Raw genomic sequence first — 41,765 nt, forward strand, 5'->3', positions numbered from 1 at the left:
TCACAATCCCTGCCCCGACCACCGGCTGCAGCGGCGAGTAAGGGTCGATGAAGTACAGGTTGTCGGGAAGCGGCTTGCCCGCCAGCAGCATGGCCGTCAGCGGCAGGACGAATGCCACGGTGAGGATCACGGCGAGGTAGAAGTACAGCGAACCACGCTGCGTGCGGCCCGTGATCCAGACGGCGGTGTCATCCAGGGCGCCGATGGTGAGCTGGTAGATGCGGTCGCCGTCGATCCAGCTGGGCACGCGGGACTGCGCGCGGGCCACCAGGGTTCGTCCGAAGTACATCGCCAGACCCAGCGCGAACGTGAGGGCCGTCAGTCCCAGGGATGCCGTGAAACCGTGCCACAGCGCAAGGTGGCCTGCCTGCTCGGCCGGTGTGCCGGCGTCGGACGCGGTGGAGGCGAACAGCGCCGCGTAGGGCTGGACCCAGGCGTCCACCGGCGCCGGCCAGAGGCCGGAGACGATGCTCAGGAGGCTGAGGAGGGCCGGGGCCGCCAGGAAGGAAGGCCTGACCGCCTTGAACGTGGTCCGCTCAATACCCGGCTTCACCGCGAACGCTCCCCACATAAAGCGGGCACTGTAAGCGAACGTGAGAATGGACCCAATGACAATGCCCACGAGCACCACCATGCTCCAGGCCTCGCCGTCGGATGCATGGTGGACAAAGGCTTCCACAACGGATTCCTTGGCCACGAACCCTGCGAGCAGCGGGACACCGGCCATCGAGGCGGCTCCGATGCCGGCCACAATTCCGAGCGCGCGGGACTGCCGGAACACGCCGGACAGCTGGCGGACATCCCGGGTCCCCGCCTGCTGGTCGATGATGCCAACCACCAGGAAGAGGGTGGCCTTGAAAAGTCCGTGGGCGAGGAGCATCGCGAGCCCTGCTAGGGCTGCATCCGGCGTGCCCAGGCCCGCGACCATGGTCAGGAACCCCAGCTGGCTGACGGTGCCGTAGGCCAGGATGAGTTTGATGTCGGTCTGCCGGAGGGCCCGGTAGCCGCCAACCAGCATGGTGGCCAGGCCCAGCCCCAGCACAATGGACTGCCAGTACGTGGTGTCGGAAAACCCCGGGGCGAGCCGCGCCACCAGGTAAATCCCGGCCTTCACCATCGCCGCGGCGTGGAGGTATGCGCTCACCGGGGTGGGAGCCGCCATGGCTCCGGGAAGCCAGAAGTGGAAGGGAACCAGGGCGGACTTACTAATGGCGCCCGTCAGGATGAGTACGACGGCGGCAGCAACGGTTGCGCCCGAAGGTCCGCTCACCAGGGTGGGAGCCTGCGCCAGAACCGCCGAAATCCGGTAGGTTCCGGCGCTCTGCCCCAGCATGATCAGCCCCACCAGCATGGCCAGTCCGCCCGCGGTGGTGACCATCAGGGCCTGCAGCGCCGAACGCCGGGCCGCCAGCCTGGTCCGGGCGAAGCCAATCAGCAGGTAGGACAGGATGGTGGTGAGTTCCCAGAAGATGAACATCAGAAGAAGGTCGTCAGCGATCACCAGGCCGAACATCACTCCGGCGAATGCGAGGAATTGGGCGCCGAAGCCGCCGAGGTCCTGGTCCTTGGGGCTGAAGTACCGCGCGGAATATACAAGCGCCAAGGCGCCCACGCCCAGGATAAGGAGCGACATCACCCAGGCGAGGGGATCGAGCCGGAAGGCGAATTCAAGATCCAGCCCGGGAATCCACGGGAAGACTTCCGAGACCGCGCCGGCGTCCGAGTACACGGCGCCGTGCTGGAACAGCAGCCAGACGAACGCAGCAGAGGGCACAGCCGCCAGCGCGTAGAAAGCGTTGCGCCCCCACACCCTGAAGAGAAACGGCGCCACGGCGGCCACCGCAAAGTGCACGGCAAGAACTGTGATCACTGGTATCTCCGCAATGTCAGGGATTCAATCGTCAAAAAGTCAGGGCAGGCGGTTCATGTGTCAGGTTCGGTGGCCACAGTTTAGCAAGGCAGCCCTGACAGTTCCCCGGACCGGACCACGCCGCCCTGGAATTTCCCCGGTGCCCGGCGTACCATCACCGCCCTGTTCGCCACGGGCGGATACGATTCAGGCTATGAACACCGCCAGCGCTCCTGAGGCCATGCAGCCGTCAACGGAACTCGCGTCCGAAACCCACGCCACCAGCAAGGGCCGGGTGCTCGCCTGGGCCGCCTGGGACTGGGGTTCGGCGGCCTTCAACGCAGTCATGACCACCTTCGTCTTCACCGTCTACCTCACCTCCAACGCCTTCGGTGGCGAAGACCAGGCTTCTGCCGTTCTTGGCAGTGCACTGGCCATTGCGGGGATCGCCATCGCGCTGCTTGCTCCGGTGACCGGGCAGCGCTCGGACAACGGAGGCCGCCGGAAGCTGTGGCTTGGGGTCAACACGGCCGCCGTGGCCATCCTGACGGGCCTGTGCTTCTTTGTCTTCCCTCGGCCGGAGTTCCTTCTGCTGGGCGTTTCCCTCATCGCGCTGGGGAATGTGTTTTTTGAGTTCGCCGGCGTCAACTACAACGCCATGTTGGCCCAGATCTCCACTCCGAAAAACATCGGCAAGGTCAGCGGATTCGGCTGGGGCATGGGCTACCTGGGCGGCATTGTGGCATTGCTGATTGTGCTGCAGCTCTTTGTGCAGCCGAGCTTCGACTGGTTCGGCGCCTCCACCGAGGACAGCCTGAACATCCGGCTGGTAGCTGTGTTCTCCGCCCTGTGGTTCTTCATCTTCGCCCTGCCGGTGCTGTTCGCTGTCCCTGAACTCCCGCGGCCGGAGCGGGCCCAACCCCTGGGACTCCTGGCCTCCTACCGCCTGCTGTTCCGGCGGATCAAGGCAATCTATGCCACCAGTCCGCACACCATCTATTTCCTCCTGGCCAGCGCCGTTTTCCGCGACGGCCTCGCGGCCGTGTTCACGTTCGGCGGCATCATCGCGGCCGGCACGTTCGGCTTCGAATTATCCGAAGTCATCTTCTTCGCCATCTTCGGGAACGTGGTGGCGGCCGTGGGGGCGGTCATCGGCGGGTTCCTGGACGACCGGGCGGGGCCCAAGGCCGTCATTGTGGGTTCCCTCGTGGGGCTGCTGATCGCAGGGACCATGATCCTGGTCCTCGGTAACGGGGACTACATCTTCTTTGGCGCGGCGTGGGCAGGCAGCACTACGTTCTGGGTCTTCGGACTGTTCCTGTGCCTGTTTGTGGGGCCCGCCCAGTCCTCGTCGCGGGCGTACCTGGCCCGGCTGGCACCCCACGGCGAGTCCGGCGAGCTGTTCGGCCTCTACGCCACCACCGGCCGCGCCGTCAGCTTCCTGGCTCCGGCGCTGTTCACCCTGTGCATCGTGCTGGCCACTCCGTTGGTAGCGCCCGGCGAGGCCCAGCGCTGGGGCATCCTCGGCATCACGGTGGTGCTGCTCGCCGGCCTGCTGGTTCTGCTCCCGGTGAAGTCGCCGGACAAGACCGCCATCGCCGTCGTTCCCGTGTCCTAGCACCCCCGCCGCCCTGCGCACACCCAACCGAAAACCGTTTGTGGAGACTAGGCTGGGTTGTATGAACGTGGACGAGACTGACCTCCCCGGCCTGGGCCGTCGGAAGGACTTCATGACCGCTTCCGGCCGCCGAATCGGCGTGGTGGAGCTGCGGGAGGGCACGATGGAACTCATCGTTTCCACCTGGGATGATCCCGACACCTGCCAGGCGTCGATTCCCCTGACCGGGGATGAGGCCGCCGCCCTGGGTAACCTCCTGGGCGGGCAGCACCTGGCTATGAAACTGACTGAAGAGCACAAGGAGATTCCGGGCATCGTGACCCGGCAGTTCTCCATCGCTCCGGAATCGCCGTTCCAGAACCAGCCCATGGGAAAGGCCTGCATCCGCACCCGCTGCGGAGTCTCGATCGTGGCGATCATGCGTGAAGGAGAGGTGCTCCCGTCGCCGGGACCCGACGTCGTCCTTCACTCCGGTGACCTCCTGGTCGCAGTGGGAACGCAAGAAGGCCTCGATTCGGCGGCCGACATCCTGCGCAACGGCTGAGCGTCATGGACCCGCTGGCCCTGACCCTCATTGAACTGGGGGCTGTTGTGTTCTGCCTTGGCCTCCTGGCCAGGCTGGCCGGACGGATCGGAATGTCACCCATCCCGCTCTACCTCGTTGGCGGACTCGCCTTCGGCGCAGGCGGCGTGGTCAAGCTCGAAGGCATGCAGGAATTCGCACATCTCTCCGGCGAAATCGGCGTGATCCTGCTGCTGCTTATGCTCGGTTTGGAATATACGGCTGCCGAGCTCTTCACCGGTCTGCGTAGGTCCTGGCAGGCCGGTGTCCTTGACCTGATGCTGAATTTCATCCCGGGCGCAGGGCTGGCGCTGCTGCTTGGCTGGGGCCTGGTGGGCGCAATGGTCATGGGCGGTGTCACGTATATATCGTCCTCCGGGATCGCGGCCAAGGTCATCACGGACCTGGGCCGGGTCGGTAACCGCGAGACCCCCGTGGTGCTGTCCATCCTGGTGTTTGAGGACCTGGCCATGGCCGTGTACCTGCCGATCCTCACCGCAACCCTTGCCGGCGTCGGCTTCCTGGGCGGGCTCACTACCGTGGGAATCTCCCTGGCAGTGGTCACCGTGGTGTTGATGGTGGCTCTCCGCCACGGCCACCGGGTGTCGCAGGCCGTGCACAGCGAAAATTCCGAAGTCTTCCTGCTTAATCTCCTCGGCGCTGCACTGCTGGTGGCTGGCGTAGCATCCGCCCTGCAGGTTTCGGCCGCAGTGGGCGCGTTTATGTTGGGCATCGCCATTTCGGGGGCCACCGCCCACAGCGCCACCCGGATCCTGGAACCGCTGCGGGATCTCTTTGCAGCCATCTTCTTTGTGGCCTTCGGGCTCAACACCGACCCGACCACCATCCCGCCGGTGTTCGGGTGGGCCCTGATCCTGGCGGTCATCACGGCCACCACCAAGATGCTCACAGGCATCTGGGCCGCCAAGCGGGCAGGCATTGCCCGCCCGGGGCGCTTCCGTGCCGGCGCCGCCCTGATTGCGCGCGGCGAGTTCTCCATCGTGATCGCCGGGCTGGCCGTGGCGTCAGGCGTGGTCCCGGACGAGCTCGCCGCCCTGGCAACCGCCTACGTGCTGATCATGGCCATCCTCGGGCCACTGGCAGCGCGCTACGTGGAACCGGCGCTCAAGGCTTTCGGTGGATCCGTCCGGTTGCCCGCAAAGGCGTAGGGCCGGGCCTAACCGCGCATCCGGGGTGTTCTCACCCCTCGCCAACCCCTCGCTGAAGCGGCTCAGACCTCGGTGCGGTGGAAGTTCAGGTGGCTGCGGCTGGCTGTTGGCCCGCGCTGGCCCTGGTAGCGGTTGCCGTATTCGCCCGAGCCGTATGGGAACTCAGCTGCAGAGGTCAGCCGGAAGAAACACAGCTGGCCGATCTTCATGCCGGGCCAGAGCTTGATGGGCAGCGTGGCCATGTTGGAGAGCTCCAGCGTGACGTGGCCGGAAAATCCCGGATCAATAAACCCTGCGGTGGAGTGGGTCAGCAGGCCCAGGCGGCCCAGCGAGGATTTGCCTTCCAGCCGCGCAGCAATATCGTCAGGCAGCGTGACAGTCTCGTAGGTGGAGCCCAGCACAAACTCGCCGGGGTGCAGGATGAACGGCTCTCCGCTCTCCACTTCCACCAGCCGGGTCAGCTCAGGCTGCTCTTCCGCTGGATCGATATGCGCGTACTTGTGGTTGTCGAAGAGTCGGAAAAACCGGTCGATCCGGACGTCCACGGACGACGGCTGGACCATCTCGGGATCGTACGGTTCGAGGACGATCCGTTGGGAGTTTAGTTCGGCACGAATGTCGCGGTCAGAGATCAGCACCGTCCCAAATTACTATGTGTTGTCCACAGCGCACACTTTTTCGTTGTTGCTGTTGCCTACTGGGGCTAATGTTGCCTCAGAATGACACCGCCGGATGGTCTCCCGGTTGGTACAACTGAACTGATCTGGGGTTGGTTTTGAATAAATTTGCGGCGCCCGCCGTTGTGGCGATGCTATGTGCGCTCTCGCTGGTGTCCCCGGCCGCCGGCATGTATTCCGGCCCACCAGTGGATGGTCCGTCAGTCCAGGTGGGTGCCCTGGGGCCGCGCACGGTCACGTTGGGCCCGGCGGGAACAGCGGACGACGGCGGCGCACCCGACGTTGGAACCGGCACCGGTTCCCTACTCGCCCCAGCCGTGGAACCGGTGATCACACCGGCCTCGCCCGCCGGAGAACTCGCCGCAACGGCGATCGCTGCGGCAGCGGCTGCACCCGTGACCACCGCCACCGAAGCAATCGCGCCCGAGCCGCCTTCCATCCCACCGCTTTGGGCCCCCGACTCTGAACTTGCCAACAACACAACCGGGACTTCCACGCTGCAGGCTCTAGCCCCCCCGGTCCCCGCAACCGAGTCCCTCACTCCCGGATCGCTTGGCACCGAGGCCTTGGTGCCGGACAGCAACACGGGCGCCATCCTCACGGTTTTCAACGAAATCAATAAGTACCGGGTGGCCAATAGCCTGGCCCCGGTCAAGTACCACCCCACGGTCGCCGGCATGTCGCAGGAGTGGTCCGACAGCATCGCATCCCGCGAAGTCATTGAACACCGCGCCAGCTTCTGGACCGACCCCCGCGCCCTGAACCCCAACAACGGCGCGGGTGAGGTCATTGCCATCCGCACGGACCGCAACGCGGCACAGCTAGTGGAGTGGTGGAAAAACTCGCCAGGCCACAACGCCATGCTGCTCGATCCGCGGTTCAACGTCATGGGCGCTGGGATCTCCTACACGAACAGCCAGTACACCATCTGGGGCGTGGTGAACTTCTTCGGCTACACCACCCTCCCCGCCGGCACAGTCACCTCCCCCGGAGGCAGCTCCGCCGGCGGGGGCGCGTTCCCCGCCCCAGCGCCAACCCTGTGCGATCCCGCCGTCAAACACATGCCGCCCACCCTGGACCTGACCAGCGCCGCCATGAACAGTGCAGCTGATCTGGTGACCATCAACGCCTCAGGCCAGCTCATCAACCGCCCCTCCACAGGGAACGGGACCTTTGGTGCTGCCAAGGTCATCGGTTCCGGATTCGGAACGGCCAAGGAGGTGTTCACCACGGACTGGGACCGCGACGGCGCCTATGACCTCCTGACCCAGTGGAACGACGGCCGGCTGACGCTGCACCGGGGGATCGCCACCGGGGGGTTCCAATCCTCGTTCACGCTGGGCTCAGGCGGCTGGGAAACCATGACGCTGGCCGTGGGCGGCTGGTGTGCCAACAACCGGCTTCCCCAGCTGGTGGCCCTGGATACCGCCGGCACCGTGTTCCTCTATCCGAACGTGGGCCTGGCCGACATGTCCACGCGCACCCAGATTGCCACCGGCGTATCGGCCAGGAAGCTCGCCATGGTGGATTATGACGCCGACGGTTTCCAGGATCTCCTGGCCATAAAGTCAGACGGCGGTGTGCTGCTTTACCGCGGAGCTGGCACTCCGGTGCCACGCGCCGAAGCCCGCCTTACCGTCATCACCGGCTGGACCGATGTCACGGGAATCCGTCCGCTGCGTGACGTGACAGCCCTGAACTCCACGGGGGTGGCACTGCGCCGGGCCAATGACGTGGTGCAGTACTGGAACCTGAGCACCGGAACGCTGGCGTCGCCGTCGAACATCACCGGAAGCTGGGCAGGCCAGCGGCTGGCGCAGTAGCCCTTAGGCCGCCGACCGCACTTCCAGGACATCCTTGAGCCGCGCGAGCTGGGACACTTCGGCCTTGATGGCGCGCTGGATGCGGGTGTTCATCAGGCCCAGGAGGCTCTTGGGCTGGTATTCGAGGGCGAATCTGACCCTTGTGCCGGCCGGTTCGGTGCTGAGGTAGTAGCCGCCGGAGTGCTGCGACGGTCCGGAGATCACCCGGAACTGGATCTCGGCGCCAGGCCTGGCCTGCGTTATTTCAAAGTCGGCGGAGACGGTCCGGCCTGACCGGCCCGTGGTGGCCTGGCGGTAGACGGCTCCCTTGGTCCCGGCGGCACCGGACACCAAGCTGATGCTGCGGATGCCCCTGCGCCATTGCGGAAGGTTCATGCCGTCCACCAGGAACGTGTACACACTCATTGCGTCGCACCGGATAAGCACCTCGTGCTCTGCAAATGCCATGGGAGTCCTTAGTTAGCGCGGTCGGTGGTAGCCCGCACCACCCCCATGACACCGCAGCTAACGGGTTCAGAGTAGCCACTCGGCCCGTCCCGGACCTAGCCACCGATGGCGCCGTTATTGAAGAGTTACTGGATGACGCGGCGGGTAGCGCCCATCCCGGTGGACACGCACGCGGTGCGCGGCCACGGTTGCGGACGCTGGATCGCATCTGCGCTAAGCTAAGTTCTGCCCCGCTCAAAACGGGGCGATGCGGCTGTAGCTCAATGGTAGAGCGCTAGCTTCCCAAGCTTGATACGCGGGTCCGATTCCCGTCAGCCGCTCCACAATCTTCGAATCATGGTTTTCGCCGCGCCGCAGCGAGTTCTAGCTGCTCCGGGCCTTCCTGATGTCCCGTTCCACGGCCTTCTTCAGCGTCGCAAGCCTGGCCGCCTCCTGTTTCCGATAGGCGCCCTCCTTGACCCCGGAAAACATGTGCCCGATTCCTTTGGGAACGTACTGCGCAGTCACGGTCAGCCGGGTGCTGTCCGCCACGGGATACACCACGTACGAACAGGTGATGGTTTCCGTACGGGTTTGGTGCGTTTCGGTCCAGGAACGGTCCGCCACCAGGTTGTCGACATGGAGCACCACGCCCTCCTGGCCGGTAACTGCCGAGCGGGCCTGGACGTCCACGCAGAACGCGTAGACCTCCGGCCGGCCACAGGCGACAAGGACCGTACTCTCAATCGTGATGGTTCCCATGATGCTGTACCCGTACTTCCGCAGGCCTGCCCGGCACAGTGCCCAGAGCGCTATTTTCACACCGGGAACCCTCGGGCACAATGCTTGGCGCGCCGGCGGGTCGGTTCGAACTTTTGTCCGGTCATCCTCCGGTGGCCGTTAGGCCCTGCCGTGTATCGTCAGAAGTCAGGAACCTCTTCGGTTCCGCTACAGGAGCAATCATGGCTGACAAGTCCCCGCGTCAAGCAGCATCCAAAAAAGCCGGCAAGTCCATCAAGGAAAAGCGTGCCGACAAGCGGGCCGCCGGAGCCCCGGCCACCTCCCTGGACGTTACGTCCAAGGCCGCAAAAAAGAAGTGAGTGGCAAACAGAGCCACCTGACCCTGGGCGTCCTGGCCTCCACGCGGAAACCGGACGAACGCCGCCTCCCCATCCACCCCCTGCATTTCGAGCGGATCGCGCCGGAACTACGCCAGCGCATCATCCTGGAGCAGGGCTACGGCGAGCGCTTCGGCGTCTCGGATGACCACCTCGGAACCTTGGTGGGCAAAATGGCCACCAAGGAATCGCTGCTGGCGGAGGCCGACGTCGTCCTCCTGCCCAAGCCGCAGCCGGAGGATCTCGCGGAACTGCGGGACGGCCAGATCCTCTGGGGCTGGCCGCACTGTGTCCAGGACCGTGCCATCACGCAACTGGCCATCGACAAGAAGCTCACGCTCATTGCCTTCGAAGCGATGAACCACTGGGCGAGTGACGGCGGTTTTGGGCTTCACGTGTTCCACAAGAACAACGAGCTGGCCGGGTACTGCTCCGTACTTCACGCGCTCTCGCTCACCGGATCCACCGGGGACTACGGCCGCCGGCTCAGTGCCGTGGTGATTGGCTTCGGTGCCACCGCCCGCGGCGCCGTGACCGCGCTGAACGCGCACGGCATCCACGATGTCCAGGTGCTCACCAACCGGGGAGTCGCCGCGGTTGGCGCCCCGATCCACTCGGTCAACATCGTCCAGTTTGATCACGACGACAAGGCCCCCTTCCTCAGCCAGGTCATCACGGAGCGGGGCCGGGTTCCGCTGGCGCCGTTCCTGGCCGAAAGCGACATCGTGGTCAACTGCACGCTGCAGGACCCGAACAATCCGCTGACGTACCTGCGGACTGAGGATCTCTCGGCGTTCAGCCCGGGCAGCCTTGTGGTCGATGTGTCCTGCGACGAGGGCATGGGCTTCAGCTGGGCCCGCTCCACCACGTTCGCCGAACCGATGTTCACCATCGGCGACCACATCAACTACTACGCGGTGGACCACAGCCCGTCCTACCTCTGGAATTCCTCCAGTTGGGAGATCAGCCAGGCCCTGCTGCCGTTCCTTGAGACGGTCATCGGCGGCCCCGCCGAGTGGGACGGGGACGAAACCATTTCCCGCGCCATCGAAATCCGCGAGGGCGTGGTCCTCAACAAGGACGTACTGGAGTTCCAGCGGCGCGAAGCCGAGTACCCGCACCTGCCCGCCTAGGCGGCGCTAAGGGGCCGCTGCGCCTACACCGCGGCCCCTGAGGCTCGGCCCTTTAAATTCAGGCCTTCTACGCCTGGCTTCTTACGCAGGATTCTTACGCGGCAGCCTCACGGCTGATGATCCGCAGCGGGTGGCGGCGGTCCTTAAGGTCCACCCTGAGTGCCAGCGCGCCCTTTCGGGCCAGAACGACGCCGACAGTCGCCGCGGCGAGCGCCGGCACCCCGCCGGAGACCATGAGTGCCACGTGCGGGTCCACGTGCTCCGCGATCCAGCCGAGCATGGGCCCGCCGATGGCCTGGCCGCCGATCAGCACCATGATGTACAGGCTCATGACCCGGCCCCGGATGCCCATGTTGGAGCTGATCTGGACCAGCTGGTTTGAACCGGTCAGGAACATCAGGCACCAGAATCCGGACAGGACCATCACCACGCTGAACCACGCCATGGACGGCGCCAGCGCGGCCAGGCACAGCATCAGGCCGTACATTCCGGCGCAGAACACCACGGAGCGGAGCCGCAGCTGGCGGCGCCGGGTGGACGCGACAGCACCGGCCAACGCTCCGAGTGCCACCAGTGCGTTCAGCAGGCCATAGCCGCCGGCACCGACGTCGTACACGTGGTCCGCGAAGGCGGCGAGCAGGACGGGCAGGCTCATGGCGAAGACGGAGATGAAGCCGGCCATCAGCCACGGCCAGTAGATGCTGGGTTTGCTGAGCGCGTACTGCAGCCCCTCACGCAGCATGCCCTTTTTCTTGGGGGCGGGAGCGCTGAGGAACAGCTGGTCCTTGCGCAGGAGCAGCAGCATGGTGACCGTGGAGCAGCACGCCAGCGCATTCGCGGCGAAGGCCCAGCCTGCGCCGACGGCAGTGAGCAGCAGTCCAGCCAGCGCCGGGCCGATCAGGCCGCCCAGTTGGAACGTGGTGGAGTTGACGCTGATGGCGTTTCGCAGGTACCTGGGACCTACCAGCTCGTTGACGAACACTTGGCGGGCGGGCTGATCCAGTACCGTGACCAGGCCCAGCAGCAGCGCGATGACGTAGACGTGCCACACTTCGATGACGCCGGTCAGGGCAAGCACCGCGAGTGCCGCCGCGAGCACCGCGGCCAAGCTCTGGCAAAGGATGAGGATCCTGCGCTTGGCGAACCGGTCCGCCATCATGCCGCCCCAGGGACCCAGAAGCAGCGACGGCATGAACTGCAGAGCCACCGTGATGCCCACGGCGGTGACGGAACCGGACAGTTCCAGCACCAGCCAGTCCTGGGCGATCCGCTGCATCCAGAGGGCGATGACCGCGACAAAGTGCCCGATCGCGAAGATGCGGAAATTGGGGACCCGCAGGGAGATAAACGTGTGCCGCCAGGGAAGGTGTTCACTGACGACGGCGATGGGTTGGGTTTGGATGGAAGCGGCGGAGGCGGACGCGGAGGCGGAGTCGATGACGGGCTGGCTGACGGTTGCCGACGTTGGCGGTGGGGGTGCCACAGGGATGTCCTCAGGGAAGCGGGCGGACTGGGATGCTTCCCACGCTAGGCTGGTCCCAGGTGATTATGTAGCCCTATCGCGTCTATAACTACCATTACAAAACGTAATGTCTCCCACTCTGACGTGGGTGAACAGCCGGCCCGGCAGCCAAGGAGTCCATCGTGTTCGAACCCGCCCAGCTCCGCTCCTTCCTTGCTGTGGCCGAGACGCTCAGTTTCACCAAGGCAGCGGAACGCCTGGGCCTGGCACAGCCCACAGTCAGCCAGCACGTCCGCAAGCTGGAGACGGCCGCCAAACGCATCCTCGTCAGCAGGGACACGCGCGATGTCCGGCTCACGGACAACGGGGACGCGATGGCCGGCTTCGCACGCACCATCCTTGCGGCCCACGATGCCGCCACCCGGTACTTCTCCGGCTCGGCCATGCGGGGTAGGCTGCGTTTCGGCACGGCAGATGACCTGGCCATCACCGGCCTCCCCCGGATCCTTCGTGAGTTCCGGCAGGTCTATCCACAGATCAACCTGGAGCTCACCGTTGGCCAGAGCGACCAGCTGTACAAGAAACTCAACGCGGGCCAGCTGGACCTGGTGTTTGTGAAGTGGGTGGCCGGCGTCAAGGACGGCACAGTGGTCCAGCACGACACCTTTTCCTGGGTGGGACTGGACCAGACGTCCCTGGAGCCCGGGGATCCCGTCCCTCTGATCGCCTACCCCTCCCCCAGCCTTAGCCGGAAACTGGCCATCGATGCGCTGGAATCAAGCGGCCGGACCTGGCGGATCACGTGCACCACCCGGCAGATCAGCGGCGTCCTGGCGGCACTCCGGGCAGGCATCGGCGTTGCCGTGATGCCGACGTCGCTGGTTCCCGAAGACCTGAAAATCATCACCCGCCGGTTCGACCTGCCACCGGTGGGCGACGTCGATTTCACCCTCATCCGCAACCCGCTGGCCAACGCCGAGGTGATTGATGCGCTGACGCAGGCCATCCTCGGACGGACGCTCAAAAAGTCGGTCTGACCGAATTGGCCGCAGGATTCAGGGCTGGAAACGAACCATTGAAGTAAAAGTCCGCCTCCTCTATGCTGGATTATCCATGGGGTCAAGCAGTGGCCGGTTCAACACTACGAGTGCGCCCTGTAGCCCATGATGCGGACGCACTCGGGATAGGCAGCCAATGACGACAGCCGAGAATACCCATTTACATACGGTATATACCCCCCAGCGGCACAGCACTGCACGGCCGCTGGTCACCCATCATTCCAGCCACAACACCGGCATTTCCCGGGCCGCCGAGTACATCGGCAAGCCTACATGCGACAAGTGCGGCACGGATGAGTTCATTTACCTCGAGTCCTACATTCCGCCGGTGTACCGGCGTGACGGGGCGGTCAGGACACTGGGCGAAGTCGCCTACACCTGCACCCGTTGCGAAAATTTCTCCGCCCACAATGTTCCTGCATCGTGGACTCCCCCAGGCTGGTATCTGGGCTAATTACCAACGGTCTCCAGGCTCGCCCCGGCGCAGCCACCTGATCATCACTCAACCCTTCACCAGCGAAGGCCCGGCAACCGCCCAAAAGCGGCCACCGGGCCTTTTCGTGTTTGTCGGGTCTTAGTCCGCCCGGGATCCGGCCTGGACCAGCCCTAGATCAGCGACGCCGAGAGGTGGTTCGGGGTGCCGAACCGGTGGGCCGTGATGCTGATGGCCTGCTCGTGCAAGAACGGCAACAGCTCCACCCGTCCGGCCTCGGTGACCGCGTGGGCGTAGATCGCCAGGTCCGGACGCCCGTCCGTGGCCTCGGCGAGGGCGGTGGCGTCACCGCGGATCAGGCGGATCCGCGCCCCTGACAGTTTGCCCGCAGCGGCAAGGCGTGCCGCCGAAGCCAGCCAGCCGGCGTCGGACTCTACGGTGACGTTGATGTCCAGCCCGGTGAATACGGCACGCAGCTGGGCGGGAAGTTCGACGGCGGCGGAAACCGTGAGGGCCGAACCGGCCAGTACGCCGGCCGCCACGGTCCGCGCCAGGTGGGCCAGCGGGGCACCCTCGGAGAGCCGCACGGTGACCGGCAGCGCCCGATAGCGGAAGATGTTCCGCTCCGCATTGATCCCGGAAACGTCCTTGGCGTTGCCGAACTCATCGGCCCAGGCCTGTGCGTCGGAGGCCAGGGAACGTTGCAGCGTCCCGAGTTCGCCCGGCTGCAGGGCGCCTGCGGCGGCGTTCAGGATACGGCCAACGCCGGCGTTGGTGATCGGGGCGTCAGCAGTGCTGGCTGTGCTGGTCCAGTCACCGAGGCCGGCAAGGTAGTTCGGCCCACCGGCTTTGGTCCCGGCCCCGACGGCGGATTTCTTCCAGCCGCCGAACGGCTGGCGCTGCACGATGGCGCCGGTGATGCCGCGGTTCACATAGAGGTTTCCGGCCTGGATAGAGTCCAGCCAGGTGCCGAGCTCGTCCGGGTCCAGCGCGTGCAAGCCGGCGGTGAGGCCGTACTCCACCTGGTTCTGGATCTCGATGGCCTCCTCCAGCGTGTCAGCGGTCATGACGCCCAGGACCGGTCCGAAGAATTCAGTGAGGTGGAAGTAGGTCCCGCGGCGCACGCCGTAGCGCACGCCCGGGCTCCAGAGACGGCCCGTTTCGTCCAGCTTGCACGGTTCCACAGCCCAGGTTTCGCCCTCGCCGAGGGTGGTGAGGGCGTTGAGCAGCTTGCCGTTTGCGGGCTCGATGATGGGGCCCATCTGGCTGGTGGGGTCCTGCGGGTAGCCCACCTTCAGCGAGGTGACGGCATCAACCAGCTGGTTATGGAACCGCTTCGATTTAGCAACAGTGCCCACCAGGATCACCAAGGACGCGGCGGAGCACTTCTGGCCGGCGTGCCCGAACGCGGAATACGCGACGTCCTTCGCGGCCAGGTCCAGGTCCGCACTCGGCGTGACGATGATGGCGTTCTTGCCGCTCGTCTCGGCCAGCAGCGGCAAGTCCTTGCGGAAGGAGCGGAACAGCTCGGCGGTCTCGTAGCCGCCGGTGAGGATCACGCGGTCCACGGCGGAGTGCGAGATCAGCTGCTGACCGAGCTCACGCTCGCCGAGCTGGACCATGGTCAGCACGTCGCGCGGGACGCCGGCTTCCCACAGTGCCTCGACCATCACGGCACCGCTGCGGCGGGCCTGCTTGGCGGGTTTGATCACGACGGCGGAGCCGGCGGCGAGTGCCGCGAGGGTGGACCCTGCCGGGATGGCGACCGGGAAGTTCCACGGCGGGGTCACCACGGTGAGCTTGGCCGGGACGAACGTGGCGCCGTCGACCTTTTCCAGCTTCCGGGCGGACTCGGCGTAGTAGTGGGCAAAGTCCACAGCTTCGCTGACCTCCGGATCGCCCTGGTCGATGGTTTTGCCGGTTTCGCTGGCCATGACCTCCAGGAGGTCGGCGCGGCGGGCTTCGAGGACGTCGCCGGCGCGGTGCAGTATCCTGGCGCGCTCGTCGCCGGTCAGGGCACCCCAGGCCTTGCCCTTCTCGACGGCGGTGGCGATGACGGCGTTCAGGGTCGTCTCGTCGTTGATCGTGGCGGCCTCGACGGCGGCGTTGCCCAGCATGGAGCCTGCCACTCGGCCCAGGATGGCACGGCCCCAATCGCGGTTGGCGGGCAGCGACGGATCGGTGTCCGCGGTATTCTCGAACGAGTCGTGCGGCATCGGCGCGGCCGGGAGGGCGCGGTTCTGCCGGCGGTTCGGGCCCGGGACCTCGCCGTCGAGCGCGGCGAGGGAGGCGAGGAAGCGCTGCTTCTCACGCTCGAAAAGGGATTCGTTCTCGCTGAGTTCGAACACCGCAGACATGAAGTTGTCCTGGCTGGCGCCCTCTTCGAGGCGGCGGATCAGGTAGGCGATGGCGACGTCGAACTCGGCGGGGTGCACCACGGGGGTGTAGAGCAGGAGCGATCCGACGTCCTTCTTGACAGCTTCAGCCTGGCCCTGCGCCATGCCCAGCAGCATCTCAAATTCGATGCCGGATTCCACGCCACGCTGCTTGGCGAGCAGCCAGGCGAACGCGATGTCGAAGAGGTTGTGGCCGGCCACGCCGATCCGGATGTTGCTGATCCGGTCCGGGTGCAGCGAGTAGTTGATGACGCGCTTGTAGTTGGTGTCCGAGTCCTGCTTAGTGTGCCAGGTGGCCAGCGGCCAGTCGTGCAGCGAGGCTTCCACCTGTTCCATCGGCAGGTTGGCGCCCTTGACCACGCGGACCTTGATGGCAGCGCCGCCGTTGGCGCGGCGCTCTGCGGCCCAGCCCTGGAGGCGGATCATGGCGGCGAGGGCATCCGGGAGGTAGGCCTGCAGCACAATTCCGGCCTCGAGGTTCTTGAACTCGGGCTTGTCCAAAATCCTGGTAAAGACCGCGATGGTCATGTCCAGGTCCTTGTATTCCTCCATGTCCAGGTTGATGAACTTGGCGTTCTTCCCGGGTCCGGCGAAGGAGGCGGCCTTGGCGAACAGCGGCGTGAGCTTCTCAACGACGTGCTCCACGGCCTCATCAAAGGCCCAGGCGGAGTGCGGGGCTACGGTGGAGGAGACCTTGATGGAGACGTAGTCCACGTCCGGGCGGGCAAGGAGCGTGTGGGTTCCCGCCAGCCGGCGGGACGCCTCGTGTTCGCCCAGGACGGCCTCGCCGAGGAGGTTCACGTTGAGCTTGATGCCGTCCTTGCGGATCTTGGCGATGGCCGGGCCCAGCTTGGCGTCGGTGGCGTCAACGATCAGGTGGCCCACCATCTCGCGGAGCACACGGCGGGCGATCGGGATGACTACCTGAGGAAGGACCGGGGCCATGGTGCCGCCGAGGCGGACGGCGCTGCGCATGTACCAGGGCAGGAACGCCGGGACCATGGGCGCCAATGCGGCGAGGTTGCGGGCAGCCACGTGGAGGTCCTCCGGGCGGACCACGCCGTCCACGAAGCCCACGGTGAAGTCCAGGCCGTTCGGATCCTTCAGCACACCGGCTAGCTGTTCAGCGGAGGCATCCACGGGGACCTTGGCGGCTTCCGTCAACCAGCGGCGCACCAGCCCGATTGCTTCCCCGGCCAAGGCCTGGGCTTCGGGCACGTGGGACGTGGCTGCAACGGCCGGTTCGGTGGCCGTTTTCCCGGTGAAGACGCCGGGCTCCGTTGAAATGTTGGTCATATCTAACACTCGTTCTTTCCGTTGGTGAGGTGGCTCTTTCCATCAGTATGATCTTCCGATCACGTAAGATAAAGCGACGTTTTCTGAGCAATACAGGTTAGAAAAATCGATGCTTTGGATTGCCGTCCTAACGGTCAGGAAATAGCCGCATTTTGGGCAAGCCTCTCGCGCTTAACGAAGGATTTTGGGCAACCCCCTCTCACTTCCTGAAAACGGGCGAACCCTCCCCCACAGGACGTGAGAGAGGGTTTGTCGTTCGCGCCCCGAAAGTGAAAGAGCGAGGGTTGGGCGGGGAGGCCGGGGTCAGCCGAGGGGCCGGTGCATTTCCACGGCTTCCTCGTGCCGGGGACTATTAGGGTTCATCAGCGAGTGCTTGCGGCCGTAGCCGAAGTAGATGACCAGGCCAATGACGAGCCAGACGACGAAGCGCGCCCAGGTCTCCCAGTGCAGCTGGAACATGAGGAACGCAGAGGCGAGCACACCGAAAGCGGGAATGACCGGCATCAGCGGCAGGCGGAAGGTGCGCGGGGCGTCCGGCTTCTTATAGCGGAACACGATAACTGAGAAGCAGACGACGACGAACGCGGCCAGAATGCCGATGTTCGTGAGGTCCGCGACAGCCTTGATGGGGAACACCCCGGCCAGCAGTGCGGAGGAGACGCCGGCAATCCAGGTGACGCGCTGCGGCGTACCGTGCCTGTCCGTTTTGGCGAACCAGCCGGGCAAGAGGCCATCGCGGCTCATGGAGAACCAGACGCGTGTGACACCAAGGAGGAAGGTCAGCATCACCGTGAGGATGGACAGCACTGCGAAGACGGAAATGATGGTGGCAATAACGGGCAGGCCCACCCCAGTGAACGCGGAAGCGAAGCCGGCCTTGGGGTCGATGTCCTTGTAGTTCTGCATGCCGGTCAGGACGAGAGTGGCTGCGACATACAGAAGCATGGCGATGATCAGGGACAGGACGATGGCCTTGGGCATGTGCTTCTTGCCGTCCGTGGCTTCCTCGGCCGCCGTACTCATGGCGTCGTAGCCAAACACCGCAAAGAACACTGTTGCCGATCCCGCCAGGACCGGCCCAAACCCGCTGGGCATAAACGGGTTGTAGTTGTTGGTATCGATGTAGAAGATGCCGAGCCCGATGATAAAGAGGATCAGGACAACCTTGATGGCTACTGCAAAGAGTTCGAACCGGCCGAATGCTTTAGTACCACGGGACAGAATCCAAGTCACCAGCAGGCAGACCAGGATGGCGGGAAGGTTGACGATGCCGCCCTTGCCCTCATCCGCCGTCGAGGTCATCCACACAGGCAAATGGATGCCGATGCCGGACAGGAACGCCTCAAGGTAACCGGAGATGCCAATGGCCACTACGGCAACGATCGCTATGTATTCCAGCAGCAGGTCCCAGCCGATGAACCAGCCGATCACCTCGCCCAGCGCAACATAACCGTAGGTGTAGGCCGAGCCCGCCCGAGGGATCATGCCGGCGAATTCCGCGTAGGACAGCGCGGCCGCCGCGCTGGCGAGGCCGGCGATCAGGAAGGAAAACAGCACCGCCGGGCCGACGCCGGGGTTGTCTCCGCTACCGGCAGCCACCAGCCCGGCCAGGGAGAAAATACCGACGCCGATGATCCCGCCGACGCCGATGGCCGTCAGCTGCCAGAGCCCGAGGCTCTTGAACAATCCGCTGTGTTTATTCTCTTCTTCGATGTCGTCAATGGGCTTGCGTCTCATGATCGACTGGGTCATATCTTTAGGGCTCATCAGGTACTCCTGCGTGGGGTGCGGCCCCATCGCGGCGCCCCGGAAGAGGCTGTGACAGGGGTAACTCAGGTACACCAGTATGCAATCGCAATTGCGTTAGATAAAGTGACTACTTCTAACCAATATCCATTAGATTCATCAAGGAATGTGGCTATGCTCGATGTCCGTCGCCTGCGGCTTCTCCGCGAACTGAAGATCCGGGGCACCCTGGCGGAGGTGGCGGAGGCACTGCAGTACAGCCCGTCGTCGGTCTCCCAGCAGTTGGCCCTGCTGGAAAAGGAAGTTGGCGTTGAGCTGCTCCGGAAAACGGGGCGCCGCGTGCAGCTGACGCCCCAGGCCGAAGTCCTGGTGGCCCACACCGCCCAGCTGCTCGAAACCATGGAGCAGGCGGAGGCGGACCTGGCGGCCTCGCTGACCACTGTCACGGGAACGGTCCGTATTGCGGTGTTCCAGTCCGCGGCCCTGGCGTTGATGCCGGACACGCTCACGCGGATGACGGCGGAGTATCCGGAGGTCCGGATCGAAATGATCCAGCGCGAACCCGAAACAGCCCTTCACGAGACGTGGGCACGCGACTTTGACCTGGTCATCGCCGAACAGTATCCGGGCCACGCCGCCCCGCGGTACCCGGAACTGGACCGCATCAAGCTGACCACTGACGCGATCCGGCTGGCCGTTCCGCCGGCGGACTCCAGCCGGCCGCCCATTACGTCGCTCGAAGATACTGCCGCGCTGCCCTGGGTGATGGAGCCCCGCGGCGCAGCCTCCCGGCACTGGGCGGAGCAGGCCTGCCGGAGTGCCGGATTCGAGCCCGATGTGCGCTTCGAAACAGCGGACCTGCAGGCGCAGATCCGGCTGATTGAGTCCGGAAATGCCGTGGGGCTGATGCCGGACCTCGTCTGGACGGGACGGAGCACCACCGCCCGACTGCTGGATCTGCCGGGGCATCCGCGCAGGACGGTGTTCACGTCGGTGCGCCGCTCCAGCGCGCAGCGGCCCGCCATTCTCGCCGCCCGCGAGACGCTGGCAGCCACCGCCATCTCAGTAGCAACGACGGACGACGGCGGCGCGTCCGGGTAGGTGCCGGCCCGCCAGGTCGCTTGCCCGGCGGGCCGTCGGACAGCCTCCGATGCCATGTTCACTACGTCACAGCGCGATCCGAGAGCCGGCGCTAGACTGGGCGGGTTATGAATCGCACAATGTTCAAGTCCAAAATCCACCGGGCCACCGTCACACACGCCGACCTGCACTACGTAGGATCGGTCACCGTTGACCTGGACCTGCTGGACGCTGCCGATATCCTTCCCGGTGAGCTCGTGGCCATCGTTGACGTGACCAACGGTGCGCGCCTGGAGACCTACACCATCGCCGGCGAGCGCGGCTCCGGTGTCATCGGCATCAACGGGGCAGCAGCCCACCTGATGCACGAGAACGATATTGTCATCCTCATCACCTATGCCCAGATGAACGCGGAAGAGGCCCATGCCTACACCCCGAAGGTCATCCATGTGGATAAGGACAACAAGATTGCACAGATCGGTAGCGACCCCGCTGAGTGCCACACCCCGGGCCTGATGCGCCCGCCGTTCGCCCTTAACAACGCCGCCCTGTAGCCGGAGCGTGAGTCCGGGCAGGCACCGCCGCCGCAGCTCCGGAGGCTTTTCTTGGTAGGCGTGCTGCAGAGCTTCTTTGTTGTCTGGTTCATCATCATGGTGGGCTGGTTGGTTTGTGGGCCGCCAACGGATCCTCGGTGACAACGCCCACCAGGTCCTCAGCGGCCTGACTTTCTTTGTGGCCAGCCCGGCCCTGCTCTTCGAGACCCTCAGCAAGGCTCAGCTGGGGGACGTCTTTGCGGAACCGCTGCTGGTCACGGCGGTGTCCGCGGTCTGCACCGCCCTTGTCTTCTTCAGCATCGTGAAGTTCGTCCTGAAGCGCGCGTTGCCGGAAGCGCTGATGTCCTCGATGGCCGCCTCCCTGGCCAACTCCGCGAACCTTGGCATCCCCATCGCCGTCTACGTCCTGGGCGACGCCAGCTACGTGGCGCCGCTGCTGATCTTCCAGCTGGCCTTCTTCACGCCGGTTTTCCTGATGATCCTGGACGCCAGCACCAGCTCGCACCGCACCACGCCCTGGGGATTCATTCTGATGATCCTGCGGAACCCGATGCCTTCAAACTTGTGGTCCACCCGGCCATTGCCTACGTTTTTGCCCGCTTCGCCTTGGGTGTCGAAGGCCAGGCGTTGTTCGCGGCCGTGGTGGGCCGGATCCTCGCGGACCTGGCCACGAGGACCCGGCCCGCCCCCGCAGATCTTCTCCGCGGCCCGCTGACACCACGGCCCGTAGCGCGAACGGACAGTTGAGGCCCTCCCCGGCAGGGCCTCAACTGTCCGTTCGCGCAAGGTTACGGCCTCTTGACCTCCGGCCTGTGCCTGTCCAGGATTCGGGCGCAGCGGATGAACCCCAGGTGCGAGTAGGCCTGCGGGTGGTTTCCCAGGTGTGTCTCCGTGCTGGGATCGTATTCCTCGGGCAGCAGGCCGGTGGGGCCGAAGAGGTTCACCAGCTGGTCGAACAGGTCCCAGGCCTCCTCGATCCTGCCCACCGCAACGTAGGCCTCAATCAGCCAGGTGGTGCAGATGTGGAAGCCGCCCTCCAAACCCGGCAGGCCGTCGTCGTACCTGTACCGGAACACGGTGGGGCCCACCCGCAGTTCCCGTTCCACGGCGGTGACGGTGTCCAGGAACCGCTGGTCCGTGACATCCAGCAGGCCGGAAAGACCGATGTGCAGGACGGCTGCGTCCAGGTCGGGGCTGTCGTAGGCCACCGTGTAGGACGCGGCCGAGTCATCCCAGCCTTCGCGCAGGACTTCTTCGCGGATGGTCCGGGCCATGGGTTCCCACGACGGGTCCGGCGCCCTGCCGTTCCGGGCAGCGGTCCGGAGTGCGCGGTCCAGCGTCACCCAGCACATCACCTTTGTGTAGACGTGGTGCCGCGGCGGGCGCCGGGCTTCCCAGATGCCGTGGTCCGGCTCGTGCCACCGGGCCAGGACGGCCGCCGCCATCTGCACCAGCAGGTCCCAGTGGTCATCCTCGAGGACACCATTTCGTGAGCTGACGCTGTCGATCAGTTCGGCCACCGGACCGAAGACATCCAGCTGGACTTGGTGGTCCGCGGCGTTGCCGATCCGGACCGGCCGGGAACCCGCATACCCGGGCAGACTGTCAATGACGGCCTCCGTGGACAGGGGCGCCCCCGTCACCGAGTACAACGGATGCAACCATTCCGGGCCCGGCGCGTGCTCAAGGATCCGGCCCAGCCAGCTGAGGAACCCAGCCGCCTCCGCCGTGGATCCCAGGTCCACCAGAGCGTTCACGGTCATGGACCCGTCCCGCAGCCAGCAGTAGCGGTAATCCCAGTTCCGTGTGCCGCCGATTCCTTCGGGCAGGGACGTGGTGGGCGCGGCCAGTACGGCACCCGTGGGCTCGTGCACAAGGGCGCGGAGAACCAGGGCTGAGCGGCGGACCAGCGATGGCTTCACAGAGGGCAGCTCCAGTTCCTGCACCCAGCGGCGGGAGTGGAGCGCCACCCCTGCCCGCCGGTCGGTCTCCCCGCCGGGGTGCACCTGCGCAGGTTCGGTGTCGCCGCAGCGCAGGTTGAGGACCACCGGGCCGTCCTGGAGGTTGACCGAAGCGGTGGCCGTGGCGTGGAGGCCGTCCGAGGTGATGGTGAAACTGACGCCCGTGGCAAAAAGGAAAATGGGATCGGAGGTTCCCACCACATGTAGTTCGTCGCCGCGGGCTTCCATACTGAACGGCGCGTTGGCGTAGTCCGGCCGGGGTGCGAAAACGATCTTGGCGCCACCGGTGCCGGAGAGCACCCGGACCAGGCTGGTGATCCCTTCCGGTGCCGGCTCCAGGTAGTCCGTGACGGTCACGTCCGCCCAGCGCGTCTCAACAATCATGGTGCTGTCCACGTAGCGCTGGCCCAGAACTTGCGAGGACTTGAGCGGCTCCACGGAGAAGTGCCCGGCGGCGTCCCCGCCCAGGATGTGGGCGAACAGCGACCCTGAATCCGGGAGCGGGTGGCTCATCCAGCAGACCTTGGCATCCGGAGTGACCAACGCGGTGGAGGATCCGTTGCCGATCATCGTGTGCCGCTCGAGCCCCACTGCGTCCTCGCCGAAAAGCCAGGCCCGCCGCAGCTCGAACAGGAGGGCCAGGATGCGGGCGAAGGATTCCGGGTCGCGCAGCCGGTGGAAAGCACGGGTCTCCCCCTGTCCCACGCGCAACCCCAGGTCAGGGCCGCGGAGCGTAGCGATGGCCAGTTCGTCGCTGTAGGCGTCCCCGGCGTACAGCGCCGCACTGGCACCCAGCCGGGACCGGAGGTTTTCCAGGGCGTCAGCCTTGGCCGGTTCCGTTACCGAGAGGTCCAGGACCGAACCGTCCACAATGAAGAACAGCCCATGCGCTCTGGCGATCTCCCGCGCCGTTTCCGTCACCACCTGCACCACGTCGGGCGAGGCCGGCCGGGTGTGCACGGACACGGCCACCGGCTTCCGCTCGATCCAGATGCCCTCCTGGTATCCCACGGCCTCAGTCAGGGCTGTGCTTACCGTGTGGAGAGTGGCTTCGGTGGCGAGGTCCTGGCTGTGGGCGAAGGCCATGTCCGACTCCGCGCCGTGTGATCCGATGAGATGCACCTCCGCGGGCAGCCGCGACACTGCGGCCAGGTCACGCAGCGAGCGCCCCGAGATAACGGCGGCATGCGTGTTGGGCAGGGCGGCCAGGGCGCGGAGCGCGATCGCAGCGCTCCCCAGGGGAAGGGTCTCGGTGGAGATTCCCTCCGCGTCGCACAGTGTTCCGCCGTAGTTGCAGGCCACCAGCAGCCCGGGGACGCGGGCCAGGACTTTCAGTTCGGCCAGGAGGGTGGGCGTGAAGCCTTCGTCCGCCAGGTCCGACTGGATGAACGTCCGCAGCAGCCCCAGCGGCAGCGATCGGGTCAGCAGGGCGGAATCCGCCACGCTTTGGTTCAACGGCGTAGCCATGCGTGCACTCCTTAAGCAGGGCCTGGCCCGGGAAGGCCGGAGGGGGCAGTTTAATTGTCCGCCCGGACGATTTCCTCCGAAAGTCCCACTTATTGCGGCTGTGTAAAAGTCCGACGGCGGACCTCCCTTCCGCCGCCGGCCCTGCGTCACGTCGTGTCACGCCGACCGGCCGGCGGTCAGGGTCACCCGGCGGTCAGTGTCACCATCGTGAAGCCGCCCGGCGCCACCGTGACGCGTCCGGACGTGGTGCCGGCGTTGTCCTTGGAGCCCTTGACGGGCTGGCCGGCGGAGTCGTACTGGCGCTGGACCAGCACAAACCCTTCCGGCACGCTCACTTTCTGGACCGTGGTGGTTTTGGCCGCGCTGACGTACAGCGTGGAGTCGCCGCCGGAACCGGAGACGGACACCGTGGAGATCAGCGGCTGGACTAGGAGTGCGTCCAGTGCGGCGTGGCCGTCGCTGCCGGCGGCGACCGAGGTCAGGCCGGCAGCGAGGGCCCGCCGCAGGGTGAACGGGATGAGGATGCCGGGTGCGTCGGTGATGCCCTGCGCCCCTGCCCCGCCGTTGGCCGTGGTGCCCAGCGGGCCCTTGGCCGAGGTCCAGGTGGTGGTGCCCGAGGGCGTAATCGCCTGGTTCACGATGGGGAAGATGTTGCTGGGCTGGTCGGCCGCGGGCATCGGAATGGTGAGGGTGCCCCCCGCCTTCAGGTCCACGTAGGCGCCGCCGGAAATGTTGGCTTCACCGGTCCAGGACGACGGCGGCCGCACCACCATACCGGCCCCCGTGATGGTGCCCGCCTCGGCTTCCACCACGCTGAGCCCGTTGGTCCCTTCGGTCACGCTGATCCCCAAGGCCTTGGCCCGGAGTTCCGGGTCGGAGTCGAGGGCCAGCATCGTGAGGAGGGCGTGGACGGTGGATTCGGCGCCGGAGTTGGGGTTGATCCGGCCGTCCGTTTCGATCCCGTCGATGGCCGCGCCTGTGGCCGGGTTGTAGGCGGGGGCGCCGTTGGGGTTGGCGCCGAAGAACCAGCCCGCGGCGATGGCGGCCACGTCCAGCAGGCCCGGGGCATCAGCGGCTTCCGCCGTCGCCACCAGGCTTTGGACGCGGGAATCCACGCCGTACGCGATCTGGGCTTCGCCGGGAGCGGGGCTCCACGCGTTGTCCGGTCCGCCCGCAGCGAGCAGCTGCGGCGTGAACTGCGCGGTGTCCTTCACGGCTGCCGTCAGCAGGTCGGGCCGGTTCAGGACAGTGGATGCGATGGCCACAGCGGCCGGGGCCATGCCGCCCCACGCATGCCAGAGGCTTTGGGACTTGTTCCACGGCATGATCGCGCCGAACGGCCATTGGGTGGCCGAGCCGGAAGACATCGCGGCCACACCCTCGCTCAGCCGGGACAGCGCCGTGGTGGCCACGGCATCGGACGGAACGGTCTCCACATAGGCGGCCAGCCCCAGCACCGCCTCGGCGGAGGCATCCGCGCCGCCGGCGATGAGCCAGGCCGGAACCTGGACGCCGTCGGCTGTGTCGAACGTGCCGTACTTGGCCAGGGACTGGCGGTTCAGTGCGCCCAGGGAAAGGTGCAGCCGGTCCTGCAGGAACGCGGCGAACTCCGGATCGGTCTCGGCAAACCCTGCGAAGCCTTCGCCCAGGGCCCAGACCGTGCGGGCCAGCCAGTAGGATTCCGCGGAGTCGGACGGGTCCGGCAGTTCCACGGGAGTGGCGCTGGGGTTCAGGCTGCCGTCCGCCTGCTGCCAGAGGATGACGTTGCCGGCGTTCGGGCCGGCAACTGTCTGCAGGTAGGTGAGCGTCCGAAGGTTCTGGAAGGCGTGCTCCTTGCTCGCCAGGTCCCCTGTCTGTTTCCAGTGCCGCAGGTACACCACGGCGGTGCGGGCGATGTCGTCCGCGTTGTAGGCGCCCTGGGTCCAGTCGCCCGTGACCGGGTCCAGATTCCCGCCGCCCACGCGGTCATAACTGCCGTCGTCGTTCCTGTCGGCGTAGGTCCACGGCGCTTCGGCCTCTGGGTCCTGCTCCAGCCGGTAGGTGGTGTGCCCGGTCACCGGAGCCAGCGGAACCGTGTCCAGCAGGAAGTCCAGGTGGTCCAGGTTGGTCAGGCTGCCGCCGTCGGCCAATTCAGGCGACAGGACAGGCGCCGCGGGTGCCGTTACAGCACTGGAGGACGACGGCGGCGCGGCAGGGGCCGCCGTGACGGCACTGGCCTGCAGCGAAACAGCCAGCAGGGAAACGGCCACCGCCGTCACCACCGGCCGCGTGCCCTTCGGTGAAAGCATCACCGTCAGACCCGGTCCAGTTTGGCCACACCGATTTTGGAGTCGGCCATCCCGTAGAACACAAACAGCTGGTCGCCGATTTTCTCAATCGCGGTGGGGAACACCACGTTTGGCACGATCCCGGAAATCTCGTCCTCGGTTTCCGGGGCCAGGAGCGGCTTGTCACTGCGGGCAATCACCTGGGACGGGTCATCCGCGGACAGGATCATGGCCGCCGCGGTGTAGTTGACGTTCTGCTGCTGCTCGAAGGCAGACGCGGCCATCTTGCCGGCCACGCCGTGGTGGATCAGGAGCCAGCCTTCGTCCACGCGGATGGGGGGCGGGCCGCCACCGATCTTCAGTTCCTCAAAGGGAAACTCGCTGAGGGCCACCAGCCGGTGCTTGCCCATGTGCACCAGGTTGCGCAGATCGCGCTCCACGTCGGCCACAGACACGTAAGAGATCCAGATGCCGGGACGGTTGTCCGTGACGCCGGCGGGCAGGTGCTCGCCTTCGCCGGGACGGATCCAGCCCAGGTCCCACATGGGGCGGTGCAGCATGGCGTAGGAGGGCACGCCGTCGGGGTCGTTCACCGGCTCCGGGAAGAACACCGCATCCTTGTTGGGAAACAGGTTCAGGTCCATGGAGAGATCGGCCTGATACTCGAAGAAGCACGGGCCCAGCCGCTCCCAGTTCCGGAGGTCCTCAGAGTGGGCGAAGGCGAGGCGGGGTCCCAGCGGGCCATACGCCACGTAGGTCATGAGGTGCTTGCCAAGGGCGGGCACCCAGGTGGTGCGCGGATCCTCGGTGCCGGCGTTGTTCATGCCGCGTTCCCACCCCTCGTCCGGGGACAGGACCACGCCCTCGCGTTCCACACCGGTGGGCACGCCCTCCTCGTTGATGACCACCTTGGCGAGGCCCACGCGGGACACGTTGCCCGTGGCCACAAGCCGCGGCAGCAGGTACAGCTCGCCGTCCGGGCCGCGGCCGCTGGCGGGGTTGAGGACGCCCTCGGCCTCGAAGTCGTTGCCGGGTTCGGGGGTCATGATGACGCCGGCACGGGTGAGGGTGAAGGGGACAGTGGGGAGTGCAGAAGTGTGAGGGGAAGTCATGGATTAGCCCTTTACGCTGGAACCGATATTGGTGGAAATGAACTGGCGCTGGAAGAAAATGAACAGCGCGACGGCGGGGGCCGCCAGGACGCAGGCACCGGCAAGGATGGCACCGAACGGGTTGGACGCCGTGGCGGCCACGTTGGAGATGTAGTTGGCCAGGGAAACAGCCAGCGGCTGGATGGCCTGGTCCTTGGTGACCAGGAACGGCCAGAGGAACTCGTTCCAGGGCCCGATGAAGGTCAGGAGGATGGCCGTGACGATGGCCGGCCGGACCAGGGGGATGGCGATCTGCCACAGGATCCGCAGCTCCGACGCTCCGTCAATGCGGGCGGCCTCGAACAAGGTCGAGGGAAGCTGGAGGAAGTACTGGCGGAAAACAAACACCGCGGTGGAGTTGATGGCGAAGGGCAGGATCATTCCGAGGTAGGTGTCGGCCAGGCCGTAGTCGCGAACGATCATGACGTACAGCGGAATCTGAAGCAGTTGGAACGGGATCATCTGCACAACCAGCATCAGGCCGAACACGGCTCCGCGGCCCCGGAACTGCATCCGGGCGAGCGCGTAGCCCACCAAGAGGCCGAAGACCACGGTAAAAAGGATCACGCCGCCGGTGAAGATCCCGGAATTGACCAGGCCCTTCAGCAGGTTGATGGAGCCGTTGATGTTGACATAGTTCTCACCCGTGAGGTTTCCGGGGTTCGGGAACGCCCCGCCCACGGAGGTGTCCGGGGAGGTCTGCAGCGATCCGATGAACATGTAATAGAAGGGAAAAAGGAAGACAAAGGCGCCCACTGCGAGCAACAGGAAGCTGCCCACACCGAGGTTAAGGCGTTTTTCGACGCCCGAGTCGGGACGCAGGGCGGCTGCCGATTGTTCCGGACGGCTGCTGGCGCCGTCGTCGTTTTTGGCATTTTGTTCGTTGGTGACAGACACGTCAGTCCTCCGTTCCGCCGACAAGGCGTTTCTGGATCAGGGCAATCAGCAGGACGCCAATCACCAGGACCACGCCCAGTGCGGACGCAACGTCAGGGTTCCCCTGCAGGATGCCCTTCTGATACATGAGGAACACCGGCGACGTCGACGCGCCGTCGGGGCCGCCGCCTCCGGTCAGGAGGTACGGCTCGGTAAACAGGTTCGCGCCGGTGATGGTGGCCAGCAGCGTGACCAGGACACTGGCGGACCGGACGCCCGGAACGGTGATGTTCCAGAACTGGACCCATTTGTTCCCGCCGTCCACGGCCGCCGATTCATACAGCTCATCGGGGATGTTCTGCAGGGCGGCCAGGTAAAGCAGGATGAAGAATCCCAGCTGTTTCCAGGTGACATAGAACGCGACTGTGGGCATGGCCAGCCAGGAGTTTGTCAGCCACGACGGGTTCGGGGCCAAGGGCCCCAACACGGCGTTGACCAGTCCGTTCTGCTGGAACAGGAACAGCCATACTCCGACGACGGCGACGCTGGCCGTCACGTACGGGACGTAGTAGCTGACCCGGAAGAAGGTCTTCAACTTCGTCACCCGGTTCAGGGCGTTGGCCAGCACCAGCGAGAGGATCACCGTCAGGGGAACATTGATGACCAGGAAGACGCCGATATTGGCGAAGGAGCGCAGGACGGCGGGATCTGTCAGGACGGTGACGTAGTTGTCCAGGCCCACGAACGGCCGGTCCACCTTGACATGGGGCGCCGTGAAGAAGAAGTCGTGAAGCGAGATATAGACGGCGTAGCCCAGCGGGTAGGCCAGGACAGCAAAGATATAGATGACGTAGGGAGCGCTGAACAGCAAGCCCAGCGGCTGACTGCCCAGGAAGTTTTTGCGCTTCCTGGGTGCCAGCCGCCGGTCCGCCGTCCCACCAACCGGTTTCCCCGTGACGGGGTTGCCTTCAGAGGAGCGGAGTGACATTGGGGGTCACGCTACTTCTGGGCTACCAGTTGGTTGATCTTGTCCGCAGCACCTTGGAATGAGGAGTCGATGGCTTCGTTGCCGAAGATCACTGACTTGGACCAGGCGGTGCGGAAGGTCTGCCAGACCTCCACCGAGTTGGCGATGTTGGGAACCTCCACCGTGCGGGCGGCTTCGTCGGCAAACTGCTTGTAGGCGGGGTTCTGGGTGAAGTAGTCAGCGTAGGCCGTGGTCAGGTCCTTGCGCATGGGCATCTGGCCGGTCCCGATCAGCAGCTTGCCGTCCTGCTCCATGCTTGTGGCGAACTTCATGACCTCCCAGGCAGTGCCCTGGTTCTGGCAGGCGCTGTACATGGCCACGTTCTTGGCATCCGAGAATGTGGAGGTCGCCAGCTTGGCAGTGGCAGCAGGGACCGGAACGGCGCCCCAGTTGACCTTGCCCTTGTAGGCTGCGATGGCCCATGGTCCTGCCAGCGACATGGCGGCCTTACCTTCCAGGAAGGAATCACCCTGGTAGACCTCCTTGGAAGCTAGGTTCTCCTTGTAGAGCGTCTGGAACATGGCGGCTACCTGTTTGCCCTTGTCACTGTTGAAGGTGGCTTTGCCATCCTTCACCAGCGGGGTGCCGTCCGTGTTGGCTGCGTAGAAGGAATAGAAATCAAACCAGGCCTGGAAGAAGTCGCTGGCCGGTGAGGGCCAGAGGGCGTTGGGAGCTGCACCGGTCTTCACGATGGTCCGTGCCGCGTCCAGCAGTTCGGCCTGCGTCCCGAGCTTCGGGTTTGCCGGATCCAGCCCGGCCTTGGCGAAGAGGTCCTTGTTGTAGAAGAGGACCACGGGGTTGGACTTCCAGGGCAGTTGGTAGATCTTGCCGTCCGCGGACTTGTACTGGTCAGCGAGGTCTCCGGTGCGGTCCTTGATGTATTGGAGTCCGTCGGGGAAGCTGTCCAAAGCCACCAGGCCGCCCTGCTTCTGGAACTGGGGCACGGCCACGGGGGCCGTGTTGAAGACCAGGCAGGGCGCATTTCCGGCGGTAATGGCAGCGCCGATCACTTCCTCGGAACTCTTGCCGGCCGGGATCTCCTGCGCGTCGATCTTTTGATCCGCGTGCGCGGAGTTCCAGGATTCCACCATGGCCTTGCCCCACTTCACCTCGAACTCGTTGTTGGAGTACCAGATCTTGATGGGGCCCTTGGCGGTCGTGGGAGAGCTGGAGCCACCGCCGTCGCCACCCCCGCCGCTGCTGCCACAGGCTGCCAGGCCCGCCCCCATTACGGTCAGGGCGGCCACTGACAATATCCGCGTGGCTTTGGTAAAGCGCTTCATTGCGACTCCTTGGTACTGGTCCCGGTGGGGATCTGCTACTGGTTGGTGTGCTTTATTGCTTGCTATGGGGATTGCTGGGGGACTGGCTTGGTGGTTGCGGATGGGGCGGGGCCGGTGGAGGCGCGGATCAGCAGGGAAGGTGCCTGCAGTTCCGTATCCTGGCCGGAGTGCGTGCCGTTGAGCTGGTCCAGGAGGGCCTGCGCAGCAACTCTGCCCCAGCGCATGGGGTCAGTGGCGATCGTGGTGAGGGGCGGGTTGAGGTACTGCGTGAACTCGGCATTGTCGTAACCGGTGATGGACAGATCTCCCGGGACGCTCAGGCCCTGGGCCTGGGCGAAGGACTGGCCGGACGTCGCCATGAGGTCGTTCGCGTAGACAATCGCGGTGGGCCGGGACGGCCGGCGGAGCAGTTCCGCGGTGGCGGCCACTCCCCCGGCCGCCGTGAAATTTGCTTCGGCGAACAGATCCGCTGCGAGGCCGGCAGCAGCCATGGCCGCTTCCCAGGCCTGGCGGCGGCTGCGGCCGTGGATGTATTCCTGGGCGCCGCCCACGTGACCGATCCGGACGTGCCCCAGGGCGAGCAGATGTTCGACGGCGGCCGTGATGCCGTCCGTGTCATCCATGGAAACCGCCGGGAACGGTGAGTCCGCATCCGGCCTGTTAAGCGTCACGGCCGGCAGCTTGAGCTCGCGCAGCAGGCCGATCCGGGAATCGTTGTGCCGCACATCGGTCAGGATCACGCCGTCCACGCGGCCGCCGTCGGCCAGTTTGCGGTAGGCCCGCTCTTCGGCACCGGGGGCGGTGGCAACGCTCAGGACCAGCGTGTAATCGTGCTCGGCGAGGGTGGTTTCGATGCCCGCAATGAACGCCGGGAAGAACGGGTCCGTGCCGAGGAGCTTGGGATCGCGGGCCACCACCAGGCCCAAGGCGTACGCCTTCGCGGAGGACAGTCCCTTGGCGCGGAGGCTCGGCTTCCAGCCAAGCTCTTTGGCGACCTGGAGGATCCGGCCCCGGGTGGCGTCGCTGACGCCGGGCTGGTTGTTCAGCGCATAAGAGACAGCACCTTTGCTGACGCCGGCCGCGTGGGCGACGTCGCTGATGGTTACTGCCATGATGTGGGGCCCTTCGGGTTTCGGGTCCCGTGACTCACGCCACTGAACCGGTTCAGTAGCTCTACTTAACCGGTTCAGTAGAAGGATGTCAAGGGCCCGGCGGACCTACGGATACGAATCGCGTCACGCAGGGCACGCTTTTGGACCACGACGGCGGCGCCCGCCGCGTGATTCCGGGGGGACCCCGCCGTCGGGCCTTCCAAAAGGTGCGTGGCGTGACACGGTAAGTCACCGCTCGCTGGTGGCTGCCCGGGACTAGACACGGGCCAGCCCGGCACCCTCCGCGAGCAGCTCCACGGAGCGGATTCTGGCCTCGGTGCCGGTGTTCTGGTGCGCCACGATCAGTTCGTCGGCGCCGGAGTGCTTGGCGAACCCGTCCAGGTAGTCGAGCACCACATCCGGGGTTCCGATGGCCGAGTACGTCATCATCTGCGAGACGTGCTGGCCCTGTGGAGAGTCCAGGATCATGTCCGCTTCGTCGTCGGAGAACTCGCGCCCGCCGCCGAAGAACAGCGAGACACGGGCGCGCAGGGTGGCCCGGAAAGCCGCCTGCGCTTCGGCAGCGGTATCGGCGGCAACCACGTTGACGCCGGCGATCACGTGCGGGGTGTCCAGCTGGGCCGACGGCTTGAATTCGCTGCGGTAGACCGCCACGGCATCCTGCAGGGCGTTGGGCGCGAAATGCGAGGCGAAAGCGTACGGGAGGCCCAGCTGGGCAGCCAGGCGCGCGCCGAAAAGCGATGAACCCAGAATGTACAGCGGGACGTTGGTGCCCTTGCCGGGGGTGGCCTCCACGCCCTGGATCCGCGTGGGACCGGTCAGGTAGCCCTGCAGCTCCAGGACGTCCTGCGGGAAAGTGTCCGCGGACATGGGGTCCCGGCGCAGCGCGCGCATGGTGTTCTGGTCGCTGCCGGGGGCGCGGCCCAGGCCAAGGTCGATCCGGCCGGGGTGCAACGTTTCCAGGGTGCCGAACTGCTCGGCGATGGTCAGCGGCGAGTGGTTGGGCAGCATAACGCCGCCGGCACCCAGCCTGATGGTCTTGGTGTGGGCGGCCACGTGGGCGATCAGCACGCTTGTGGCCGACGACGCGATCGCGGACATGTTGTGGTGCTCGGCGTACCAGATCCGCCGGTAGCCAAGCTCCTCGGCACGCTGCGCCATGGCCACGCTGCCCGCGAAACTTTCCGCCGCCGTCTGGCCTTTGCCGATAGTTGCCAGATCAAGGATGGAGAGGGGAAGCGTCACGTCGGTGCCGGCCTTTCAATGCTTTTCGTAGGGTGGCCGGCCGGGTCGCGGCGGGCGCACAGTGGACAACGACGGCGGCGCCCGGGATATTTCTGCCGGTATTAAACCAACGCGGGGTCACATCGCGCCCATCCCGGAGGACTTTATAGGCGCGATGTGACCCCGCGTTGGGTTGGACTCACGAATCAGACGGCGCAACCCCCAAGGGCGATTGATGAATCAACGGCGGCGATCTGCTTCTGAACGTCCCCGAGCCTGGCCTGGAGGGCGGTGACAACATCCTTCTGTGCTTTGACTGCGTCGTTGCTCGGCTTCTTCTGGCCCTGGAGTTCCCGAAGCTTCGTCTGCGCCGCTGTAACCTGCCCGTCGAGAGTGGTCAGTTGCGATTGCAGGGACGCCAGGTTTGCCTCTGCGGCGCTGATTTCCCCGTTGAGCTGGTTGAGCTGGCTCAGCAGCGGAGTCACGCGTGTCTGCAGGGCCAGTACTTCCGCTTCTTTGGCGGTGATCTGGGCGTTGACGTTGGCCAGGTCGGCTACGAATTTGTCTGCGATCTGGTTGAGCGCGGCGATCTCGCTGGTCTTTGCCGTCACGGCACTGTTGGCCCCATCGACTGCAGCCTGAAGGCCGGGAAGCTGGCTCTGCAGGGCTGCGAGCTCAGTCTTCTTCGCTTCCACTGCGGATTCGGCCGCGGCCTGGGCCTGTTGGGCGTCGGCCAGGACGGACTTCCGTGCATCCAGGACGGCCTGCTGGTCGGTGATGTACAACCGCAGCAGCAAGTCGCCGCGTGAGGGCAGATTTTGATGAGGCGATGGGCATTTCTAGCTCCTGAGACCGTAGGGGCAGCCAGCTCCGGCTGCAACACAGTTCCCAGCGTATTTTAGGCATCCTCCCCGGCACACGCGTAGTGGTCACCTGTCTTTTTGGCGTGAGTACTCGTTTTTTGAGGGGAATCGCCGGGCCACTACTCGCTTCGGCGGCCCCGCTAAGCTAGCGGCATGGACAACAAAACCACTGCCGAGAAGCTCGCCACCATCCAGAAGGGCTACACCCTGGAAGGTGCCACCATCGAGTTGGGCGCCGCCATTGTTGACGGCGAACTCCACAAGGAAGCCCAGGTCCGCCTGCCGCTGGCCATGATGAACAGGCATGGACTGGTGGCCGGCGCCACCGGCACCGGCAAGACCGTCACGCTGCACATGATGGCCGAGCAGCTGTCCACAGCCGGGGTTCCCGTGTTTCTCGCGGACATCAAGGGCGATCTTTCCGGCCTGGCCACGGCGGCCGCCGGCAGCGAGAAGCTGAAGGCGCGCACCGACAGCATCGGCCAGGCCTGGGCCGGCAAAACGTTCCCGGTGGAGTTCCTGGCCCTGGGCGGCGACGGCAACGGCATTCCGGTCCGTGCCACCATCACCTCGTTTGGCCCCATCCTGCTCTCGCGCGTGATGGAGCTAAACGACACCCAGGAGTCCAGCCTGCAGCTGGTCTTCCACTTTGCGGACAAAAACAACCTCGAGCTGATCGACCTCAAGGACCTTCGCGCGGTCATCCAGTTCCTCACCTCGGACGAAGGCAAGGACGAGCTGGAGGAACTGGGCGGCCTGTCCAAGGCCACCGCCGGCGTCATCCTGCGCGAACTGGTGAACCTGGAAGCACAGGGCCTGGAACGGTTCTTCGGCGAGCCTGAGTTCGACACGGCCGAGCTGCTCCGGACCGCCCCGGACGGGCGCGGGGTTATCACATGCCTGGAGCTGCCCACGCTGCAGACCAAGCCGATGCTGTTCTCCACCTTCCTGATGTGGCTGCTGGCGGACCTGTTCGAGGACCTCCCCGAAGCCGGCGACCTGGACAAGCCCAAACTGGTGTTCTTCCTCGACGAGGCCCACCTGCTGTTCAACGGCGCATCCAAGGCATTCCTGAACGCCATCACCACCACTGTCCGGCTGATCCGTTCCAAAGGCGTGGGGATCTTCTTCGTCACCCAGACCCCCAAAGACGTCCCCGCCGATGTCCTGGGCCAGCTGGCCAACCGGATCCAGCACGCTCTCCGCGCCTTCACGCCCGAGGACGCCAAGGCCCTGAAGGCCACCGTGTCCACGTTCCCGGTCAGCGACTACGACCTTGAGGAAACCCTCACGTCCGCGGGGATCGGCGAGGCCGTCATTACCGTTATGAATGAGAAGGGTGCGCCGACGCCGGTTGCCCACACACGCCTGCGCGCCCCGGAATCCGTCATGGGTCCGAGCACCGAGGAACTCGTCAAAATCACGGTGGCCGGGTCAGCGCTGCTCGCCAAGTACGGAACCGCCGTGGACAACGTCTCCGCGTACGAGAAGCTCACCGGCAAGACCGCGACTCCAACCGGCGGAGCCGCCCCGGGTCAGCCTCCGGCTCCGAAAGCTTCCGGGCTGTCACGTCCGGGCCAGGCCGGTTCGGGCCAGGCCGACGTCGACGCCGAGGCCCGCAGGATCGAGGAGGAAATCCTGGGTCGGCCCAGCAGCCGGCCCGCGCCGGTGCCCGATCGTGGCGCCGGCACTGATGCGCCCTCGCGGCGTGCACCGGAGCCTGCGGCCCCTGCCAGCGGCGGCATGGCGGGAGACCTCGCCGGAGTACTCGGCGGGGCCCTGGGCGGCGGGTTGAAGAGCATGGCCCGTTCCCTGGGTACGCAGCTTGGCCGGGAACTGCTCCGCGGCGTTTTCGGCACCTCGTCCCGGCGCCGCCGGTAGCAAAAACCGGACGATGTCCGCCCTGCCTTTCCCGCCGTCGGGCGTCAGGAAAGCCGCCGCCCCCTGCTACACGGGGCGGCGGCAACACCTGTGTTCAGCGGGCTTGCAGGTAACGTAAGGGAAGTGCAGATGAGTCAGGCGTTGGTGAGGATGGCAGCAGCGTGGCTGCTTGGCCTCATGCTTGCCGTGGCCGCGGCCATCGTTGGGGTCAACGTGGTGAACAATACGGTGGCCAGTCCACAGCAGCCTGTCCGGGAATACCTGGACGCCCTGCACGAGGGCGACGGCGGCAAGGCGCTGGGCCTGTTGCGGGCCACGGTGCCGCCCAGCAATGCCGCCATGCTCGACGGCACAGCACTGCAGACGGCCGCTTCCCGCCTGGCGAACATCACCATCGGCGATGCCGAAGAACGCTCAGGAAACCAGGTCGTGGTACCCGTGCAATACACGATCGATGGCAGCAGGCTTCACACTGAGTTCCTGCTGGAGAAGACCGGCACCGAATGGCTGTTCTTTAATACGTGGGCGTTTGTGCAGTCGCGGCTGCCCACAGTGGGCCTGACGGCAGTGAACGCCAGCGAAGCCAACCTCAACGGCGTCCCGGTGAACATGCCCCAGGGCAGAAATTCATTCGCCGTGTTCTACCCGGGCGAATACGAGGCATCCCTGAATGGTGAATACTTCGCTGCTCCCGCCACGCGCGCCACGGTGACGTCCCGCGATGTCCCGGTGGCTCCCTTGAACCTGCTCACCGAGGCCACCGACCAGCTGCGGAAGGACGTTGGTGCGAAGGTACAGGAGTTTCTGGACACCTGCGCCGCCGAAGCCGTGAAACAGCAAAAGCTTCAGCCGGACTGCCCGTTCTACTTCGCCAGCAACAACAATGTGGACGACGGCACCATCAAGTGGACCATCACGAAGTACCCGGAGATTTCCATCGAGCCCTTCGATGGCCGCTGGGTGATTGCACCCCTCGACGGGAAGGCCAAGGTGGAGGCGGTCCAGCAGAGTTCCTTCACCGGCGCATGGTTCCCGCTCAACGAGGAGGTGGACTTCAGCTTCACCACCCGCCTGGACGTCGCCGGCGACACCATCAGGGTCACCCCGCTGCTGAGCTACTAGCCCGGCGCCGTTGGCCCGGCTGCCGCGAGACGCAAAAGGCTGCCTCCCGTGACACGAGATCCTGGGAGGCAGCCTTTTCGCCTAAAGCACGACGACGGTGATCAGTCCATTCCGCGCAGGTCCAGGACCAACTCGGTGTCGCCGTCGTCCGTCAGGAGAACCGGGATGCCCCAGTCCTGCTGGTACAAGTGGCAGGCGGCGTGGTCCGGAATCTCACCGTCCGCATCCTCCGGGCCGTCGCAGGCGGCGGCACGGGCGGTGATGTGCAGGACGCCTTCCGGAATGCCGGAAGCCAGCTCCAGTGTCCGGAGCAGACCCACCGAGGTCCCACCGCCGGACACAAGCAGCTCCGGTGGGGTGGAGGAGATCTTCAGCTGCGTGGGGTCTCCCCAGCGGTCGTCGAGCTTCTGCCCGGTGGGCGCGCTGAAACGCACGGTCAGCTCGAGCAGCCCGGGGGCTACCGGGCTCTTGGGCCGTTGGGTCTGCGAGGCGCCCTCGTCAACCTGCTGGGCTTCCTTGGGGATGGGCACGTAGACCAGCTGATGCCTGTTGGCCTCCACCACTACCAGCAGCGGTTCGGAGCCTGCGGCGTGCGTGTGGTCCACAATCACGTCGGAGGGTTCCGAGAGTCCGCGGGCCAGTGTGGACACGGTCCCTGCGGCGGGATCGTAGCGCCGCACGGCACCGTTGTACGTGTCGGCGATGGCAATGGAGCCGTCAGGCAGGACAGTGACGCCGAGGGGATGCTGGAGGCGTGCCTCGGACGCGGGGCCGTCGCGGAAGCCGAAGTCGAACAGGCCCTTGCCCACGGCTGTCTCCACGGTGACCGTGCCGCCGTCGTCAATGATCAGTTTGCGGAGGGCTGACGTTTCGGAGTCCGCCACCCAGATGTTGCCGTCGGCGTCCTCGGCCAGTCCGGACGGCTGCGCGAACCAGGCTTCGTGGGCAGGGCCGTCCAGCAGGCCCTCCAGTCCGTTGCCGGCAATAATTGCCACTGCGCCGGTGACGGGCTCGAAGCTGAAGATCTGGTGCGTGCCGGCCATGGCGATCACCACAGCGTTGAGCCTGGTGGACCAGACAACGTCCCAGGGCGAGCTGAGGGACACTTCCAGCGGATGCTCGGTGAGCTGGCCCGTAAACCCGGCCGCGTCTTCGTCCACCCGCGCGGGGCCGGTTTCCAGCAGTCGCTGCACGCCGTTGCCAACAATCGTCGTGGCGTTGCCGCCCGTGAGCGAGAGTCCCCTGAGCCGGTGGTTGACGGAGTCTGCAATGACGACGTCGTATCCCGCCTTCGCTGCCACCTCTTCCGGAAGCAGCACCAGGCCCTGCGGTTCGTTGAACCGTGCGGTCGTTTGGACCGAGTCGACGGCGGCGGCCGGGCCGTCAGCGTGGCCCCTGGCCCCGGAGCCGTAAGTGCGCAGCACCGTCTGGAAGTCGTCGCCCAGCTCCACAAGACGGTGGTGGCCCGTGTCGGTTACCAGCCAGGAACCCCCGGTGGCGGTGTCCGCGGCAGCCGGAGTCCCGCCGTCGGACGTTCGCTGCCCAGCTGAACCCTGCGCGCCTGAACCGGTTCCCGCTGAACCGCGTCCCGCCGGCAGGAACAGTGCCTTGCCGGGGAAGCGCAGCGTGCCCGAGGTGGCTTCCGGCGCCACGTAAGGGCCGGAGCCGCGGTGGATCGTGCCCTTGGCCTCGTGCTCGGCGATCAGTTCGGGGATGAGCACGGCCAGGCCGTCAGCGTGGCCTTCACCGGACAGGTGCGCCACGATGTAGCCCTCGGGGTCGATGACCACCAGCGTGGGCCAGGCGCGCGCGGTGTACGCCTTCCAGGTCTCCAGCTCGGGATCGTCCAGGACGGGGTGGTGGATCTCGTAGCGTTCCACGGCGGCGGCCAGCGCCACGGGATCTGCTTCGTGCTCGAACTTGGGTGAGTGCACGCCAACGGTGACCAGGACGTCGGAGTACTGTTCCTCGAGCGGGCGCAGCTCATCGATGACGTGCAGGCAGTTGATGCAGCAGAAAGTCCAGAAGTCGAGCAGCACGATCTTGCCGCGCAGGGCTTCGAGGTCCAGCGATTTGCCGCCCGTGTTGAGCCAGTTACGGCCAACCAGTTCGGAGGCGCGGACCCGGAGTTGGGTACGTACGGTTTCACTCATCAGCGGCCTTCCAGCTTTGAGTTGCGTTCAGCCAATCTGGCATCACGTTCAGCCAATTTGGCAAACATATCGTTGTAAGCAGTGAGATCGGCGTCGTTATTCCTGTCGGCCGCCCGATCGGTCCGTTTGGACTCCCTGGCATCGGACCGGGACCACATGATCGCGACGCCGATGGCCACCAGGAGGGTGGGCACTTCGCCGATGCCCCAGGCCACGGCCCCGCCCATTTGCTGGTCCAGGAGAGCGGACGGCCCCCAGGCACGGCCAAGGTTGCCGAAGTAGTCGGCCGCCAGCAGGCTGGTGCCGCCCATGATCGCGACGCCGAAGAACGCGTGGAAGCCCATGGTCGCCAGCAGCAGCAGCAGGCGCATGGGATATGCTGCGCGGCGGGGCAACGGGTCCGTGCCTATCATGCTTAGGATGAAAATGTAACCCGTGAGCGAGAAGTGCACGATCATGATCTCGTGGCCCACGTGCTCCCGCATGGCAAAGCCGAACGCGTCCGAGTAGTAGAACAGCACGATCGAGCCAGCGAAATTTGCCGCGGCGAAGAGCGGGTGCGTGACCAGTTGGGAGAACTTGGAGTGGATGAACACGAGAAGCCACTCGCGGGCCCCCCGGGTACCGTCGCCGCGTGCAGGCAAGGCCCGCAGTGCCAGCGTCACCGGGGCTCCGAGCACCAGGAAGATGGGGGCCACCATGGTCAATGCCATGTGGTCCACCATGTGCGCGGAGAACAGGATCCTGCCATAGACCGACGGCGGCCCGGACGTGATGTAGGTCAGCACCAGGAGCCCGATCACCCAGTTCACGGTGCGGAACCACTGCCACTTGTCGCCGCGTCGGAACACCTTGGCAACGCCCAGGAAGTAGGCAACCAGCCCGAAGAGCACCACGGCAACCCAGAGCCAGTCAAAGCGCCACTCCGTCAGCCAGCGTTCCGGCGTCAGTTCAAGCGGCAACTCGTAGCCGGTGATGATGAAGGCCGGCGAGGCATCGGGTGCAAACGTGGTGGGCTGCGGCGGGGCCGATCGGCTCAGGGCGACGGCGACACCTGAGGTGGCACCCATAATCAGGAGTTCCACAAGTACCAGCTGCCACAGCACACGGCGCGAGGATATTGCCGAGCCTTTGCGGCCCAGCTGCGGGATGACCCATTGCCGGTGCATCAAACCGATGCCGCCCAGGACTACGGCGGCCGCCGACTTCGCAAGGATCAGTTGGCCGTAGGGGGAACCAAGGAGGTCACCCCAGTTGGTGATGCGGATGCTGGCATTGATAACGCCGGAGGCAAAGACAAGCACGAACGCGAAGCCGGCCAGGGAGGAGAAACGCCGCAGCGTCGGTTCGGTGATGTCGGCGGCGGTCCCGGGTCTCGAACCGGCCAGGATTCCGGACAGCAGCGCCAGGACAATAATGCCGCCAACCCAGGCGCTGACGCCCACGAGGTGCAGGCCGAGGGAGTTGATGGCGCCTTCGTGGTCCGACGAGCTGGAGGAGTGGCCGATCAGCGCGGCAGGAACCAGTCCCGCCAGCGCCAGGATCAGCGTGAGCGCAAGGCCGCCAAGGGACCTGACGCCAAACAACGCGGTAGTCACCACGGCCGCGATGATGGTCACGGTCAGCCATGCCCGGCCGGTATCGATGTCCGTCATGAAATACACCAAGGCGCGGGTGAATTCGGCGTCCCCGCCGACCGCTTGGCCTGCAACGTCTGAGTAGGTGAGGACCAGTACGGCCACCGCAGACAGCGTCCAGGCAGCACCCGCCGCGGCGGCAATGGCCAGGCTCCGGGCGAAGGCCGGGTGTTCCGGAGCGTCCCCATGCTGCTGGTTTCGGGACCGGGGCCCGGCAGACCTTGGCAGGATACCGACGGCGAAGATCAGTGCGCCGATAACTGTCGCCAGTGCCACGTTGTGGATGGCCTTGCTGACGGGAAGCCCCCATCGGACCAGGGCTCCGGGGTCAGAGACCTCACGGGCCGCAGCCGCGCCGGAGAAAAGGAGTGCCGCCACCAGCCCCAGGAAGAGGGCAGCGAGGCCCGCGAGCTGCCACGGCCGGGAAATCCCCAAGACGCCGCCACCCCGGGCCGAGACGCCCCCGACGGGGCCTGGCTGGGGTGCTGCGGGACGGGATTTTGCTGCAGAAGACACGTATCCATTGTCCGCTACCGGTGCCCGCGCGGCGAATCGGCTTAAAGCAAAGGAGCGGCAACCCTTAGGTTGCCGCTCCTTTGCTGGTGTTGCTGAAGAAGACTACTTCTTCTTGGCGACTGCAGCCTTCAGCTTGGAGCCGGCGGTCAGCTTGACGCTGTGGCCTGCTGCGATCTGGATGGTCTCGCCGGTCTGCGGGTTGCGGCCGGTGCGTGCTGCACGGTCGGTGCGCTCAACTGCGAGCCAGCCCGGGATGGTGATCTTCTCGCCAGCGGCGACGGAAGTCTCGAATACCTCGAACAGTGCATCGAGGACGGAGTTGACGGCTGCCTGGCTGGTGCCGGCCTTGCCTGCTACCTCTGAAACAAGTTCACTACGGTTCTTAGCCATTGATGTCCTCCTGGACGGTCACGATTTCTGGAGCCTGAACGCGGCATGCGTGCAAGCCACTCTTCGAAAACTTACCAGCTTGGGCCCGCGAGGACCGCAAATTCCGCGTGTTTCCGCGACTTTTTGACTGAAATCACCGGTTTTCCGCGGAATTGTGGTGGAACTGCGGGGGAATTGCGCCCACAGCGGACGGTCCTGCAGTTCCTGCAGTGTTCCGGGGGACCCACTATCAGTTCCTGCAGCGTTCAGTCGGACGCTCTGCCAGTTCGCGTGGTGGGTTGTGCAGTGTACGATGCCGGCGGGTTGGGTGGGGTGCCGACCGGGGCTTGCTGCGTGTGGTGGGTGGGGTGTCGGATTTCATTGCCGGGCGGGGTTCTGTGTGCCGGCTGGCGGGTGTTTGTGGTCTTGGGCGGGTGGTTTTTGGGGGTTGGGTGG

At 65.6% G+C, this 41,765-nt stretch carries 31 protein-coding genes, 1 tRNA gene and 1 pseudogene (1 of these 33 only partly in view); 14 read left to right on the forward strand and 19 right to left on the reverse strand.

Going from position 1 to position 41,765, the window contains the following annotated elements; all coding sequences use genetic code 11:
* Positions 1-1,870: the 5' portion of a Na+/H+ antiporter subunit A gene (locus ACQCS0_RS19370; protein ID WP_354155156.1), read on the reverse strand. It extends 1,175 nt beyond the left edge of the window; 1,870 of the gene's 3,045 nt are visible here — the first part of the coding sequence; the start codon lies at positions 1,868-1,870; the stop codon falls past the left edge of the window.
* 193 nt (positions 1,871-2,063) lie between these two features.
* Between ACQCS0_RS19370 and ACQCS0_RS19375 the strand changes: the two genes are divergently transcribed.
* The 3 genes from ACQCS0_RS19375 to ACQCS0_RS19385 all read left to right on the forward strand — a co-directional run bounded on the left by ACQCS0_RS19375 (position 2,064) and on the right by ACQCS0_RS19385 (position 5,198).
* Entirely contained in the window at positions 2,064-3,467 is a 1,404-nt protein-coding gene (locus tag ACQCS0_RS19375) for an MFS transporter (RefSeq protein WP_354155157.1), read from the forward strand.
* A gap of 61 nt (positions 3,468-3,528) precedes the next feature.
* On the forward strand, positions 3,529-4,011 hold the full coding sequence (locus tag ACQCS0_RS19380; RefSeq protein ID WP_354155158.1) for a TrkA C-terminal domain-containing protein: 483 nt from the start codon (positions 3,529-3,531) through the stop codon (positions 4,009-4,011).
* 5 nt (positions 4,012-4,016) lie between these two features.
* On the forward strand, positions 4,017-5,198 hold the full coding sequence (locus ACQCS0_RS19385) for a cation:proton antiporter (RefSeq protein ID WP_354155159.1): 1,182 nt from the start codon (positions 4,017-4,019) through the stop codon (positions 5,196-5,198).
* A gap of 62 nt (positions 5,199-5,260) precedes the next feature.
* On the opposite strand, the gene dcd is transcribed toward ACQCS0_RS19385, so the two are convergent.
* Positions 5,261-5,836, reverse strand: a complete 576-nt coding sequence (gene dcd, locus ACQCS0_RS19390) for a dCTP deaminase (RefSeq protein ID WP_185261861.1) — start codon at positions 5,834-5,836, stop codon at positions 5,261-5,263.
* Between the two features lie 137 nt (positions 5,837-5,973).
* On the opposite strand from dcd, the gene ACQCS0_RS19395 reads away from it, so the two are divergent.
* A complete protein-coding gene (locus ACQCS0_RS19395; RefSeq protein ID WP_354155160.1) occupies positions 5,974-7,698 on the forward strand; it encodes a CAP domain-containing protein in 1,725 nt (574 codons plus the stop codon).
* Positions 7,699-7,701: 3 nt separating this feature from the next.
* On the opposite strand, the gene ACQCS0_RS19400 is transcribed toward ACQCS0_RS19395, so the two are convergent.
* A complete protein-coding gene (locus tag ACQCS0_RS19400) occupies positions 7,702-8,145 on the reverse strand; it encodes an SRPBCC family protein (RefSeq protein WP_354155161.1) in 444 nt (147 codons plus the stop codon).
* 249 nt (positions 8,146-8,394) lie between these two features.
* Between ACQCS0_RS19400 and ACQCS0_RS19405 the strand changes: the two genes are divergently transcribed.
* Positions 8,395-8,468: transfer RNA gene (locus tag ACQCS0_RS19405), tRNA-Gly, on the forward strand.
* 40 nt (positions 8,469-8,508) lie between these two features.
* Here the strand turns inward: ACQCS0_RS19405 and ACQCS0_RS19410 are convergent.
* Positions 8,509-8,946, reverse strand: coding sequence for a hypothetical protein (locus ACQCS0_RS19410; protein WP_354155162.1), 438 nt, complete (start codon positions 8,944-8,946; stop codon positions 8,509-8,511).
* 140 nt (positions 8,947-9,086) lie between these two features.
* Here ACQCS0_RS19410 and ACQCS0_RS19415 point away from each other — a divergent pair, with 140 nt between their 5' ends.
* Entirely contained in the window at positions 9,087-9,224 is a 138-nt protein-coding gene (locus ACQCS0_RS19415; protein ID WP_185261864.1) for a hypothetical protein, read from the forward strand.
* Positions 9,221-10,375, forward strand: a complete 1,155-nt coding sequence (locus tag ACQCS0_RS19420; RefSeq protein WP_354155163.1) for a N(5)-(carboxyethyl)ornithine synthase — start codon at positions 9,221-9,223, stop codon at positions 10,373-10,375. The genes ACQCS0_RS19415 and ACQCS0_RS19420 overlap by 4 nt, the downstream gene beginning before the upstream one ends.
* Positions 10,376-10,469: 94 nt before the next feature.
* Here the strand turns inward: ACQCS0_RS19420 and ACQCS0_RS19425 are convergent, their stop codons facing one another.
* Entirely contained in the window at positions 10,470-11,858 is a 1,389-nt protein-coding gene (locus ACQCS0_RS19425; RefSeq protein ID WP_354155164.1) for an MFS transporter, read from the reverse strand.
* Between the two features lie 161 nt (positions 11,859-12,019).
* Between ACQCS0_RS19425 and ACQCS0_RS19430 the strand changes: the two genes are divergently transcribed.
* Together ACQCS0_RS19430 and ACQCS0_RS19435 are read left to right on the forward strand one after the other, a co-directional pair.
* Positions 12,020-12,874 carry a LysR substrate-binding domain-containing protein gene (locus ACQCS0_RS19430; RefSeq protein ID WP_354155165.1) on the forward strand — a complete coding sequence of 285 codons (855 nt, stop codon included), beginning with the start codon at positions 12,020-12,022 and terminating at the stop codon, positions 12,872-12,874.
* 157 nt (positions 12,875-13,031) lie between these two features.
* Positions 13,032-13,349, forward strand: coding sequence for a hypothetical protein (locus ACQCS0_RS19435; RefSeq protein WP_354155166.1), 318 nt, complete (start codon positions 13,032-13,034; stop codon positions 13,347-13,349).
* 152 nt (positions 13,350-13,501) lie between these two features.
* Here the strand turns inward: ACQCS0_RS19435 and ACQCS0_RS19440 are convergent, their stop codons facing one another.
* Together ACQCS0_RS19440 and ACQCS0_RS19445 are read right to left on the reverse strand one after the other, a co-directional pair.
* On the reverse strand, positions 13,502-17,020 hold the full coding sequence (locus tag ACQCS0_RS19440; protein ID WP_354155167.1) for a bifunctional proline dehydrogenase/L-glutamate gamma-semialdehyde dehydrogenase: 3,519 nt from the start codon (positions 17,018-17,020) through the stop codon (positions 13,502-13,504).
* Between the two features lie 303 nt (positions 17,021-17,323).
* Positions 17,324-18,787 carry an amino acid permease gene (locus ACQCS0_RS19445; protein WP_354155168.1) on the reverse strand — a complete coding sequence of 488 codons (1,464 nt, stop codon included), beginning with the start codon at positions 18,785-18,787 and terminating at the stop codon, positions 17,324-17,326.
* A 153-nt stretch (positions 18,788-18,940) separates the two neighbouring features.
* Between ACQCS0_RS19445 and ACQCS0_RS19450 the strand changes: the two genes are divergently transcribed.
* From ACQCS0_RS19450 to ACQCS0_RS19460, 3 genes and pseudogenes are all read left to right on the forward strand, one after another.
* Positions 18,941-19,867 carry a LysR substrate-binding domain-containing protein gene (locus ACQCS0_RS19450; protein ID WP_354155169.1) on the forward strand — a complete coding sequence of 309 codons (927 nt, stop codon included), beginning with the start codon at positions 18,941-18,943 and terminating at the stop codon, positions 19,865-19,867.
* Positions 19,868-19,974: 107 nt separating this feature from the next.
* A complete protein-coding gene (gene panD / locus ACQCS0_RS19455) occupies positions 19,975-20,400 on the forward strand; it encodes an aspartate 1-decarboxylase (protein WP_354155170.1) in 426 nt (141 codons plus the stop codon).
* A gap of 51 nt (positions 20,401-20,451) precedes the next feature.
* A pseudogene (locus tag ACQCS0_RS19460) lies at positions 20,452-21,045 on the forward strand (AEC family transporter); the annotation flags it as partial.
* A 143-nt stretch (positions 21,046-21,188) separates the two neighbouring features.
* Here ACQCS0_RS19460 and ACQCS0_RS19465 read toward each other — a convergent pair.
* The 9 genes from ACQCS0_RS19465 to ACQCS0_RS19505 form a co-directional block, all read right to left on the reverse strand.
* On the reverse strand, positions 21,189-23,828 hold the full coding sequence (locus ACQCS0_RS19465) for a trehalase-like domain-containing protein (RefSeq protein ID WP_354155171.1): 2,640 nt from the start codon (positions 23,826-23,828) through the stop codon (positions 21,189-21,191).
* Positions 23,829-24,010: 182 nt separating this feature from the next.
* Positions 24,011-26,116 (reverse strand): hypothetical protein, encoded by a 2,106-nt coding sequence (locus ACQCS0_RS19470; RefSeq protein WP_354155189.1) that lies wholly within the window; start codon positions 26,114-26,116, stop codon positions 24,011-24,013.
* A gap of 5 nt (positions 26,117-26,121) precedes the next feature.
* A complete protein-coding gene (locus tag ACQCS0_RS19475) occupies positions 26,122-27,207 on the reverse strand; it encodes a glycosidase (RefSeq protein ID WP_354155172.1) in 1,086 nt (361 codons plus the stop codon).
* Positions 27,208-27,210: 3 nt separating this feature from the next.
* Positions 27,211-27,966, reverse strand: a complete 756-nt coding sequence (locus tag ACQCS0_RS19480) for a carbohydrate ABC transporter permease (RefSeq protein WP_354155190.1) — start codon at positions 27,964-27,966, stop codon at positions 27,211-27,213.
* A 178-nt stretch (positions 27,967-28,144) separates the two neighbouring features.
* The gene (locus tag ACQCS0_RS19485) at positions 28,145-29,110 is read right to left on the reverse strand and encodes a sugar ABC transporter permease (RefSeq protein WP_354223747.1); all 966 of its coding nucleotides are present in this window, start codon (positions 29,108-29,110) and stop codon (positions 28,145-28,147) included.
* Positions 29,111-29,121: 11 nt separating this feature from the next.
* Positions 29,122-30,432: a sugar ABC transporter substrate-binding protein gene (locus ACQCS0_RS19490; protein ID WP_354155173.1), complete on the reverse strand. Its 1,311-nt coding sequence runs from the start codon at positions 30,430-30,432 to the stop codon at positions 29,122-29,124.
* A 62-nt stretch (positions 30,433-30,494) separates the two neighbouring features.
* Positions 30,495-31,544: a LacI family DNA-binding transcriptional regulator gene (locus ACQCS0_RS19495; RefSeq protein ID WP_354155174.1), complete on the reverse strand. Its 1,050-nt coding sequence runs from the start codon at positions 31,542-31,544 to the stop codon at positions 30,495-30,497.
* Positions 31,545-31,799: 255 nt separating this feature from the next.
* The gene (locus ACQCS0_RS19500) at positions 31,800-32,789 is read right to left on the reverse strand and encodes an LLM class flavin-dependent oxidoreductase (RefSeq protein WP_354155175.1); all 990 of its coding nucleotides are present in this window, start codon (positions 32,787-32,789) and stop codon (positions 31,800-31,802) included.
* A gap of 185 nt (positions 32,790-32,974) precedes the next feature.
* Positions 32,975-33,565: a hypothetical protein gene (locus ACQCS0_RS19505; protein ID WP_354223749.1), complete on the reverse strand. Its 591-nt coding sequence runs from the start codon at positions 33,563-33,565 to the stop codon at positions 32,975-32,977.
* 219 nt (positions 33,566-33,784) lie between these two features.
* Here ACQCS0_RS19505 and ACQCS0_RS19510 point away from each other — a divergent pair, with 219 nt between their 5' ends.
* Positions 33,785-35,512, forward strand: coding sequence for a helicase HerA-like domain-containing protein (locus ACQCS0_RS19510; RefSeq protein WP_354155177.1), 1,728 nt, complete (start codon positions 33,785-33,787; stop codon positions 35,510-35,512).
* Positions 35,513-35,641: 129 nt separating this feature from the next.
* Positions 35,642-36,634, forward strand: a complete 993-nt coding sequence (locus ACQCS0_RS19515) for a hypothetical protein (protein ID WP_354155178.1) — start codon at positions 35,642-35,644, stop codon at positions 36,632-36,634.
* A gap of 101 nt (positions 36,635-36,735) precedes the next feature.
* Here ACQCS0_RS19515 and ACQCS0_RS19520 read toward each other — a convergent pair whose 3' ends face one another.
* From ACQCS0_RS19520 to ACQCS0_RS19530, 3 genes are all read right to left on the reverse strand, one after another.
* Positions 36,736-38,787, reverse strand: a complete 2,052-nt coding sequence (locus ACQCS0_RS19520) for an NHL domain-containing thioredoxin family protein (RefSeq protein ID WP_354223751.1) — start codon at positions 38,785-38,787, stop codon at positions 36,736-36,738.
* Positions 38,787-40,940, reverse strand: coding sequence for a cytochrome c oxidase assembly protein (locus ACQCS0_RS19525; protein ID WP_354223753.1), 2,154 nt, complete (start codon positions 40,938-40,940; stop codon positions 38,787-38,789). Before ACQCS0_RS19525 ends, ACQCS0_RS19520 begins: the two co-directional genes overlap by 1 nt.
* Positions 40,941-41,042: 102 nt before the next feature.
* A complete protein-coding gene (locus ACQCS0_RS19530) occupies positions 41,043-41,330 on the reverse strand; it encodes an HU family DNA-binding protein (protein WP_056341443.1) in 288 nt (95 codons plus the stop codon).
* Positions 41,331-41,765: the final 435 nt, after the last annotated feature.

This window comes from Pseudarthrobacter sp. S6 (genome assembly GCF_050156575.1).
Taxonomy (GTDB): Bacteria; Actinomycetota; Actinomycetes; order Actinomycetales; family Micrococcaceae; genus Arthrobacter.

Bases quoted from the DNA above. Each gene is read 5' to 3' on its own strand.
- ACQCS0_RS19515 (WP_354155178.1), top strand. From the start codon at position 35,642: ATGAGTCAGGCGTTGGTGAGGATGGCAGCAGCGTGGCTGCTTGGCCTC.
- ACQCS0_RS19520 (WP_354223751.1), bottom strand. From the start codon at position 38,787: ATGAGTGAAACCGTACGTACCCAACTCCGGGTCCGCGCCTCCGAACTG.
- ACQCS0_RS19470 (WP_354155189.1), bottom strand. From the start codon at position 26,116: ATGCTTTCACCGAAGGGCACGCGGCCGGTGGTGACGGCGGTGGCCGTT.
- ACQCS0_RS19450 (WP_354155169.1), top strand. From the start codon at position 18,941: ATGCTCGATGTCCGTCGCCTGCGGCTTCTCCGCGAACTGAAGATCCGG.
- ACQCS0_RS19530 (WP_056341443.1), bottom strand. From the start codon at position 41,330: ATGGCTAAGAACCGTAGTGAACTTGTTTCAGAGGTAGCAGGCAAGGCC.
- ACQCS0_RS19400 (WP_354155161.1), bottom strand. From the start codon at position 8,145: ATGGCATTTGCAGAGCACGAGGTGCTTATCCGGTGCGACGCAATGAGT.
- ACQCS0_RS19440 (WP_354155167.1), bottom strand. From the start codon at position 17,020: ATGACCAACATTTCAACGGAGCCCGGCGTCTTCACCGGGAAAACGGCC.
- ACQCS0_RS19475 (WP_354155172.1), bottom strand. From the start codon at position 27,207: ATGACTTCCCCTCACACTTCTGCACTCCCCACTGTCCCCTTCACCCTC.
- ACQCS0_RS19380 (WP_354155158.1), top strand. From the start codon at position 3,529: ATGAACGTGGACGAGACTGACCTCCCCGGCCTGGGCCGTCGGAAGGAC.
- ACQCS0_RS19485 (WP_354223747.1), bottom strand. From the start codon at position 29,110: ATGTCACTCCGCTCCTCTGAAGGCAACCCCGTCACGGGGAAACCGGTT.
- ACQCS0_RS19375 (WP_354155157.1), top strand. From the start codon at position 2,064: ATGAACACCGCCAGCGCTCCTGAGGCCATGCAGCCGTCAACGGAACTC.
- ACQCS0_RS19480 (WP_354155190.1), bottom strand. From the start codon at position 27,966: ATGTTCATCGGATCGCTGCAGACCTCCCCGGACACCTCCGTGGGCGGG.
- ACQCS0_RS19415 (WP_185261864.1), top strand. From the start codon at position 9,087: ATGGCTGACAAGTCCCCGCGTCAAGCAGCATCCAAAAAAGCCGGCAAG.
- ACQCS0_RS19510 (WP_354155177.1), top strand. From the start codon at position 33,785: ATGGACAACAAAACCACTGCCGAGAAGCTCGCCACCATCCAGAAGGGC.
- ACQCS0_RS19490 (WP_354155173.1), bottom strand. From the start codon at position 30,432: ATGAAGCGCTTTACCAAAGCCACGCGGATATTGTCAGTGGCCGCCCTG.
- ACQCS0_RS19385 (WP_354155159.1), top strand. From the start codon at position 4,017: ATGGACCCGCTGGCCCTGACCCTCATTGAACTGGGGGCTGTTGTGTTC.
- ACQCS0_RS19465 (WP_354155171.1), bottom strand. From the start codon at position 23,828: ATGGCTACGCCGTTGAACCAAAGCGTGGCGGATTCCGCCCTGCTGACC.
- panD (WP_354155170.1), top strand. From the start codon at position 19,975: ATGAATCGCACAATGTTCAAGTCCAAAATCCACCGGGCCACCGTCACA.
- ACQCS0_RS19435 (WP_354155166.1), top strand. From the start codon at position 13,032: ATGACGACAGCCGAGAATACCCATTTACATACGGTATATACCCCCCAG.
- ACQCS0_RS19445 (WP_354155168.1), bottom strand. From the start codon at position 18,787: ATGAGCCCTAAAGATATGACCCAGTCGATCATGAGACGCAAGCCCATT.
- ACQCS0_RS19495 (WP_354155174.1), bottom strand. From the start codon at position 31,544: ATGGCAGTAACCATCAGCGACGTCGCCCACGCGGCCGGCGTCAGCAAA.